Source organism: Dactylosporangium salmoneum (assembly GCF_039532525.1).
Lineage (GTDB): Bacteria > Actinomycetota > Actinomycetes > Mycobacteriales > Micromonosporaceae > Dactylosporangium > Dactylosporangium salmoneum.
The window spans coordinates 42,738-98,325 of record NZ_BAAARV010000061.1; the positions used below are offsets into that span (position 1 = coordinate 42,738).

General features: G+C 71.3%; 55 protein-coding genes and 1 pseudogene (1 of these 56 running past the window's edge). 20 read left to right on the forward strand and 36 right to left on the reverse strand.

Annotation, left to right across the window (positions count from 1 at the left end; translation table 11 throughout):
• The 4 genes from ABD352_RS31530 to ABD352_RS31545 form a co-directional block, all read right to left on the reverse strand.
• Nucleotides 1-1,896, reverse strand: a 1,896-nt coding sequence (locus tag ABD352_RS31530; protein WP_344616152.1) for a WD40 repeat domain-containing protein, incomplete at its 3' end; no start/stop codon positions are given.
• Nucleotides 1,897-2,208 carry a hypothetical protein gene (locus ABD352_RS31535; RefSeq protein WP_344616153.1) on the reverse strand — a complete coding sequence of 104 codons (312 nt, stop codon included), beginning with the start codon at nt 2,206-2,208 and terminating at the stop codon, nt 1,897-1,899.
• Between the two features lie 5 nt (nt 2,209-2,213).
• A complete protein-coding gene (locus ABD352_RS31540) occupies nt 2,214-3,383 on the reverse strand; it encodes an acyltransferase family protein (protein ID WP_344616154.1) in 1,170 nt (389 codons plus the stop codon).
• Entirely contained in the window at nt 3,380-4,261 is an 882-nt protein-coding gene (locus tag ABD352_RS31545) for a DUF6492 family protein (protein WP_344616155.1), read from the reverse strand. Before ABD352_RS31545 ends, ABD352_RS31540 begins: the two co-directional genes overlap by 4 nt.
• 20 nt (nt 4,262-4,281) lie before the next feature.
• On the opposite strand from ABD352_RS31545, the pseudogene ABD352_RS31550 reads away from it, so the two are divergent.
• Nucleotides 4,282-4,650: pseudogene (locus ABD352_RS31550) on the forward strand (glycosyltransferase family 2 protein); the annotation flags it as partial.
• 240 nt (nt 4,651-4,890) lie between these two features.
• On the opposite strand, the gene ABD352_RS31555 reads toward ABD352_RS31550, so the two are convergent.
• Genes ABD352_RS31555 through ABD352_RS31570 form a run of 4 tightly spaced genes read right to left on the reverse strand, consistent with a single transcriptional unit; the run spans nt 4,891 to nt 9,022 of the window.
• Nucleotides 4,891-6,363 carry a glycosyltransferase family 4 protein gene (locus ABD352_RS31555; protein WP_344616156.1) on the reverse strand — a complete coding sequence of 491 codons (1,473 nt, stop codon included), beginning with the start codon at nt 6,361-6,363 and terminating at the stop codon, nt 4,891-4,893.
• Between the two features lie 29 nt (nt 6,364-6,392).
• A complete protein-coding gene (locus tag ABD352_RS31560; RefSeq protein ID WP_344616157.1) occupies nt 6,393-7,442 on the reverse strand; it encodes a GNAT family N-acetyltransferase in 1,050 nt (349 codons plus the stop codon).
• A gap of 3 nt (nt 7,443-7,445) precedes the next feature.
• Nucleotides 7,446-8,351: a glycosyltransferase family 2 protein gene (locus ABD352_RS31565; RefSeq protein WP_344616158.1), complete on the reverse strand. Its 906-nt coding sequence runs from the start codon at nt 8,349-8,351 to the stop codon at nt 7,446-7,448.
• On the reverse strand, nt 8,348-9,022 hold the full coding sequence (locus ABD352_RS31570; protein WP_344616159.1) for a polysaccharide deacetylase family protein: 675 nt from the start codon (nt 9,020-9,022) through the stop codon (nt 8,348-8,350). Before ABD352_RS31570 ends, ABD352_RS31565 begins: the two co-directional genes overlap by 4 nt.
• Nucleotides 9,023-9,336: 314 nt before the next feature.
• Here ABD352_RS31570 and ABD352_RS31575 point away from each other — a divergent pair, with 314 nt between their 5' ends.
• The 4 genes from ABD352_RS31575 (at nt 9,337) to ABD352_RS31590 (ending at nt 14,370) form a co-directional block, all read left to right on the forward strand.
• A complete protein-coding gene (locus ABD352_RS31575; protein WP_344616160.1) occupies nt 9,337-10,311 on the forward strand; it encodes a GumC domain-containing protein in 975 nt (324 codons plus the stop codon).
• Between the two features lie 17 nt (nt 10,312-10,328).
• The gene (locus ABD352_RS31580; RefSeq protein ID WP_344616161.1) at nt 10,329-11,708 is read left to right on the forward strand and encodes an O-antigen ligase family protein; all 1,380 of its coding nucleotides are present in this window, start codon (nt 10,329-10,331) and stop codon (nt 11,706-11,708) included.
• Nucleotides 11,709-12,234: 526 nt separating this feature from the next.
• On the forward strand, nt 12,235-14,022 hold the full coding sequence (locus ABD352_RS31585; protein ID WP_344616162.1) for a 3-hydroxyacyl-CoA dehydrogenase family protein: 1,788 nt from the start codon (nt 12,235-12,237) through the stop codon (nt 14,020-14,022).
• Nucleotides 14,023-14,040: 18 nt separating this feature from the next.
• Nucleotides 14,041-14,370 carry a hypothetical protein gene (locus ABD352_RS31590; RefSeq protein WP_344616163.1) on the forward strand — a complete coding sequence of 110 codons (330 nt, stop codon included), beginning with the start codon at nt 14,041-14,043 and terminating at the stop codon, nt 14,368-14,370.
• On the opposite strand, the gene ABD352_RS31595 is transcribed toward ABD352_RS31590, so the two are convergent.
• Nucleotides 14,361-15,395 carry a glycosyltransferase family 2 protein gene (locus ABD352_RS31595; RefSeq protein WP_344616164.1) on the reverse strand — a complete coding sequence of 345 codons (1,035 nt, stop codon included), beginning with the start codon at nt 15,393-15,395 and terminating at the stop codon, nt 14,361-14,363. The genes ABD352_RS31590 and ABD352_RS31595 overlap by 10 nt on opposite strands.
• 785 nt (nt 15,396-16,180) lie before the next feature.
• Between ABD352_RS31595 and ABD352_RS31600 the strand changes: the two genes are divergently transcribed.
• Nucleotides 16,181-17,671 (forward strand): sugar transferase, encoded by a 1,491-nt coding sequence (locus tag ABD352_RS31600; protein WP_344616165.1) that lies wholly within the window; start codon nt 16,181-16,183, stop codon nt 17,669-17,671.
• Nucleotides 17,672-17,732: 61 nt separating this feature from the next.
• Here the strand turns inward: ABD352_RS31600 and ABD352_RS31605 are convergent, their stop codons facing one another.
• Complete coding sequence (locus ABD352_RS31605; RefSeq protein ID WP_344616166.1) at nt 17,733-18,809, reverse strand: hypothetical protein; 1,077 nt, start codon at nt 18,807-18,809, stop codon at nt 17,733-17,735.
• Nucleotides 18,810-18,977: 168 nt separating this feature from the next.
• Nucleotides 18,978-19,931 (reverse strand): TIGR03621 family F420-dependent LLM class oxidoreductase, encoded by a 954-nt coding sequence (locus tag ABD352_RS31610; RefSeq protein WP_344616167.1) that lies wholly within the window; start codon nt 19,929-19,931, stop codon nt 18,978-18,980.
• 418 nt (nt 19,932-20,349) lie between these two features.
• On the opposite strand from ABD352_RS31610, the gene ABD352_RS31615 reads away from it, so the two are divergent.
• Both ABD352_RS31615 and ABD352_RS31620 read left to right on the forward strand, forming a co-directional pair.
• Complete coding sequence (locus ABD352_RS31615; RefSeq protein ID WP_344616168.1) at nt 20,350-21,411, forward strand: hypothetical protein; 1,062 nt, start codon at nt 20,350-20,352, stop codon at nt 21,409-21,411.
• A complete protein-coding gene (locus tag ABD352_RS31620) occupies nt 21,408-22,880 on the forward strand; it encodes an oligosaccharide flippase family protein (RefSeq protein ID WP_344616169.1) in 1,473 nt (490 codons plus the stop codon). Before ABD352_RS31615 ends, ABD352_RS31620 begins: the two co-directional genes overlap by 4 nt.
• A 329-nt stretch (nt 22,881-23,209) precedes the next feature.
• Here the strand turns inward: ABD352_RS31620 and ABD352_RS31625 are convergent, their stop codons facing one another.
• From ABD352_RS31625 to ABD352_RS31645, 5 genes are all read right to left on the reverse strand, one after another.
• Nucleotides 23,210-23,383: an AfsR/SARP family transcriptional regulator gene (locus ABD352_RS31625; RefSeq protein ID WP_344616170.1), complete on the reverse strand. Its 174-nt coding sequence runs from the start codon at nt 23,381-23,383 to the stop codon at nt 23,210-23,212.
• 101 nt (nt 23,384-23,484) lie between these two features.
• The gene (locus ABD352_RS31630) at nt 23,485-24,255 is read right to left on the reverse strand and encodes a maleylpyruvate isomerase family mycothiol-dependent enzyme (RefSeq protein ID WP_344616171.1); all 771 of its coding nucleotides are present in this window, start codon (nt 24,253-24,255) and stop codon (nt 23,485-23,487) included.
• Nucleotides 24,256-24,323: 68 nt separating this feature from the next.
• Nucleotides 24,324-24,824 carry a DUF456 domain-containing protein gene (locus tag ABD352_RS31635; RefSeq protein WP_344616172.1) on the reverse strand — a complete coding sequence of 167 codons (501 nt, stop codon included), beginning with the start codon at nt 24,822-24,824 and terminating at the stop codon, nt 24,324-24,326.
• 35 nt (nt 24,825-24,859) lie between these two features.
• Nucleotides 24,860-25,843 (reverse strand): alpha/beta fold hydrolase, encoded by a 984-nt coding sequence (locus tag ABD352_RS31640; protein WP_344616173.1) that lies wholly within the window; start codon nt 25,841-25,843, stop codon nt 24,860-24,862.
• A 55-nt stretch (nt 25,844-25,898) separates the two neighbouring features.
• The gene (locus ABD352_RS31645) at nt 25,899-26,303 is read right to left on the reverse strand and encodes a DUF7144 family membrane protein (protein WP_344616174.1); all 405 of its coding nucleotides are present in this window, start codon (nt 26,301-26,303) and stop codon (nt 25,899-25,901) included.
• Between the two features lie 123 nt (nt 26,304-26,426).
• On the opposite strand from ABD352_RS31645, the gene ABD352_RS31650 reads away from it, so the two are divergent.
• The 3 genes from ABD352_RS31650 to ABD352_RS31660 are packed head-to-tail and all read left to right on the forward strand — an operon-like array spanning nt 26,427 to nt 28,044.
• Nucleotides 26,427-26,783: a DoxX family protein gene (locus ABD352_RS31650; RefSeq protein WP_344616175.1), complete on the forward strand. Its 357-nt coding sequence runs from the start codon at nt 26,427-26,429 to the stop codon at nt 26,781-26,783.
• Nucleotides 26,784-26,799: 16 nt separating this feature from the next.
• The gene (locus tag ABD352_RS31655; protein WP_344616176.1) at nt 26,800-27,333 is read left to right on the forward strand and encodes a MarR family winged helix-turn-helix transcriptional regulator; all 534 of its coding nucleotides are present in this window, start codon (nt 26,800-26,802) and stop codon (nt 27,331-27,333) included.
• Nucleotides 27,334-27,342: 9 nt separating this feature from the next.
• Nucleotides 27,343-28,044 (forward strand): SDR family NAD(P)-dependent oxidoreductase, encoded by a 702-nt coding sequence (locus ABD352_RS31660; RefSeq protein ID WP_344616177.1) that lies wholly within the window; start codon nt 27,343-27,345, stop codon nt 28,042-28,044.
• Here ABD352_RS31660 and ABD352_RS31665 read toward each other — a convergent pair.
• Nucleotides 28,041-28,853 carry an alpha/beta fold hydrolase gene (locus tag ABD352_RS31665; protein ID WP_344616178.1) on the reverse strand — a complete coding sequence of 271 codons (813 nt, stop codon included), beginning with the start codon at nt 28,851-28,853 and terminating at the stop codon, nt 28,041-28,043. The genes ABD352_RS31660 and ABD352_RS31665 overlap by 4 nt on opposite strands.
• Before the next feature lie 106 nt (nt 28,854-28,959).
• On the opposite strand from ABD352_RS31665, the gene ABD352_RS31670 reads away from it, so the two are divergent.
• Nucleotides 28,960-30,465, forward strand: a complete 1,506-nt coding sequence (locus ABD352_RS31670) for an aldehyde dehydrogenase family protein (protein WP_344616179.1) — start codon at nt 28,960-28,962, stop codon at nt 30,463-30,465.
• An 858-nt stretch (nt 30,466-31,323) separates the two neighbouring features.
• On the opposite strand, the gene nucS is transcribed toward ABD352_RS31670, so the two are convergent.
• Complete coding sequence (gene nucS / locus ABD352_RS31675) at nt 31,324-31,983, reverse strand: endonuclease NucS (RefSeq protein WP_344616180.1); 660 nt, start codon at nt 31,981-31,983, stop codon at nt 31,324-31,326.
• A 50-nt stretch (nt 31,984-32,033) separates the two neighbouring features.
• On the opposite strand from nucS, the gene ABD352_RS31680 reads away from it, so the two are divergent.
• The gene (locus ABD352_RS31680) at nt 32,034-32,663 is read left to right on the forward strand and encodes a DUF4126 domain-containing protein (RefSeq protein ID WP_344616181.1); all 630 of its coding nucleotides are present in this window, start codon (nt 32,034-32,036) and stop codon (nt 32,661-32,663) included.
• Here ABD352_RS31680 and ABD352_RS31685 read toward each other — a convergent pair.
• On the reverse strand, nt 32,660-34,639 hold the full coding sequence (locus ABD352_RS31685; RefSeq protein ID WP_344616182.1) for a protein meaA: 1,980 nt from the start codon (nt 34,637-34,639) through the stop codon (nt 32,660-32,662). The genes ABD352_RS31680 and ABD352_RS31685 overlap by 4 nt on opposite strands.
• Before the next feature lie 70 nt (nt 34,640-34,709).
• On the opposite strand from ABD352_RS31685, the gene ABD352_RS31690 reads away from it, so the two are divergent.
• The 3 genes from ABD352_RS31690 to ABD352_RS31700 all read left to right on the forward strand — a co-directional run bounded on the left by ABD352_RS31690 (nt 34,710) and on the right by ABD352_RS31700 (nt 38,631).
• Entirely contained in the window at nt 34,710-35,552 is an 843-nt protein-coding gene (locus ABD352_RS31690) for an ABC transporter ATP-binding protein (RefSeq protein WP_344616183.1), read from the forward strand.
• Nucleotides 35,549-36,334 carry an ABC transporter permease gene (locus tag ABD352_RS31695; RefSeq protein ID WP_344616184.1) on the forward strand — a complete coding sequence of 262 codons (786 nt, stop codon included), beginning with the start codon at nt 35,549-35,551 and terminating at the stop codon, nt 36,332-36,334. The genes ABD352_RS31690 and ABD352_RS31695 overlap by 4 nt, the downstream gene beginning before the upstream one ends.
• 137 nt (nt 36,335-36,471) lie before the next feature.
• The gene (locus ABD352_RS31700; protein WP_344616185.1) at nt 36,472-38,631 is read left to right on the forward strand and encodes an ATP-binding protein; all 2,160 of its coding nucleotides are present in this window, start codon (nt 36,472-36,474) and stop codon (nt 38,629-38,631) included.
• On the opposite strand, the gene ABD352_RS31705 is transcribed toward ABD352_RS31700, so the two are convergent.
• Entirely contained in the window at nt 38,616-39,467 is an 852-nt protein-coding gene (locus tag ABD352_RS31705; RefSeq protein ID WP_344616186.1) for a 3-hydroxyacyl-CoA dehydrogenase family protein, read from the reverse strand. The genes ABD352_RS31700 and ABD352_RS31705 overlap by 16 nt on opposite strands.
• An 89-nt stretch (nt 39,468-39,556) precedes the next feature.
• Here ABD352_RS31705 and ABD352_RS31710 point away from each other — a divergent pair, with 89 nt between their 5' ends.
• On the forward strand, nt 39,557-39,856 hold the full coding sequence (locus ABD352_RS31710) for a hypothetical protein (protein WP_344616187.1): 300 nt from the start codon (nt 39,557-39,559) through the stop codon (nt 39,854-39,856).
• 139 nt (nt 39,857-39,995) lie between these two features.
• Here the strand turns inward: ABD352_RS31710 and murA are convergent, their stop codons facing one another.
• Entirely contained in the window at nt 39,996-41,279 is a 1,284-nt protein-coding gene (gene murA / locus ABD352_RS31715) for a UDP-N-acetylglucosamine 1-carboxyvinyltransferase (RefSeq protein ID WP_344616188.1), read from the reverse strand.
• Nucleotides 41,280-41,307: 28 nt separating this feature from the next.
• Between murA and ABD352_RS31720 the strand changes: the two genes are divergently transcribed.
• A complete protein-coding gene (locus tag ABD352_RS31720) occupies nt 41,308-41,886 on the forward strand; it encodes a cob(I)yrinic acid a,c-diamide adenosyltransferase (RefSeq protein ID WP_344616189.1) in 579 nt (192 codons plus the stop codon).
• Here the strand turns inward: ABD352_RS31720 and ABD352_RS31725 are convergent.
• The 10 genes from ABD352_RS31725 to ABD352_RS31770 all read right to left on the reverse strand — a co-directional run bounded on the left by ABD352_RS31725 (nt 41,871) and on the right by ABD352_RS31770 (nt 49,713).
• Nucleotides 41,871-42,326 (reverse strand): DUF2550 domain-containing protein, encoded by a 456-nt coding sequence (locus ABD352_RS31725; RefSeq protein WP_344616190.1) that lies wholly within the window; start codon nt 42,324-42,326, stop codon nt 41,871-41,873. The genes ABD352_RS31720 and ABD352_RS31725 overlap by 16 nt on opposite strands.
• A gap of 16 nt (nt 42,327-42,342) precedes the next feature.
• Nucleotides 42,343-42,627 carry a F0F1 ATP synthase subunit epsilon gene (locus tag ABD352_RS31730; protein ID WP_344616191.1) on the reverse strand — a complete coding sequence of 95 codons (285 nt, stop codon included), beginning with the start codon at nt 42,625-42,627 and terminating at the stop codon, nt 42,343-42,345.
• Between the two features lie 268 nt (nt 42,628-42,895).
• The gene (gene atpD, locus ABD352_RS31735) at nt 42,896-44,329 is read right to left on the reverse strand and encodes a F0F1 ATP synthase subunit beta (protein WP_344616192.1); all 1,434 of its coding nucleotides are present in this window, start codon (nt 44,327-44,329) and stop codon (nt 42,896-42,898) included.
• Nucleotides 44,329-45,255, reverse strand: a complete 927-nt coding sequence (locus ABD352_RS31740) for a F0F1 ATP synthase subunit gamma (RefSeq protein WP_344616193.1) — start codon at nt 45,253-45,255, stop codon at nt 44,329-44,331. Before ABD352_RS31740 ends, atpD begins: the two co-directional genes overlap by 1 nt.
• Before the next feature lie 3 nt (nt 45,256-45,258).
• The gene (gene atpA / locus ABD352_RS31745) at nt 45,259-46,896 is read right to left on the reverse strand and encodes a F0F1 ATP synthase subunit alpha (protein ID WP_344616194.1); all 1,638 of its coding nucleotides are present in this window, start codon (nt 46,894-46,896) and stop codon (nt 45,259-45,261) included.
• A gap of 38 nt (nt 46,897-46,934) precedes the next feature.
• Nucleotides 46,935-47,756 (reverse strand): F0F1 ATP synthase subunit delta, encoded by an 822-nt coding sequence (locus ABD352_RS31750; protein ID WP_344616215.1) that lies wholly within the window; start codon nt 47,754-47,756, stop codon nt 46,935-46,937.
• Entirely contained in the window at nt 47,753-48,301 is a 549-nt protein-coding gene (locus tag ABD352_RS31755) for a F0F1 ATP synthase subunit B (RefSeq protein ID WP_344616195.1), read from the reverse strand. Before ABD352_RS31755 ends, ABD352_RS31750 begins: the two co-directional genes overlap by 4 nt.
• Before the next feature lie 37 nt (nt 48,302-48,338).
• On the reverse strand, nt 48,339-48,566 hold the full coding sequence (gene atpE / locus ABD352_RS31760; protein ID WP_344616196.1) for an ATP synthase F0 subunit C: 228 nt from the start codon (nt 48,564-48,566) through the stop codon (nt 48,339-48,341).
• A 103-nt stretch (nt 48,567-48,669) separates the two neighbouring features.
• On the reverse strand, nt 48,670-49,446 hold the full coding sequence (gene atpB / locus ABD352_RS31765; RefSeq protein WP_344616197.1) for a F0F1 ATP synthase subunit A: 777 nt from the start codon (nt 49,444-49,446) through the stop codon (nt 48,670-48,672).
• Between the two features lie 48 nt (nt 49,447-49,494).
• Entirely contained in the window at nt 49,495-49,713 is a 219-nt protein-coding gene (locus ABD352_RS31770; RefSeq protein WP_344616198.1) for an AtpZ/AtpI family protein, read from the reverse strand.
• A gap of 235 nt (nt 49,714-49,948) precedes the next feature.
• Here ABD352_RS31770 and ABD352_RS31775 point away from each other — a divergent pair, with 235 nt between their 5' ends.
• Complete coding sequence (locus tag ABD352_RS31775) at nt 49,949-50,380, forward strand: hypothetical protein (RefSeq protein ID WP_344616199.1); 432 nt, start codon at nt 49,949-49,951, stop codon at nt 50,378-50,380.
• 57 nt (nt 50,381-50,437) lie between these two features.
• Here ABD352_RS31775 and ABD352_RS31780 read toward each other — a convergent pair whose 3' ends face one another.
• Together ABD352_RS31780 and ABD352_RS31785 are read right to left on the reverse strand one after the other, a co-directional pair.
• Nucleotides 50,438-50,827 carry a hypothetical protein gene (locus ABD352_RS31780; RefSeq protein ID WP_344616200.1) on the reverse strand — a complete coding sequence of 130 codons (390 nt, stop codon included), beginning with the start codon at nt 50,825-50,827 and terminating at the stop codon, nt 50,438-50,440.
• Nucleotides 50,824-52,074 (reverse strand): serine hydroxymethyltransferase, encoded by a 1,251-nt coding sequence (locus tag ABD352_RS31785; RefSeq protein WP_344616201.1) that lies wholly within the window; start codon nt 52,072-52,074, stop codon nt 50,824-50,826. Before ABD352_RS31785 ends, ABD352_RS31780 begins: the two co-directional genes overlap by 4 nt.
• 43 nt (nt 52,075-52,117) lie before the next feature.
• Here ABD352_RS31785 and ABD352_RS31790 point away from each other — a divergent pair, with 43 nt between their 5' ends.
• Nucleotides 52,118-53,569 (forward strand): SDR family oxidoreductase, encoded by a 1,452-nt coding sequence (locus tag ABD352_RS31790; RefSeq protein WP_344616202.1) that lies wholly within the window; start codon nt 52,118-52,120, stop codon nt 53,567-53,569.
• Here ABD352_RS31790 and ABD352_RS31795 read toward each other — a convergent pair.
• The 3 genes in view from ABD352_RS31795 to prmC are tightly spaced (each overlapping or abutting the next) and all read right to left on the reverse strand, a layout consistent with a single transcriptional unit that may run on beyond the window.
• Nucleotides 53,566-54,144, reverse strand: coding sequence for an arsenate reductase/protein-tyrosine-phosphatase family protein (locus ABD352_RS31795; protein ID WP_344616203.1), 579 nt, complete (start codon nt 54,142-54,144; stop codon nt 53,566-53,568). The genes ABD352_RS31790 and ABD352_RS31795 overlap by 4 nt on opposite strands.
• Entirely contained in the window at nt 54,144-54,788 is a 645-nt protein-coding gene (locus ABD352_RS31800; RefSeq protein ID WP_344616216.1) for an L-threonylcarbamoyladenylate synthase, read from the reverse strand. Before ABD352_RS31800 ends, ABD352_RS31795 begins: the two co-directional genes overlap by 1 nt.
• A protein-coding gene (gene prmC / locus ABD352_RS31805) for a peptide chain release factor N(5)-glutamine methyltransferase (RefSeq protein ID WP_344616204.1) crosses the window boundary here: on the reverse strand, nt 54,788-55,588 show its 3' portion. It continues 102 nt past the right edge of the window; only the last 801 of its 903 coding nucleotides appear in the window; its start codon lies off the right edge, out of view; it ends in the stop codon at nt 54,788-54,790. Before prmC ends, ABD352_RS31800 begins: the two co-directional genes overlap by 1 nt.

Genomic DNA, 55,588 nt, shown 5'->3' on the forward strand with positions numbered 1-55,588 from the left:
ATGCTCGTCGACCGCGACGATGTGGTGAACCGGGCGCGGGAGGGTGATCTCCCGCACGACGTCACCGGTCGCGCGGTCCCAGACGCGCAGCGAGCCGTCCGCACACCCGGTCGCCACGAGCCCTCGCTCGCCGACGCACAACGCCGTGACCCAGGCCGGGTGCGCCAGGTCCGGGCCCACCGGCTCGCCGGTGACGAAGTCGTCGGACGTCACCGTGCTGCCGGCGGCGGCGACGAGCACCCGCGCGATCGTCTTCAGCGCGGTGACCGCATACCCGCTCGGCCAGTCGTGGACGGGGCGCGGCCGGTGGCCTGGGCGGCCGGTGCGCGCGGCGAACCGGCCCGGCGGCGCGAGCTCCGTGAGGTCCTCGGCGTCGAACCAGCGGATCGCCCCGCTGTCGTGGCCGGTCAGCACGGCGGCGCCGGCGAACGCGACCGCGAGCGTCTCGAGCGGCTCGCCGATGCGCTTCACCGCCCGCGTGGTCAGCGTGGCCGCGTCCCAGACGGCGAGGGTGCCGCCCCCGTCCATCAGCGCGATGCGGCCGTCGTCGCCCGCCACCGCCGCCAGCACCGGGCCTCCGTGCAGGCCGGCGAACGGCGGTACCTCGGCGGTCCGCACGACGCCGGTGGCCGGGTCGAACGTCGAGGGCTGCTGCCTTTCGGCGGCCACGACCAGGCCCCCGGCGACGCACACCCGCGGGTACCAGCCGGCCAAGCGTTCGCGGGCCGAGCGCTCCCCGGCCGCGGCGATTTCCCGCCCGCCAGCCGCGTCGTACACGCGCAACGGCCCGGATGCGTCCACGCCCACGACGATGGGGCGCCCGCGGGACGTGGTCGCGACCGCGCCGAAGAGGTGGGGCCGATCCTCCGCGTCGTGCGGGAGCGGCTCGGCGAGCTCCACGAGGTTGGTGCGCCCCTCGGTGCTGCTGCCCTGGGCCACGATGACACGCGCGCCGCACGCGGCGACGGCGTCGACCTCGTGGCGGAAATCGGTGCGGATAGTGCCGCGGAGCGCGCCGTCGCGCAGGTCCACGAGCCGCAGCACCCTTGCCGCGCCGACCACGGCCAGGCTGCCGTCGCCCGCGAAGGCCAGCGCGCGGTTGCGCGAGCCGGTGGCGAACTCGGCGACCGGCGTCGCGGTCGCCGGGTCCCAGACGGTCAGCGGCCCGTCGAAGGCGACCGTCACCGCGCGGGTGCGGCCGTCCAGCACGGTCCAGCCGGCGGCCCACGTGTCGGGCGCGACCGCGCCACCGGCGGGCCGAAGGCCGTCGAGGGCGTGGAAGCGCAGCGTTCGCGGGGCCCCGGTCGGCTCGCCGACGCTCAGCACGGCCGGTTCGCCGGCGGTGCTGATGGCGACGCGGCTGACATAGCCGTCGTGGGCGAGCGTGCGGGCCAGGAGGCGGCCGCCGGTCAGGTCCCACTGCAGCAGGTGGCCTCCCTCGGTACCGGCGACCGCGACGCCGTCCGTGGCGGCGACGCTCGACAGCGCGCCCGCGCGCCGGGAGACGTCGTCGGGGTCGGTGGCCAGCCGCAGTGCGCCGCCGTCGAGGTCCCAGACGAGCAGCCGTTCGTCCTCGATCGCGACGAGGGTGTGCCCGGCGAACGTGGCGTCGCGGAGGTACTCGTGCTCGCCCTCCAGCGGCTGCCGGTGCACCGCGCCGTCGGCGAGGGTGATGCGATAGACGACGTCACCGGCCAACGCCCACGCGAACGCGTCGTCGACATGGAGCGCCCCGATGAGCGAGCCGAGCTCGTGGCCGCCGCGCAGCGCCCGGCTCAGCGGCTCACCGGCCGTCCACCGGGGCAGCCACGCGCCGGGCTCGGCGGAGCGGACCTGCTCGGCCCGGCCCGCGTCACCGCGGCGCAACAACGTGGTCAGAAGATCGAACGTCTGCACTCAGTGATAGTGGTACAGCGGCGGCAGGACGAGGACGACGGCCCAGGTCCAGGCGGCGTAGGCCGGGAGGTAGCCGGTCTGCCAGCGTTCCAGGGCGGCGAACGGCCGGCAGCGGCGCAGGAAGGCGATCAGCAGCCACGCGGAGACGGCCAGGTTGGCCAGCAGGATGATGTTCTCGCCAAGGGCGGCGGCCTTGTTCGGGGTGTTGCCGTAGCTCACCACCCGGCCGGGCATCTCCGACACGGCCCCGGCGAGGACGTCAGGGAGCGGCCGGCTCCGGGGCCGGGCGGGGCCGTCGAACGGCCCCGGCAAGGGCGTCAGGGAGCGGCCGGCTCCGGGGCCGGGCGGCGGAGCACGGCGGCTCGCAGGGCGGGCCAGTCGCGGTACCGCTGGAACGGCAGCTCGAAGAAGCGCGAGAACGACCACGCGAAGGCGATCGACAAGGGGGCGGCCACGCCGGCCAGCGCCCAGAAGGCGGGCTGCCCCGAGGCGAAGCGGCCGTCGATCAGCTTGAAGTACACGGCCACGACGATCGGGGCGTGGGTCAGGTACAGGCTGTAGGAGAACGAGCCGAGCGAGCGCAGCGGGCGGGTGTCCAGGAACCGGACCAGCGGGCGCGGGCGGGCGGTCGCCACGGCGGCCAGCAGCAGGGCCACGGCCGGGCCGAAGGCCATGTCGATCCAGAAGTAGTGCGTGATGGTCCACACCGAGCCGTTCAGCACCATCAGCGTCACGATCGGGGCGGCGGCCAGCAGGGCGAACCACTGGTACGGCAGGCGGTACACGCGGTCGCTCGCCCGCAGCACGCCGGCGGCGATCAGGCCCAGGGTGAAGAGCACGGCGAACTCGGGGGTGAAGCGCATCAGCATGTCGACGACCGAGACGCGCGGGGCCAGGACGCCGATGGTGGACACGACCAGGGTCACGGCGGTCAGCAGGACGACGGTGCCCGCGCGGCGCAGGATGACGAGCAGCAGCGGGAAGACGATGTACAGCTGGGCCTCGATGGCGATGGACCAGAAGGCGCCGTTCGGCGACGGCGAGCCGAAGACGTCCTGCAGCAGCAGGCCGAAGATGACGACCGACTTGCCGGTCGGGGGCGGGGTCTCCGGCTGCGGGACGATCGTCCAGGCGATGATCAGGCTGAAGATCAGCGCGGCCCAGTACGGGGGCAGGATGCGCCACGCGCGGCGGTGCGCGAAGCGCTTGGCCCCGCCGAGCTGCCAGTCGCGGCGGGCCGGGGCCACGCCCAGCGAGAAGCCGGACAGGGTGATGAAGACGACCACGGCGAGGTGGCCGTAGATGAGCCACGCCAGGTACAGCGGGCCGTGCGTGGCCGGGTAGCCCGGGAACGCCAGCAGCCAGCAGTGGTGCAGCATCACGCACAGGGCCGCCACGCCGCGGATGCCGTCCAGGCCCACCAGCCGCGGGCGCCTGATCGCGGCCTGGACGACGGTCGGCTCCTCCGAGGAGGCAAGAGCGGTCATCGCGACCCCACGATCTCCGCGACGCGCGCGATGGCGGCCCGGCGCGGCTCGAGCGGGGTGTCGGACTTCGCCGAGATCATCATGGCGACCGCGTCGGGGCCGATCTCGCCGGCGAACTTCACGGCCTCGTCGACGCTCAGCGGGGAGCGCTGCCAGTTGTTGTGGCAGACCGTGATGTCCGACGGGAGCAGGTCCTTGCCGGCGTGCAGGACCTCGTCGACGAACACGCCGTACAGGATGAACTCGGAGATGTGCAGCTGACCGTTGAAGACGTCCAGCCAGTTGCGGCCGGTCACCTTCTCGATGTGCTGCTGCATGGCGCGGACCACGGCGGGCTCCCAGGCGTTGAGGGGGCTCACGTAGTCGGGCAGCGGCGGGGGCGGCGCGGGGGGAAGGCCGAAGAGCTCGCGGGCCACCCGGTGCCAGATGACGTGGCGCTCCATGTCCGCGGTGACGCCGCCGTCCTCGCGGTACAGCCACCGGCGCCCCTCGACCTGGAAGCGGTCGGCCGTCGTCGGGCGGACGAAGACGACGTCGGAGTCGGCCATGAGGACCAGGTCGGCGTCGAGGTCGCCGGCGGCGGCGAGCTTGATGGTCTGCTGCATGATCCAGCCGCGCACCGGCGGCCACGGGCGGCGCACGTTCACGTGGTAGTTCATGCCGGGCACCGGGCGGTACCGGCGCGGCAGCATCGAGCTGCTCGTGCGCACCTTGCAGCGTGGGCCCTCGTACTTGGAGAACAGCGGCAGGTCCGCCTCCGAGACGAAGACGTGGTGCACCGTGTCGGCGGGGGTGAACCGCAGGACCGAGGCGTGCAGAAGGTCGAAGAGCTCGGCGTCCGGCCGATAGGTCGGGGTGATGACGGCCAGTTCGGTCATGAGCGACATACTCCGATCGGATGCGGGCGCATGGCCGCTATCGTGTGCAGCGGCCTGAGGAGGTTGGTCCGGTGGTCAGCATCGTCATCCCCGCCCACAACGAGGCGGCCGTGATCGAGCACAACCTGCGCCGCTTGCTCGAAGGCACCGAGCCCGGCGAGTTCGACGTCATCGTGGTGCCGAACGCCTGCACCGACGGTACCGCCGACGCGGCCAGAAGGGTGCCGGGCGTGCGCGTGATCGAGTCCGAGGTGCCGGGCAAGGTGCCGGCGCTGCGGCTGGGCGACGAGGCCTGCCGGACGTTCCCGCGGGTGTACCTCGACGCGGACGTCGAGCTGACCGCCGACGCGGTGCGCGCGCTGGCCGCCGCGTGCGCGCGCCCGGGCGTGCTGGCCTGCTCGCCGGTGCCCGAGTTCGACCTGAGCCGGGTGGGTTCGCTGATCGGCCGGGTGCACAAGGTGCACGACCGGATGATCTCCCCGACCCGGGCGCTGGCCGGGGCCGGCGTCTACGTGCTCACCGAAGAGGGCCACGGCCGGGTCTTCCCGATGCCCGATGTGATCTCCGACGACGGCTGGGTGCACGCCAGCTTCGCCCCGCACGAGCGGGCCGTGGTGGCCGAGGCCCGCTCACTGGTCAAACCGGCCCGGACCATCGCGGCGCACCTCAACCGACGGGTCCGGGTGCGCCGGGGGAATCGGCAGCTGGCCGCCCTCAAGGGGCCCGGTGGGGAAGCCGCTCTGGGACTGGGCGGCCTGGTACGCCTGGTGCGCCGCCGCAGCGTGAGCCCCGTCGACGCCACCGCCTACCTGAGCGTGATGGTCCTGGACAAGACCGTGAGCCGGCTGCGCCGCGACCGGGCCGGCTGGGGCAGCGACGCCAGCACCCGAACCGCGCTGGGCGGGGACGCGCAGCCGTAGCCCTTCCACGGCCTTCTCGTAGGCCGCCACCAGGTTGGCCTTCGAGACCTCCCACGACAGCGGGCCGCTGACCCGGGCGCGGCCGATCTCGCCCATGCGCCGGCGCTCCTCGGGGTTGTCGAGGAGGTACGACGTCAGCTTCGCGAACGCCGACTCGTCGTTGGCCGGGGCGTAGAGGGCGGCGTCGCCGGCCGAGACCCGCGCCTCGCGCAGCTCGAAGCTGACGATCGGCCGGGACATGGCCATGTACTCCATGATCTTGTTCATCGTGGAGACGTCGTTGAGCGGGTTGAGCGGGTCGGGCGACAGGCAGACGTCGGCGGTGGAGAGGTACCGCAGCAGGTCCTCGTCGGGAATCCGCCCGGTGAACGTCACCATGTCGGCCAGCCCGAGCTCCCGGGCCAGCTCCTGCATCTGCTCGAACGTGTCGCCGGCCCCGACGAACGCGGCGTGCCAGTCGGTGCGCCCGACCTCGTCGCGCAGCTTGGCCAGGGCCCGCAGCGCGTAGTCGACGCCGTCCTGCGGCCCCATCACGCCGAGGTAGCACAGCAGGTAGGGCTTGCCCTTCTTGATCGACTCGTCGGCCGGCACCATGTGGAAGCGCTCGACGACGGGCGCGCTGCGCACCACGAACACCTGGTCGGGGCGCTTGCCGCCGCGGGTGATGGCGGCCTGGCGGTAGCTCTCGTTGGTGGCGATGACGACGTCGGCGGCGTCGTAGGTGGCCTTCTCCGCCCGCACCACGCCCCGGTAGAGCAGGTCCTTGCCGCGGTTGAACCGGGACAGGTACAGCTCCGGCACGAGGTCGTGCTGGTCGAAGACGAAGCGGCTGCCGTACTGCTTCTTCAGCCGGTTGGCCACGACGTAGAGGATGTCCGGCGGGTTACAGGCGTGCACGACGTCGACCGGGCCGACCTTCTTGGCCAGGCGCAGGGTGTGCCGCAGCGCGTTGCCGTACTCCTTGACGTAGCCGACGGGTCCGCCGGTCGCCGCGTCGAGCGGGTACCGGTGGATCTTGATGCCGTCGATCTCCGCGTAGGGCTCGGTGTCGCGCTTGGTGCCCTGCGGGCAGATCACGATCACCTCCCAGCCGGCGTCGCGCAGCGCGAGGCTCTCCTGCCACACGCGCCGGTCGAACGGCACGGACAGGTTCTCGACCAGGATCAGGGCCCTTCTGGCCATGTGCATCGCTCCCCAGGTAATGCGCGTGGCTAGCGCTTGATCGTGCGCAGCTTGCGCACGACGCGGCGCAGCTGCGGGCCGAGCGGCGAGTCCTTCGCCGCGGTGACCAGGGACTCTCGGGCGGCCCGCAGCGCGCGGCGGGCCGTGCTGCGGGTGACCATGCCCTGGCAGACGGGGGTCTCACCGGTTTTCGCCCGCCGTTTGTACTCGTCGTCACCCCGGCCCAGGTCGATACGCGTGAAACCGAACTGCGGCGCGGCCATGACCAGCTCGCGCAGCAGCATCCAGCCGGGCGCGAGGCCGGCGTGGGCCGGGTCGTAGACCGGGAACCACCAGTGCAGGACGCCGCCGGCCCGGATGCCGAAGTGGGCGGCCAGCAGCGTGTCGCCCGCGTGCAGGGTCGAGAGGATCCCCGCGAATTCGGTACCGCGGGTGCGCAGCAGCGCGGTGAGCAGCTCCTGGCGGCCGGGCTCGGTGAAGTAGTCCTTGGCGCCGGTGGCCGCGTACTGGGCCCGCTTGAGCTCGATCACCTTCGCCAGGTCGCCCTCGTCGAGCGAGTCGGCGACGAAGCGGATCGGGCCGATCTCGCGCTCGGCCTTGTTGGCCCGCCGCCGCGCCTGGCCCATGTTGTCCTTGCCGGACTTGGAGGCGCGGGCGAGGTACCCGTCGAGGCCGCCCGTGCAGTCCACGAGGGGCGAGGGGCGGCTGCCGGTGATCCAGGGCCGGAAGTCGTCGGCGAGCTCCAGCAGGTGGTCGAACTCGAGCGCCCGCACGCCGCCGCCGAGCATCCCGGCGACGGGAAAGGCGGTGCCGGGGGCCAGGATCGGGCCCTGGAAGTCGGCGCCGGGCCAGCCGACCGGGCGCAGCACGCCGCCGTCGCGGTGGACCGGGAAGAGGCTCTCCACCTCGCCGGTCGGGCCGGTGCCGACGTAGACGTCCACCGGGTTGCCGGCCGCGTGCACGGCGCCGGCGAAGCCGGGGTGAAAATACGGGCTGTCCAGCAGCGGGTTGACGGCGCGCAGCTTGTGCCACGCGTCCACCTGGGCCCCGGTGAGCTGGTCGAACGGTACCGCCTTCACGCGTCAGTCTCCGAGGCTCGGCTTGCGCTTGGGATGCATGAGAGCGGCCAGCGAGGCGCGCGAGGTGCGCCGGCCACGCAGGGCGCGCACTCCCTCGCCGAGCGTCACGGCGGCGTAGTACGCCGACGCGCTGGCCAGGTTGTTGCGCCGCTTGAACAGCCGGACCTTGTTGACCACGAGCAGCGCGGCCAGCTTCGGGTTGGTGCCCGACTCGCCGCCGATGTGCTCGACCACGGCCCGCGGGTCGTACCACAGCGACCAGCCGTGATCGCCCGCGCGCAGCGCGTACTCGGTCTCCTCGCTGTAGAGCAGCAGCGACTCGTCCCAGTCGCCGATCTCGCGGACCATGTCGGCGCCGAGCAGCATCGCCGCGCCGGTGGCCCAGATCGCGGCGTGCGGCCGCTCGTACTCGCGCGGGTCGGCGATGAGCTCGCCGATGCTCCCGATGTGCCCGGCCTTGGCCCCGATGACGGCCTCGGCCAGCGCCCGCCCGACGGTCGGCTTGCGCCGCAGCGAGGGCTGCAGGGTGCCGTCCGGGTTGAGAATCTTCGGCACGATGATCCCCCGCCGCGGCTCACGCAGCGCCTCGGCGAGGATGCGCAGCGTGTCCGGGCGCAGGCGGGTGTCCGGGTTCATCACCCAGATCGCGTCGTACTTCTCCTCCGCCAGGGTCGCCACGCCCGCGTTCACCGCGGCCGCGTAGCCGGCGTTGCGCCCGGTCTGCACCGAGCGGATCGGCAGCCGGTCGGCCGCCGCGAATGTGAGGGCGACGGAGTCGTCGCGGGAGTTGTTGTCGACGACCACGACCCGGGTGATGTCGACGCCCTCGGAGGGCAGCAGCGATGCCAGGCAGCCTGGCAGGACTTCGGCGCTGTTGTACGTCACGATCACGATCGCGATGCTGGTCACGGCGCTCCACGGAGTCGTTTGACATTGCGCGCGGCGAACCGGCGCGCGAGAACCTTGGGCGAGTCCGATCCGTTGATCACCCGCTCGACCCATTCGGCGTCCAGGTCGTGGCGGATGCTGTTGCGCGCCTGCAGCCACTGGTCGGCCTGGGCGCGGCCGCCGTCGCTGGTGTAGACGCGGGTGACGCCGGCCTTGCGCAGCCGGTTGAGCACGATCCGGTCGTACGACCCGAACGGTACGGCCACCTCGGTCACCGGCTGGCCGACGATCTCGCCGAGCACCCTGTGGGCGTCGTCGAATTCCTCCTGCACCTGCTCCTCGGAGATGCGCCGCCAGTCGCGGTGCGCCCAGCCGTGGGAACCGACCTCCATCCCGGCGGCGAGCAGCTCCCGCACGCCGTCGACGTCGAGCCGGCCGGGCTTGCCGAACTCGCCGGCCAGCACGAAGAACTGGGCCTTGAGCCCCCGCTCGAGCAGTCGCGGCAGGCCCACCTCGAGGTCCGAGGCGTTGCCGTCGTCGAACGTGATCCGGACGTCGTCCCGGCCCACCGCCGCGTCCAGCATCCGCTCGTACTGCTCGACGCTCACCCACGTGCCGTCTTCGCCGGGGTCGAGTGTCCTGACAGTCGGGCCGATTCCGTGCACGGTGATGTTGACGACCGAAGTCGGCATACCGGCGGATCCCTCCAAATGAACTTGTCACCCTGGCGTGAACTTCAGTAAAGCCCCGCTAGGGCCGACGCGATCGTGGTCTGCAACGCAGCGGACGGGTAATCGGTTGATCGGACGAAGGTTTGTCGCCAACCCGACATGAGCCTAATTCACAGCGTTCGCCCAGCCGAAGGCCGATTCGCGGGCGGGCAATGAGGCAGTAGGGTGTCGGGCTAGCGGCCCGCCCCGTTCTTGCCGTCCAGCTGAGACGACTGGACACTGAAGGCGCACAACACGGGGGCGCACCGATCACGGGGCCAGCGCGCGGCGCGGTCATGGAGAGGACGACGTTGGACTTCTGGGACATCACGAAGCTGCTCGTGCGACGCTGGCAGATAGCGTTGCCGATGCTGCTGCTGTCCGCCGTCATCACCGGCGTGACGGTCAGCCAGGTGAAGCCCGACTACGTCGGAACAGCCTACGTGCAACTGGTGCCGCCCGCCCCGGCCAAGAACACCACGCCGGAGCAGCAGCTCACGAGCGCCGACCAGCGCAACCCCTGGCTCTCCCAGGGCCTGCAGACGCTGGGCAACGCCGCGATCGTGCAGGCGCTGGACCAGACCGTCGTGGACGAGTTCAAGCGGACCGGCTACGCCGACACCTACACGGTGACCATGGGCCAGAACTCCCCGCTGGTCACCTTCGAAATCACCGGCACGTCGGCCCGCCAGGCGCGGGACACGGCCGAGAAGCTCGTCACGATCTTCACCGACAGCGTCGCGCGGCTGCAGACGTCGCTCGGCGTCGGCGAGAGCAGCCTGATCACGGTCAAGCGGCTCGACCTCGGCGCCAACGTCAAGAAGTCGACGTCGAAGGTCAAGCGCGCGCTCGTCGCCGTGGCCGCGGCCGGGATCCTGCTCACCGCCGGCATCACGATCGGCGGCGACGCCTGGCTGCGCCGCCGCAACAACCGCCGCCGCAACGAGGAGGACGAGGGCTACGAGTCCTCCTCGACCACCGCTCCCCTGCCGGCCCAGCCGGTCTCGGCCCGCGCCGGCACCCCGGTGCGCAGCGGCGGCTCGGTCGGCGGCGGCGGCATGCGGGACGGCCACCAGGTGCCCGTGGTCGCCGGCGCGGCGGCCGGGCAGGCCGCGGCCGACGCCGGGCTCACGGTGCAGTACCAGCGGCCGGCCAACTGGGAGACCCGCGATCGCGAGGTGGAGAAGACAGCCGACGCCGACTCGACCGTGATCATCCCGCTGTCTGCGATGCCCCCGAAGCCGACGGCCAAGCGCGGCCAGTCGAGCTAAGCGGGCGCGACCAACCGGTGACCACCTTCACTCCGTACTACTCGGCCGACCTCGAACCGTCGTTCGTCTTCGGCCGGACGTACGTCACCCGCCGCCGCGTGACCCGCATCGACGCGGCGGCGCTGCTCAGCGTGTGCGTCGGGCTGATCCTGCTCGTCCCGGCCCGGCTGATCCTGCCCGGCATGACGGACATCGGCCGGCCCGGCCTCGTCATGGGCCTGCTGCTGTTCATCTGGTGGGTGCTGGCCCGCTTCACGCCGACGCTGTCGATGACCGGGCCGCAGCCGATGCGATGGGCGCTCATGGCCTTCCTGGTCTCGGCGCTCATCTCCTACGCGATCGGGTTCATGCGCGGCCTGACGTCCATGGAGGCCAACTCCGCGGACCGCGTGATGCTGTACTACGGCGTCTTCGCCGGCATCCTGCTCACCGCGGCCGACGGCGTCCCGAACTGGATCCGCCTGCGCGGCGTGCTCAAGGTGCTCGTCCTATGCGGCGCGGTCGTCGGCGCCATCGGGATCATCCAGTACGTCACCAAGATCGACATCACGACGTACCTGCAGATCCCGGGCCTCGAGGCGAAGGGCTGGGCACCGGGCTTCGAGGAGCGCGGCGGCGGCGTCCGGGTGGCCGCGACGACCACGCACTACATCGAACTGGCGGCCACGCTGGCGCTGATCCTGCCCTTCGGCATGCACTTCGCCATGCACGCCGGCACCCGCTGGCGGCGGCAGATCTCGGCGTTCGCGTGCATCTGCCTGGCCGCCGGCAACGCGGCCACCATCTCCCGCACGGGCATCCTCGCCATCATCCTGATGTTCGTGGTGCTCATCCCGGTCTGGGCCTGGCGCACGCGGTACAACATCCTGATCATGACCGGCGTGATGCTCGCCGGCCTGGGCGGGGCCAGCCCGGGCCTGCTGCGCACGCTGACCCGGCTCTTCGACGACCCGTCCAGCAACCCGGCCTTCACGGTCCGCGCCGACCGCTACCCGCTCGCGTTCCACTACATCGCGCAGCGGCCGTGGTTCGGGCGGGGCACGGGGACGTGGGTGGCGCCGCAGTACCAGATCCTGGACAACCAGTGGCTGGTCACGCTCATCGCCAACGGCTACATCGGCGCGGCGGTCCTCGCCCTGCTGCACCTCACGGGCATCGTGCTGGCGTTCCTGGCCTACCGCCGCTCCACCACCCCGGAGGACAAGCACCTCTGCGCGGCGCTGATCTCGACCCAGCTGATCGCGTTGGTGGTGGCCGGGACGTTCGACTCGCTGAGCTTCAGCACGTACACGATGATCCTGGCCCTGACCTGCGGCATGTGCGGGACCGTGTGGCGTCTCACCCACCCGGCTCGCACGGTGCGCACCTCCACCACCCGCTGGTTCCTGGGCAACTGACCCGAAAGCGATAAGTCGGGCGCGGGGCGCCCGACTTATCGCTCATATGCCCCGCCGACAGAACCGTCCGAAATCCCATCCCAAACCGCTCACCCTCAATCGCGGCACACAGGCGCGAGGCACAGGCCCGAGCGCAGGGCGCCCGACTTTGGCTCTTGTCCCCCGCCGATGGGACCGCCCGAAATCCCATTCCAGGCCGCTCACCCTCAACCGCAGCCACACAGGGCAGCCGGCGAGGGACGGACACGGGACGCGGGCACGGGGCGCGGGGCGCGATGCCGGGACGCGCGGGCACAATCGAGCAGCGCCGATGGGCGCGGAGCGCGGCCAGCACAGGCGCGGGCGCGGCAACGCAGCACGGGCGCGGTGCCACAGGGCCGCCGCACGGGCGAACACGGCGTGACCCGCGCGGGTGCGGAAGTGGGCGACAGCACGCATAGGGCATTTGCCACACCAGAAGGTTCGGGGGCGGGCCGCCATGGCAGACTCGCCAGTAACCTGAGCGTTCGTTTGGGAAGGGCGTGCGATGGGGCGCGAGTTTGCATCCGTGGGCGTGGTCGGCCTCGGCACAATGGGCGCCGGGATCGTCGAGGTGTTCGCCCGCAACGGGGTGGCGGTGACCGCGGTCGAGGTGACCGATGCGGCGCTGCACCGGGGTGAGGGGATCCTGCGCGGGTCGGTCGACCGGGCGGTACGCAAGGGCAAGCTGGCCGAGGAGGACCGCGACGCGCTGCTGGGCCGGGTCACCTTCGCCGTCGGGCTCGACGCGCTGCACGCCGCGGACCTGGTCGTCGAGGCGGTGCCCGAGCAGCTCGACCTCAAGCAGCGGATCTTCGCCGAGCTCGACCGTGTGTGCAAGCCCGAGGCGATCCTGGCGACCAACACCTCGAGCCTGTCGGTCACCGAGATCTCGGTGGCCACCGGCCGGCCCAACCAGGTCATCGGCATGCACTTCTTCAACCCCGCGCCGGTCATGAAGCTGGTCGAGGTGGTGCGCACGGTCGTCACCGCCGAGGACGTGGTCACCGACATCGAGGCACTGTGCGGCCGGCTGGGCAAGGTCGACGTCACGATCAGCGACCGGGCCGGGTTCATCGCCAACGCGCTGCTGTTCGGGTACCTCAACCAGGCCGTCTCCATGCTGGAGTCCAGGTACGCGACCCGCGAGGACATCGACGCGGCGATGCGGCTCGGCTGCGGGCTGCCGATGGGGCCGCTCGCGCTGATGGACCTCATCGGGCTCGACACCGCCTACGAGATCCTCGACACGATGTACCGCCGCGGCGGGCGCGACCGCCGGCATGCCCCGGTGCCGCTGATCAAGCAGATGGTCACGGCCGGGCTGCTGGGGCGGAAGTCCGGGCGGGGCTTCTACACGTACGAGAAGCCGGGCTCGCCCGTCGTGGTGGCCGACGAGGCCACCCCGCGCAGCGACGCCGAGGCCGCGGCGGCCGCGCGAGGCGTGGCCAAGGTGGGCGTGATCGGCTCCGGGACGATGGCCACCGGGATCATCGAGGTCTTCGCCCGGGCCGGGCTGGAGGTCGTCTCGGTGACCCGGGGCGCCGAGCAGTCCGGGCGCACCTGCGAGGCGCTGAAGACCTCGCTGAACAAGGGCGTGGTGCGGGGCAAGCTGACCGAGGCCGAGCGCGACGCGGCCCTGGGCCGGGTCACCTGGTCGGCGACGATCGAGCACCTCGCCGACGTCGACCTGGTGATCGAGGCGGTCGTCGAGGAGCTGTCGGTCAAGAAGGCACTGTTCGCCTCGCTGGACGAGATCTGCAAGCCGGGCGTCGTGCTGGCCACGACGACGTCGAGCCTGCCGGTCATCGAGCTGGCGATGGCCACCGAGCGGCCGGCCGACGTCGTGGGGCTGCACTTTTTCAACCCGGCCCCGGTGATGGGGCTGGTCGAGGTGGTGCGCACGATCCGCACCTCCGAGGCGACCGTGGCCACGGCCACCGCGGTCTGCCGGGCGCTGGCCAAGCACCCGGTGGTGTGCGCGGACCGGTCCGGGTTCGTCGTCAACGCGCTGCTGTTCCCGTACCTCAACGACGCCGTCAAGATGGTCGAGGCCTCCTACTCCACCGCCGACGACATCGACAACGCGATGAAGCTGGGCTGCGGCTACCCGATGGGCCCGTTCGAGCTGCTCGACGTCGTGGGGTTGGACGTGTCGCTGGCCATCCAGCGGGAGCTGTACCTCGAACTGCGCGAGCCCGGCTTCGCCCCCGCCCCGCTCCTGGAGCATCTGGTGACGGCCGGATACCTGGGCCGCAAGGTCGGGCGGGGCTTCCGCGACTACTCCAAGCGCTGAACTATTACGCTTGACAACGTGTCCCCCCGACGCAACCACCCCAAGCGCGACGACGAACCGCCACCGCTCGACCTCGAGCGGATCAAGCGCGGCGTCGGCGCCGTGCAGACGTGGAGCGACGGCGAGTGGCAGGTGCGCAACATCCCGGCCGGTGCGGCCGTCAAGGCGTACCGCTGCCCCGGCTGTGACCAGGAGATCGCGCCCGGCGTGCCGCACCTGGTGGCGTGGCCGGCCGACGAGCGCGGCGACCTGACGGATCGCCGCCACTGGCACGCCGGCTGCTGGCGGGCCCGCGACCGGCGCACCCCGAACGTCCAGCGCTCCCGAAGCGCCCCGCGCTACGGCTGACGCGAGCCCTCACGGGGCCGCAGCGAAGACGGCTCCGACGACGAAGACGGCTCCGACGAAGACGGCTCCGACGAAGACGGCTCCGACGACGAAGGCAAGGACGACGAAGGACGCTGCGCCGGCAGGGCGGTCAGCAACGGCCCCGACGGACGCGGCGTCAGGTGCCCTTCGTCCACCGTGGACAGCCACGCGGCCCGGGCCTGCCAGGCCGTCCGCCACGGATCGCCGGTCACCGAGCGCAGCAGCGCGGCCGCGCCGAGCACCCATCCCGCCGCCCGGGCGCGGCCCGGACTCCAGTGCCGCCGCGCGAACGCCATCCGTGCGGCCAGCCCCGCGGTAGAGACGGGGGGACGGGCCGGCGCGGGACTCAGGGAGGCCATCTGCGCGTCGGGGACGAGGGTCGGGCGGGCGCCGTGGGCTCGTGCGCGTACCGACAAATCGGAGGCCGGCAGGGACTCGTCGAACCCGCCGAGGGCCTCCCACAGGCCCCGCTCCACGAGGAGCATCCGCGGGGTGACGGCCGGCACCGCTCCCCCGATCGCCCGGTCCAGCCCCGGTAGCCGCTCCGGCTCCAGCGGCAGCCCGGCGGCCAGGCACACCGTGCCCCACAGGGAAGGCGGCCCCTCGACCGTCCGCCCGTCGTCGGCGCCGTCGCGCAGCGTGCGGCCGGTCCACAGCCGGTCCTCCGGGTGACCCCCGGCGTGTTCGAGCAGCGTGCGGATGGCGTCGCCGACCGGCTCCAGGCCGGGGTCGAGGAACAGCAGCCAGGGCGCGCGGGCGCGGGCGGCGCCGAGGTTGGCCGCGGCCAGCGGGGGCAGCGGCGCCTTGCGGCGCTCGAGCGCGACCTCGCGGAAGGCGTGCCGCATGGCGGCGGCGGTGTTGTCGGTCGATCCGTTGTCCACCACGATCAGTTCGGTCGGCACCTCGGTGCCGGCCTCTACCGCGGCCAGGCCCTTGAGCAGGGCCTCGCGGGCGTTGTGAGCGACGGTGACAATGCTGACGACGGGCGCGGTACTACTACCCACGAGCTGCTCCCACCAAGGATTCGAAGCCACCCGGATAGCCCCGGATAGTACCGGCGGAGCGAGTGAGGGAGCCGAAAGTACGGCAACAAGTCCTCCGACGGGCCGGGTGATATTCCGACCAACGAGCCGTCCCAGCTGCGAAAACGTCGATTTCGGACAAGAACTTCGCTCGGGTGCGACTGCCGCCACGTGGCCGGGCGCTGCTATCCTCCCAACGGCGGCACGAAGCCCGGCCAGCAAATTGTGCTCCTGCATTTCGAACGTCCCTTGTCCCAATGCCCGCCCAGCCGAATCGGCGGGCGCCTGGTAAACAAGGTGGAAGGCGAAGCGCCATTGCTGTCGGGGGCGGCGGCTTGACGGTGCCGCCCGACTTAAGGCGATGCGGTGCGTAACGGTCATTGGACGGACGGTGATCATCATGACCCTCGGGTCGATCAAGCGTTCCGCCTGGCCGGACGGGGCGCAGGGCATCGCGGGACGTCGCTGTTGGAACCTTAAGCCCGGCATAGAACTCAATTAAGGCGACACAGCGTGAGCTCGGGATTCAGGCGTGGCGTCTTGTCCTTTTTTCCCTTATTTGACGGCGATTCCGGCAAAGGTGCAGCACCCCCGGTGTCAATAGCACCTTCAGCCAGGTCGGGAATGCGGCACGACGGTACCGGCTATGCGGCATCCTCGGTACCTTACCGCCGGGGTTCGACCGCGTACCGGCCGTGGCCGGGGTCGGCGCCACCCGCATTTCACCTTCGATAAGTGGTTCTGAGCAGGCACGTAAGGGGGTTGGGATGGTTCTGGCGGATTCGGCCACGGTCGAGACCGCGGTGATGGCGGCGTTCCCAGGAGTCCAGCGTCGCAAGCTCAGGTCAACCGGACGGAACCTGCTCGTCGCCTTTCTCGGCGACGTGCTGGCGGTGACCATCGCCATCACAACCGTCGTGCTGTTCATGGCCGCCGATCTCATGGGCGGGGCGTTCGTGGCCGCTGGGGAGGGCGTGCCACCGGCGTACTCCGTCACCGGCTTCTCGTTGTTCTGGCTGGCGCTGCTCGCGGGCTGCCGGATGTACGACCGCTGGTTCCTGGAGAACCGCACCGGCACCATCTACCGGACCATCCGCGCCGCCGTCATCGCCGTCGCCGTGCTCGCCCCCGTGTGCGTGCTGTTCGACATGCTGTACCTGCTCAAGCCGCTGATCGTGGCCGTGCCGGTGGCCGCGGTGCTCACCGTCGTCGGCCGCTACGCGACGGTGGCCATGCTCAGCACGCTGCAGCGCGAGTACGTCCGCCAGCGCACGCTCGTCGTCGGCCCGGCCGACTCGGTCGTCGGCCTGCTCACCTCGCTCGGGCGGGACCGCTCCTACGGCCTGCGGGTCGCCGGGGCGTGCATCACGGACCTCGACGAGGCTCGCAAGATCACCGCGCATTCCATCCCGGTGTACGGCGACCTCAAGGACGTCGCCGGCACCGCGCTCGGCGCCGGCTGCACCGCGGTGCTGGTCGCGCTGCCGCTGGAGCTGGAGCCCTTCGCGATGCGGCGGCTGGCCTGGGAGCTGTCCGACAACGACATCGAGCTGCTCGTCGCGCCGGCCCTGCCCGAGGTCGCCCCCGAGCGGGTCGCGGTGCTGCCCAGCGGCGGTGGCCCGCTGCTGCACGTGCGGGCGCCCATCCTCACCGGCCCGCAGCGGGCGGTGAAGAACGTGCTCGACCGCCTCCTGGCCACCATCCTGCTGATCCTGGCCGGGCCGTTCATGCTTTTCGTCGCCATCATGATCCGGGCGACCAGCGCGGGCCCGGCGCTCTTCCGCCAGACCCGCACGGGCATCAAGGGCGAGGAGTTCACCTGCTACAAGTTCCGCACCATGATCAAGGACGCGGACAAGGTGCGGGACCAGCTGGCCCACCTCAACCAGAACGCCGACGGCCTGCTGTTCAAGATGAAGCGCGACCCGCGGATCACCAAGGTCGGCGCGATCCTGCGCCGCACCTCGCTCGACGAGCTGCCGCAGCTGCTCAACGTCATCAACGGCACGATGTCGATGGTCGGCCCGCGCCCGCCGCTGCCCTCGGAGGTCGCCGGCTACGACGAGGACGTGCGCCGGCGGCTGCTGGTCAAGCCGGGCATGACCGGCCTGTGGCAGGTCTCGGGCCGCTCCGACCTGTCCTGGCAGGAGTCGGTGCGCCTCGACCTCAACTACGTCGACAACTGGTCGCCGCTGCTCGACCTGCGCATCCTGGCCCGCACGGTCTCCGCGGTCGCCCGCGGCACGGGTGCCTACTGAAATCGGACGCTGATACAGAAATGGGCCCCGCCGCCGGCGGGGCCCATTTCTTTGGTTTGGCTTAATCGTGGCGCTGCGGGGCCGGAATCGGCTGCCCGGTGTCCGCCCAAACATTTCCAGAATTAGTACTGAGTGTGGTTTGCGTGCTCAGCAAAATCGGACAGTTGAAGGACGAGTGACGCCCGAACCGGTTGTTCACCACCACGATGCCGCCCAGCGGCGCGTTCACGTGGTTGAAGTTCAGGGTGCAGCCGCCGCCGTCGAGCCAGTTGTCCTCGACCCGCGCGTTCTTGGCCGAGTCCTGGAAGGCCGCGTTGCCGTCGTGGGTGGTCGACATGTCGATGTTGTTGTGCTTGAGCACCACGTTGCTGTCGCCGAGGAAGCCCTGCACGCCGTCGTTGTGGGTGGGGCCGCCGCCCTGGTTGGGGTCGCTGGCGAACCACGACATGTCGTGGATGTACGAGTCCTGGACCAGCACGTTGCTGCCCGTCTTGATGCCGTCGACGCTGCCGTGCACGTTGGCCCGGTAGATGCTGATGTTGTTGGCGTAGATGCCGTCCAGCGTCGCCGACGGGTTGGAGGGCACGAACTCGGAGTCCTCCACCACGGTGCCGGTGCCCCGGTCGGTGTCCAGCAGGGCGTTGTTGCTGCTGGTCGCCCGTCCCCGGAAGACGCAGTTCACGAAGCGGATGTTCTTGCCGGTGACCTTGACGAAGCCGTGGAAGTCCTTCCCGCTGATCACCTGGCCGTCGGCGGAGAAGGTCTGGTCGCCGTTGACGACGGCGAGCTGCACGCCGGGGCGCACGCCGGTGGTGCTGGCGTCGGGCTTGCCGGTGGTGCGCGGGCCGCCCGTGCTCGTGCCGCCGCCGCCCCCACCTCCCCCGCCGCCGGCGCCGGGCGTGGCCGACTTCGCCGGTGAGGCGCTGGCCGACGGGCTCGCCGAGGCCGAAGGGCTGCCCAGGCCGCTGTCCGCCGACGGTTCCGCCGACGCCGCGGCCGAGGCCGACGCCGGGGCTGGGGCCGAAGGCCCTGTGCTGCCGCCGGCCGAGGGCCGGTCGGGGTCCTTGCAGGCGGCCAGGCCGGCCGCCAGCATTACGCACGTCGCGGCGGCCGTGGCGAACCGTAACGTCTTTCGCATCGCTGCTCCCTGTCCCATTCGCGCTTGGCGCTCGATTGGTGAAGGCCGCGGACCACCATACCCGGGATTTTCGTCACGGGAAGTGGTCACGCGAATGCGCAATGCTGATCTTCGATACCCTTGTTAAATGCGCTTTACCGCCGTCTTAGATTTCGATTAGCCCGAATACTAGGACAGGCGCTTCACGATTTCGGCGACCCCGTGGGCGTCGTTACCCAGGTGGACCTGGGTAATTCCGACCGTCTCGCGCAGCTCCAGAAGCGCGTCGATGCAGCGCTCGACGTCGCCGTGCAGCACCAGCGGCGACTGCTCCACCGCCGCCTCCCCCAGCCAGTCGACCAGGCCGGAGGTGGAGTGGCTCACAGTGCCCGTCGCGCCGTTGACCCGCACGTCGAGCAGGTTCGCCTGCAGCACCACCTCGTCCGGGTCGCGCCGCTCGGCCGCGGCCGCGCGCACGATGGCGGCCTTGTCGCGCAGCCCCTCGGCGCTGAGCTCCCGTGCCATGCGGGCCGGGTCGCTGTACTCGGTCAGCCGCGGCGGGTTGATCCCGACGATGTCGGCCTCGCGCCCGCCCAGTTGCAGCATCCGCCGCCCGCCGCCGCCGACCATGATCGGCGGGTGCGGGGTCTGCACCGGCCGCGGCGCGCCGAGCGCGTCACCGATGCTGAAATGCTCTCCCTCGAAACTGAACCGTTCGCCGGCGAAAAGGCCCTTGAGGACCGCGATCGACTCCTCCAACCGGTTGACCCTGTTCGTGGGCGGGTCGAATGGCACCCCGCACACGGCATAGTCGCGCGGGCGCCACCCTGCGCCGAGCCCCAGAGTCACCCGCCCCTCCGAGATGATGTCGAGGTTGCTGATCGACCGGTGGAGGAAGAACGGGTGGTAGAAGTCGTTGCACAGCACGCTCGTCGAGACCCGGAGCGTCGTCGTGGCCTCCGCCGCGATCGTCATCATCGTGAGCGGATCCATGGACCAGCCGTCGCCGAGATGATCGGCGATCGCAACCGAGTGATATCCGAGGTCCTCGATCTGCCGAACCCGATCCCGCCACTGCTCGATCGGTTGACGCAGACGCGGCATCGACGTGATGAAGTGAAATGGGCGATTTTGCACGGTCACCAGACCCCCCACGAGCTGGTTTGGCCGAGATGCGAACCGCGGTGAACGTAGCCGACGCCAAGTGGGACTGGAAGATGCGTCATAAATTTGTCATATTCTCGGGGAGCGGTTCGGGCGTGCGTAGAGTACGCCCGTCCCGTGTCGGATATCTGTTCGTGATCGACCTGGAGAGTCTAGGCGCGGAATGTCGTTTTTTCCGCGAGTTGCAGATTTCGGGCAGTAAAGCGGAGAAGCCGGCGGCGGGCTTCACCGTAACCCTTCAACTCCAGCGAGTAAGCTGCCGCGAGCCCGGAGCCGAGAGGCAACGCGGGGTGAACGAGAGTTCGGTCCCGCGCAAGGCAATCCGGGTGATGGAGGGTGTGAGATTCGGTAGGGGAGAACCGCGGCACACCGCGGTCACACACGGAGGCGGTCTGACTTGCAAACCCAAACTTCGGTCCGGCAGGAGCCGCTGAACCTACGGGCCGGCGACCTGGTCGAAGTGCTCAGCCAGGAGGAGATTCTCGCCACACTGGATGAGAACGGCGAATACGAAGCTTTGCAATTCATGCCCGAAATGCTGCAGTACTGCGGTCGGCGCTTGCGGGTCTACAAATTGGCACACAAGACCTGCGACACCCTTACCCGCACGGGCCTGCGCAAGATGGACAACGCGGTGCACCTCGAAGGCGTGCGCTGCGACGGCGGCGGCCACGGCGGCTGCCAGGCCGCGTGCATGATCTATTGGAAGACGGCATGGCTGCGCAAGGTCGCGGACGGCGAGCCCGCGGCCGCCCCCTCGGCCGAGGCCCCCGACGACGCCCGCCTGCTGCCGCTGATCACGCTGAACGCGCGCGGCGAGCGATTCGAGGACGGCGCCGAGCGCTACCGGTGCCAGGCCACCGAGCTGCTGCGCTCCGCGCCCGAGGTGCTGCCGCTCAAGCAGCTCGGCCAGTTCGTCACCGACGTGCGCACCGGCAACTTCGGCGCGGCGTGGGCCGCCCGGGCCATCGGCGTGGGCTTCTACAACCGCTTCCAGGGCGTGAGCGCGAAGGTGCTGCCGAAGTGGGCCCGCCACCGCAGCGGCCGGCACTGGGGCTTCCTCAAGGGCCGCGCGGTCGGCAAGACCCCGGACATCCGCAAGGGCCTGCAGGTCGGCGACCTCGTGCGCGTGCTGTCGCGCAAGGAGATCGAGCCGACCCTGGACGCCAACCTGCTCAACCGGGGGATGGGCTTCGACTCCGAAATGGCGAGGCACTGCGGCCGAACGGCCCGTATCGCCCGCCGGGTCGAACACATTGTGGACGAGAACACCGGCCGAATGATCCATATGAAGAGCCCTTGTCTTGTTCTGGAGGGCGTCATCTGCGAGGGTGCACTCAACGCGCTATGCCCCCGCGCGATCACCCCGTACTGGCGCGAAGCCTGGCTCGAGAAGATCGAGGAGGGCGGCAGCGGCGCGGACCAGTCGACGATCCCGGCGCAGAAAGCTGCTGAGTGACCAATACCGAAGAAATCCAGCTGATCCAGACAGAGATCGGCGACAAAGCGGGCCGCGGTCTGAAGTGGAGCCTGGTCGGCACCTTGGCGGCCAAGGTCGGCTCGTTCGCGATGGGCCTTATCCTGGCCCGCCTGCTCAGCCCGGACGACTACGGCACCTTCGGCGTCGCCACGGCGGCGCTCGCGGTGCTCATGCACATCAACGACGTCGGGCTCATCGCCGCCGTCGTGCAGTGGCGGGGCAAGCTCGAAGACATGGCGCCGACGGCGGCCACCCTGGCCGCCGTCTTCGGCGTCGTCGTCTACGGCGGCTTCTGGCTGGCCGCCCCGGCGTACTCCGCGTTCTCGGGCGACGCCGGGGCGACCGGCGTGGTCCGCCTGCTCACCCTGGTCATCGTCATCGACGGCCTGACCGCGGTGCGCAGCGCCAAGCTGATGCGCGAGTTCCAGCAGGACAAGCTCATCATCGCCAATACGATCGGCCTGGTCTTCCAGGCCGGGGTGTCGATCCCGCTGGCCGCCGCGGGCGCGGGCGCCTACAGCTTCGCCTGGGGCCAGGTCGCCAGCGCCGCCGTGACGGGCATCCTGGTCACCATCTACGCACAGGTGCCGCTGCGCGTGGGGCTGGACCGGGAGGTGGCGAAGAAGCTGCTGGTGTACGGCTTCCCGCTCGCCATCAGCCTCGGCATCGAGGCCATCGTCATGAACGTCCAGCTCGCCATCGTCGGCCGGATCAGCGGCCAGGAACTGCTGGGCTTCTACGTGCTCGCCTTCAACACCTCGATGTGGGCCCAGACCATTCTCGGCACCGCCATACGCTACGTATCCGTGGCCGGCTTCTCCCGCCTGTCCGAAACGGACGACCGGGCACTGGCCGAGGGCGTGCACAAGGTTGTCCCGGTCCTCGTGAGCGTGGTCGCCCCGATCGTCGCGCTGATGTCGGTCCTGGCGCACCCCCTGATCTCGCTGCTGTACGGCGGCCGCTGGGAACCGGCCGCGCCGGTGCTGGCCCTCCTCGTCGGCCTGACCTTCGTGCGCATGGTGACCGGCCTGGCCATGGACGCCCTCATGGGTGCCGGCGCCACCCGCTCCACGCTGTGGATCTACCTGGGCTGGTCCATCGCCCTGATCCCCGCCCTGTGGTACGCCACGGAGGCGTACGGCATCAAGGGCGCCGCCATCGCCCAGACCGGCGTCGGCGTGCTCGTGGCCGTCCCGCTGACCGCGATCTTCCTGCAGCGGGCCAACGTGGCGCTGCGCCCGCTCGGCCGGCCGCTGGTCCGGCCGATCCTCTCGACGATCCTGGCCGCCGCGGTGGCCGTCGCCGTCGCCCGGTTCACCGGCCCCTACGCGGTGGTCCAGCTCCTGGCCGGCGGCGCGGCCGGCCTGGCCGTCTACGTACCCCTTGTGGTCCCGCGCGACCAGCTGCGCCGCTTCCCGGCCATGCTGCGCCGCGGCAGCCCGGCCTGACCCGCCGGTGTCGAGGGCCCGGCCTGGGCCCTCGACACCCCGGGCGTCACGCCCGGGGCCCCGAGCTCCTTCAGGCGCCGCTCGCCGTCCTCACGCCCGGGGCCCCGAGCTCCTTCAGGCGCCGCTCGCCGTCCTCCCGCTCGATGGCCCCGAGCCGGGCGAAGACTCGACCGCCACGGCTTGGCGCTCGTCGAGCACTGTCGCATCCTGGCGCACCAGCGGACTGTCGATGCGGTTCAGGGCGTCGCCCCACCACAGCCCCAGCGCCTCGCGAAAGCGGGCCAGGTCCCCGGTCGGCCCGCGCCCGCGCCACCAAGCGGTCGAAGACCTCAGCGTCCAGCGCGCCGGGGGCCGAGCCGGATGCCGTAGCCGGCCGGGTCGCTCGCGATCGCCTCGGCGCCCTGCAGCCGGCGCAGGCGCAGCACGCACGACTGCAGCTGGGTCCTCGCGGTCGGCGGCGGGCCGATGCACCACAGCGCCTCGATCAGGGTGCCGGTGCTCACGACCTGCCCCGGCCCAGCAACAGCATCGCCAGCACGGTGCGGTCCCGGCCCGCGGTGACCGCCGCCGCGGAGGTGAGCCCGGCGGCGCACCCAACGGCGGGTTACGTCCAGCGGATCGTGGCCCGCTCGCGCCACTGGGCGAGGACGGCCTCGTCGCCCTCGACGTGCAGGTCGGCGGTGCCGCGGCGGTTCCACAGGGCGAGGTAGAGCTCGCCGGCCGGCCCGCGCAGGGTGCAGTCGGTCGGGCCGGTGACGCCCCGGGTGATCGCGGCGCCCGTGGGGGCCATGGTGACCGTCCAGGAGTGCGGGCCCTCGGCGCGGGCGCCGTCGGTGACGTGGACCGCGAGGGTGCACGGGGCCTCGCAGCGCAGGCGGCCGCCGCGCGAACCGTAGAAGCCCATGAGCAGCTCGTCGATGCCGTCGATGCCGAGGTCGGCGTCGACGCCGGCGATGTCGCCGATCGCGCCCTGCAGGTCGGCGCGGTGGATCGTGGTCTCGTGGGCCTGGCGGCGGGCCCAGAAGGCGAGCGGGGAGCCGGCCGGCAGGAAGTACCAGCAGGCGAGGTCGGGTGCGGCGGCCCGCAGCACGTCGACCAGGTCGGTGTGGCCGGACTGGAACCAGGCGACGAGGTCGGCGTCGGCCGGCATCGGGCCGACCGCGTCGTCCTCCTCCTCGTCGGACAGCACCGCGGTGCGCCCGTCGCGGACGTAGGTGGCGGCCCAGCGGTGCACGTAGCCGACGTGCTGCACCAGCTCGCGGACCGTCCACTCGGGACACGTCGGGACCGCGGCGTCGAGGCCGGCCTTCTCCGCGGCGTCGACGAGATCCAGGCCGGCCCGCTCCAGGGCGTCGATGTGGCGACCGATCTCCATGCCGGTCACTCTGCCAGAGGGGTACGACAATTTTGGTCGGCAACCGGATCGATGGGTCAAGGCAAGGGTCAGGCGAGCCAGACCCCAGCGAGCCAGATCGCGGCGATGAACAGGGCGGTGCCCAACTCGATGAGGGTGGACACGCCGGCGGCCTTGAGCGCGTGGATGGTGGACTGCCAGGCCCGGCGCCCGTCGCGGCGGCGGGCCAGCTCGACCAGGAACACGCCCAGTACGAAGCCGAGCACCAGGCCCACCACCGGGACGACGAAGAAACCGACGATCCCGCACAGTCCGCCGAGCAGCAGGGTGAGGTTGGAGACCCCGGCGCGCTTGAGGTTGCGGCCGGGGACCAGGTACTTCGCCCCGAACCCCAACGCCAGCACGATGGTCGCCGCGATGCCGACCACCCAGCCGAGCCCGCCGTGGCCGCCGAACACCGCCCAGACGGCGACGCCGGCCCAGCACAGCAGCAGGCCCGGCAGCATCGGGATGAGCACGCCCAGCACGCCGGCCACCACGGCGACCGCGGCGACCAGCGAGACCAGGCCGCTGCTGTCGGTCGGATTCACATCGACCACTGTGCCCCATCGCGGGGGCGGGCGCATCAGGAGCCGGTTACCTCCCCCAGCACGGCGGCGAAGTCCTCCGGACGCTCGACGTGCGGGCTGTGGCCGACGCCCTCGTAGACCACCTCGCGATAGGTGCCGCCCTGCTCGGCGTACCGCTGCAGCACCGCCCTGGTCTGTCCGACCATCGGCTGGGGCGGGCAGGCATCCTCGCCCGGCCAGCCCGGGACCAGGCCGAGCTTGCCCAGCTGGGCCAGGTCGAACAGCGAGGCGTCGGAGACGATCGCGTCCTGGTCGCCGCGGATCCACACGATCGGCGGCTTGACCGGCAGCTCCGTGATGCCAGACAGGTTGAACCAGCGCGGGGCGATGGTGTTGAGCACGCCGCGGGTGCCGGGGGCGGTGCCGGGCCAGTTCTCGCTCGCGGTGCCGTCGCCCGGGTACTGCCCTTCGGCCACGACCGTGGACAGCATCGTGTCGAGCAGGAGCTCCTCGTCGTCGCCGAAGTCGAAGCCCGGGGCGGCGTAGAAGGCCCGCATGACGTTGCGCGGGCTGGCCTCCGCCTCGGTGCCGCGGTCCTTGGCGGCGAGCAGCCGCACGAAGTCGGGGTTGACCGAGCCGCCGCCGGAGCCGGCGAAGTCGGGGGCGTTCGGCGTGCCGTCCAGGTCGCGGGTGCCGCCGAAGCCGTAGGGCGAGACCGGCGACTCCAGCACGAGCGCCTTGACCTTCTCGGGGTGGTCGAGCAGCAGCTGCATCGCGACGCCGCCGCCCAGGGAGTGCCCGACGACCACCACCGGGCCCGACTGCTCGTACAGCTCGGACAGGACCGGGACGATGTCGTCGGCGAAGTCGCGCACGCCGCGCGTGGCGTCGATGGCGAGGGTGGGGCCGTCGCCGTACCCGCGCAGGTCCGGCGCGACCACGCGCCAGTCGGACGGAAGATGACGCAGCAAAGGGGCCCAGAAGCCCGACGAGGAACAGTTGCCGTGGATGAGCAGAACCGGTGAAGTCGTGACGTGCATCACCGCATGGTGGCACTGAGCGTGGGCCGGTCACATGTGGCCGGCCCACACACCTCTAGTGCAACACCGCCTCGTCGCGCCCATAGCGGGTGAGTGCCCAGATGACCGCCACATCGGCCGCGATGATCAGCATCGACCACAGCGGGTAGTAGGGCAGGAACACGAAGTTGGCCACCGCGCTCAGCGATGCCAGTACGATCCCGAGCACCCTCCCCCACATCTGCCCGGCCAGCACTGCACCCCCGCCGACCGCCACGACCACACCGAGGGCGAGGTGGATCCACCCCCAGGTGACGACGCCGAAGCCGAAGAGGTAGTTGTCGGTCAGGACGTAGAAGGTCCGCTCAAAGATCGCGGTCAGGCCGACCACGGCCTGGAAGATGCCGATGACGATCATCATGCTGCCGCCGAAGACGGCGAAACCGGTGACCCATCGGGACTGCCGCGGCAACGTCTCCATGGGCTCACGGTCGGCGGGTCCGGGGTGAACGCCCCTCACCCGGACGTCGGGAAAGTAGAAGCTTGACGCTTCAAGTACATGGCCCTACATTCGCTTGAACCGTCAAGTAAGAGAGGCACATCCATGAACATCGTGCTCTGGGTCCTGCAGATCGTCCTCGGCGCCGCCTTCCTCATGGCCGGCGTCATGAAGACGACCCAGCCCAAGGAGAAGCTCGCGGGCAACATGACCTGGGTCAACCGCCGCTCGGCGGGGACGGTGAAGTTCATCGGCGCGATGGAGCTGCTCGGCGGCCTCGGGCTGATCCTGCCGTGGGCCACGGACATCGCCCCGATCCTGACCCCGCTGGCCGCCGTCGGCCTGGCCGTCATCATGGTGCTGGCCATCGCCGACCACGTGCGGGCCAAGGAGTACAACGTGATCCTGATCAACGTTATCCTCGGCGCGATCGCCGTGATCATCGCGGTCGGCCGCTTCTGAAGGCACCATGGATCACATGACCGACGAGCCACGATGGCTGGACGACACCGAGGGCCGCGCCTGGATGTCGCTGCTGGCCGTCGTGCTCGTGGGGTTCCCGCAGCTGGAGCGCACCTTCCGCCCGCACGGCCTGGTCCACGTCGAGTACGGGCTGCTGGCCGCGCTCGGCAACGCCTGCGAGGGGCTGCGCCTGTCCGACCTGGCCGGCCAGATGAACATGTCCCCGAGCCGGCTCAGCCACCGGATGCGCAAGCTGGTCGACCTCGGCTACGTCGAGATCACCGGCGACGCCTGCGACGGCCGGGTGAGCATCGCCCGGGTCACTGAGGCCGGCCGGGAGTTCGTCGACCGGATCGCCCCGGCCCACGTGGCCGACGTCCGCCGGCTGATCTTCGACCACCTCGACCCGGCCCAGACGGCGGCCCTGGCCGACGCGCTCGGCACGGTCGCGAAAAATCTCGGCGAGTCCTGCCCTGGCTCGCCGGCCGCGCCGAAGGGACCATCGGTGCCCGGCACACGGCCCATGGGAATGCACGCGCGACAGGAATAGAGTGACCGCATGCGTGCCGTCGTGATCACCGGGGTATCCCGCGGCCTGGGCGCCGCGCTCTTCGACGTGTCCATCGCCCGCGGTGACCGGGTCCTGGCGGTCGGCCGCCAGTTCTCCGCCGAACAGCAGCGGCTGCGCGACGAACGGCCTGGCGACGTCACACTGTTCTCCACCGACCTCGCCGACGCCCACTGGCTGCCCGACTACGACGTCATGCGCCCCTTCCTGCGCGACGCCGACGAGGCGGTGCTGATCCACAACGCGGCCGTGGTCGATCCGATCGGCGCGGTGGGTCGGCTCACCACGCAGGCGATCACCCACTCGATCGCGGTCAACCTCACCGCGCCGGCCGTGCTGACCAACTCGTTCCTGCGGGCCGCGCCCTCGGACGCCCGGTTGCGCCTGCTGTTCATCTCATCGGGCGCGGCGCACCGGATCATCGACGGCTGGGCGCTGTACTGCACCACGAAGGCCGCCGGCGAGACCTTCTTCGACGCCGTCGCCTCCCAGGTGCGCGACGATCCGCGCATCAGCGTGGCCAACATCGACCCGGGCCAGATGGACACCGGGATGCAGGGGAACATCCGCCGGGCCGCGGGCTCCGGCGCCTACTTCCCCGGCCAACAGCGCTGGCTCGATGCGCCCGCCGAGGGCCGGCTTGTCGACCCGCTGGTCGTCGCCGAGCGCATCATCAAGGAGCACGCGTCCTAGCCGAGGACTTCCCGCAGCCGCCGCGCGAACGGCGCGGCGTCGCCGAAGCCGCCGTGCCCGCCCGGGAAGACCTCGGCCGTCTTCTCCAGCCGCGCCGCCAGCTCCAGCCCGGCCCGGTTCGGCGGCTCGCCCGCGCTGGCCGACCCGACCGCCGGCACCACGCGCACCGGGAGCGAGCGCAGCCTGTCGAGGTCGGGCACGTAGGCGCCGAGCGGCGGAATCTCGGAGGCCACGAACGTCTCGAGGTTGCCGCCCATCCGGGCCGCGAACTCGGGCGACGGCGGGGTGCCCTGGGCGTTGTCGTCGCCGTGCATGTCCATGGCCGTGCGGAAGGTCTCCAGCGCGGGGCCGACGCCGCCGTCGCGGTACGCCTCGGCCACCTGCCCCATCACGGCGCGCCAGTGCTCGAGGTCGGGCAGCAGCTCGAACACGGGCGGCTCGTGCGCGACCACGGTGCGCAGCATCTCCGGGTGGCGGGTGGCCAGCTCGAGCGCGATCGTCGCCCCGGAGCTGTTGCCGAACACGTCGGCCGGCTCGTCCTCGGTCACGCCGACCGCGCCGAGGATGCGGTAGGCGTCGTCGGCCTGCTCCTCGACGATCAGCTGCGCCGGCGGCCCGGTGAGCGCGCTGCGCGAGTTGCCGCGCCGGTCGTAGGTGACCACGGTGCGCTCGGCGGCGAGCTCGTCGGCCAGGCCCGCGAAGCCCTCGGCGTCGTAGATGCCGCCGCAGATCAGCAGCAGGACGGGGCCTGAGCCGCGGACCTCGTAGTACAGCGTGGCGCCGGGGACGGAAAGCTTCTCGGTCTTCACGGATTCCTCCTCGGGGTTCGTGTACCCATCGGTCGGAGACGGACGCGGACGCTCGACAACGAATCTCGGCCTACTCGTGAGTAATCTCCGGGTTTACACTCGCGCCATGACCGCCACGCGAACTCCCGGCGTCCCCGCCATCGACGAGGGCTCGCTGATCTCGACCAACCCCGCCACGGGCGAGGAGGTCGGCCGGTTCCCGGTCGCCTCCCCCGATTCTGTCACCGAGGCGGTGACCCGCGCGCGTGACGCGGCCGCCTGGTGGGCCGGGCTCGGCTTCGACGGGCGCAAGCGCCGCCTGCTGGCGTTCCGCAGCGTGCTGACCAACCGGCTGGAGGAGCTGGCCGCGCTCATGCACCGCGAGGGCGGCAAGCCGCGGGCCGACGCGCTGGTCGAGGCGATCGCCGCGATCGACCACGTGGCCTGGGCCGCGCAGCACGCGCGCAAGGTGCTGGGCCGGCGTCGGGTGGGCAGCTCGATCCTGCTCAAGGAGCACGCGTCGTACCTGGAGTACCTGCCCTACGGCGTGATCGGCGTGATCGGGCCGTGGAACTACCCCATCCTCACCCCGATGGGCTCGATCGCCTACGCGCTGGCGGCGGGCAACGCGGTGGTGTTCAAGCCCAGCGAGTACACCCCGGCGGTCGGCCAGTGGTTCGTGGACCGCTTCGCCGAGATCGTCCCCGAGCACCCGGTGCTGCAGATCGTGCACGGCCTCGGCGACGTCGGCGCCGCCCTGTGCCGCAGCGGCGTGGACAAGATCGCGTTCACCGGCTCGACCGCGACGGGCAAGAAGGTCATGGCCGCCGCCGCCGAGTCCCTCACCCCGGTCCTGCTGGAGTGCGGCGGCAAGGACGCGATGATCGTCGCCGCCGACGCCGACCTCGACGCCGCCGCGGCCGCCTGCGTCTGGGGCGGCCTGACCAACGCCGGCCAGACCTGCGTGGGCATCGAGCGGGTCTACGTCGCCGACAAGGTCTTCGACGACTTCCTCAACCGCGTGGTGTCCCGGGCGGCCAAGCTCAGCGTCGGCGCCGAGCCCACCGACGACATCGGCCCGATCACCATGCCGTCGCAGATCGACATCATCCGCCGGCACATCGAGGACGCCCTGACCCGCGGCGGCCGCGCCGCGCTGGGCGGCGCCGAGGCGGTCCAGCCCCCGTTCGTCAGCCCCACCATCCTGGTCGACGTCCCGGAGGACTCGGCCGCGGTGCAGGAGGAGACCTTCGGCCCGACCCTGACCATCGCCCGCGTGCGCGACGCCGCGGAGGGCGTCCGCCTGGCCAACGCCACCGGCTACGGCCTGGGCGGCGCCATCTTCTCCCGCTCGCAGGGCCTGGACCTGGCCCGCCAGGTCCGCTCGGGCATGACCTCCATCAACTCGAGCCTGACCTTCGCGGGCATGCCGGCCCTGCCCTTCGGCGGCGTCGGCAACTCGGGCTTCGGCCGCATCCACGGCGCCGACGGCCTGCGCGAGTTCACCCGCCCGAAGGCGGTCGTGAAGCGCCGCGGCCCGACGGTCCTGGCCGCGATGACCTTCGACCGTACCGAGAAGACGATGCAGCAGATCGTGCGTGTGGTGCAGCTCGTGCACGGGCGCAGCAAGTAGGAAAACCCAATTGGCTCCGGCCCGTGCAACCAGGGGCCGTTGCTCCCGTCAGACACCGGTCGGCCCCTGGGGGGCCTCCCTGCCAGCTCCGTCGTGCCAAGAGCCGTCTCGTCGCCGGCCCGACGGGGCGGCGTGCGACGGGTCGCCGGCCGGGGCTGCCGGACGCCCCGGGCCGGGAACTCGCACGTCACGACGAGCCTTCCGGCGATGCCGCATGCCGACCGCACATCTCATCGCCGGCCAGACGGGCGGCGCTGCTGCGGGAGGCCGAGACCCGAACTCGCCCCGTCACGACGGGATGGGACGGCCATCGGCAGTGGCCGAGCCTCTCGCGGCCGCGGCGAGCCCGGCGAGACCAGCCGGGCCCACCGCCTACTCCGGCACTCGGCGAGCGCGCTCGGGCCCCGTGACGACGGGTTGCGGCGGCCATTGGCGGTGGCCGGGCCTCTCGCGGCGGTGGCGAGTCCACCGAAGGCCAGCCCGGCCCACCACCAGCTCCAGCGCTCGGCGAGCGTGTTCGGGCGATACCCGACATGTCGGGCGCTGGCGCGCCACGACATGTCGGATTTATACCTTGTCAGGCGACTTACACTGACCCAGGCGACACACGCGGCTCCATACAATTTGCGAAGTGCCGGGCGCTCTCTAGCTCAACATTTCGGACTTATGAGCCGCGGGGTATAAGTCCGATAAGTCGTGGCGCGCCAGCGCCCGACTTATCGTGATAAACACCGCGGGCCGAAGCACCCGGTGCTGCTCTTGGCACGGCGGAGCCGGCAGGGAGGCCCCCAGGGCCGACCGGTGTCTGACGGGAGCAACGGCGCGCAGGTTGCGCGGACCGGAGCCCAGCAAAAGCTCCTAGAAGAGCGTCAGCTCATCGCGCTCAATGCCCCGCAACGCGTTGTAGTCGAGCACCACACAACGAATGCCGCGATCCTCGGCCAGGACGCGGGCCTGGGGCTTGATCTCCTGGGCGGCGAAGATGCCGGCCACGGGGGCCAGCAGCGGGTCGCGGCCGAGCAGCTCCAGGTACCGGGTCAGCTGCTCGACGCCGTCGATCTCGCCGCGGCGCTTGATCTCGACGGCGACCGTGGCGCCGGCGCCGTCGCGGCAGAGGAGGTCGACCGGGCCGATGGCGGTCATGTACTCGCGGCGGATCAGCGTGAAGCCCTCGCCCAGGGTCTGCGGGGCGGCGGCGAGCAGCTCCTGCAGGTGCGCCTCCACGCCGTCCTTGACCAGGCCCGGGTCGACGCCCAGCTCGTGCGACGTGTCGTGCAGGATCTCCTCGATCGTGATCCGCAGCTCCTCGCCGGACTTGTTGACCACGCGCCACTGGCCCTCGGCCTCTTCCAGGCGGCACGGCGGGCTCATCCAGTTCAGCGGCTTGTACGCCCGGTCGTCGGCGTGGATCGAGATCGAGCCGTCGGCCTTGACGAGCAGCAGGCGGGTCGCGGGCGGGAGGTGGGCCGTGAGCCGGCCGATGTAATCGACCGAGCACTTGGCGATGACGAGACGCACGGCCGACAGCCTAACCTGTGCGACTGGCACCCCGATGTCATGCTGAAGGGGTGTTGGAGTCATTGACGGGTCTCGGGCTGGCCACATCGGCCGGGCTCAACGCCTACATCCCGCTGCTGGCGATCGGGGTGCTGGCGCGGTACACGGACCTCATCACCCTGCCGTCGAACTGGACCTGGATGGAGAACGGCTGGACGCTGACGATCGTCGCGGTCCTGCTGGCCATCGAGTTCGTCGCCGACAAGGTTCCGATGATCGACCATGTCAACGACGTCCTGCAGACCTTCGTCCGGCCGACCGCGGGCGGGCTCGCCTTCGGGGCCGCGTCCAGCTCGCAGACGGTGACGGTGAGCGATCCCGGGTCGTTCTTCAGCAGTCATCAGTGGGTGCCGATCGTGGTCGGCGGGCTGATATCGCTCGGGGTGCACGGCATGAAGGCGGCCACCCGGCCCGTGGTCAACGCCACCACGGTCGGGTTCGGCGCGCCGATCGTGAGCACGATCGAGGACTTCCTGAGCGTGGCGCTGTCGCTGGTGGCGATCGTGCTGCCGGTCGTCGTGCTGCTGTTCCTGTTGCTGATCTTCCTGGGTTTCGGCTGGCTCATGCGCCGGCGCAAGCGGCGCAAGGACGAGAAGGCCGCGGCGAAGTGGGCCGCGGCCCAGGGCTGGAGACCGAGCTAGACGGCCAGGTGGTGCGCCTCGCGGACGACGGTGACCAGCTCGTTCACCACGTCGGTGATGGCGAAGTCCTTCGGCGTGAAGACGCGGGCCACGCCCGACTCGCGCAGGGCGGCGGCGTCGCCGGGAGGGATGATGCCGCCCACCACGACCGGCAGGTCGGCCAGGCCCTCGGCGCGCAGGCCCTCCAGCACCGACGCCACGGCCGCCAGGTGGGACCCGGAGAGCACGGAGAGCCCGACCAGGTCGACGTCCTCCTCCACCGCGGCCGCCACGATCTGCGCCGGGGTGAGCCGGATGCCCTGGTAGACGACCTCGAAGCCGGCGTCGCGGGCGCGCACGGCGATCTGCTCGGCGCCGTTGGAGTGCCCGTCCAGGCCAGGCTTGCCGACCAGCATGCGCAGCCGGCCGGTGCCGAGGTCGCCGGCGGTGCGCCGGACCCGCTCGCGGACCCGCTCCAGGTCGCCGGCCGGGGCCGAGACCGCGGCGGCCAGGCCGGTCGGCGCGCGGTACTCCCCGAAGACCTCCCGCAGCGCCCCGGCCCACTCCCCCGTGGTCACGCCGGCCCGCACGCACTCCAGGGTCACGGCCATGAGGTTGTCCGAGCCCTGGGCCGCCTCCCGCAGCGCGGCCAGCGCGCCGGAGACATCGCCCCGCCCGGCCCGCCAGCGCCGGACCGACTCGGCCGCGGCCTGCTCGACCGCCGGGTCGATCTGCTCGATCGCGGCGGCGCCGGCCGCCATGAGCGGCGACGGCTCGGTCTCGGTGAACCTGTTCACGCCCACCACCACGTCGTCGCCGCGCTCCATCCGGGCCCGGCGCTCGGCCAGCGAGCCGACGAGGGCGCTCTTGAGGTAGCCGGACTCGACGGCGGCCACCACGCCGCCCATCTCCAGCACCCGGCCGAGCTCCTCGGTGGCGCCGGCCACGATGCCGTCGACCAGCCCGGTCATGACCTTCGAGCCGTCGAACAGGTCCGGGTACTCCAGCAGGTCCGACTCGAACGCGAGCACCTGCTGCATGCGCAGCGACCACTGCTGGTCCCACGGCCGCGGCAGCCCGAGCGCCTCGTTCCAGGCCGGCAGCTGCACGGCCCGGGCCCGCGCGTCGCGCGACAGCGTCACGCCGAGCATCTCCAGCACGATGCGCTGCACGTTGTTCTCCGGCTGGGCCTCGGTGAGGCCGAGCGAGTTGACCTGCACCCCGTAGCGGAACCGGCGGGCCGACGGGTCGTCCACGCCGTAGCGCTCCAGGGTGAGCCGGTCCCACATCGCCGTGAACGCGCGCATCTTCGCGGTCTCCTCGACGAAGCGCACCGAGGCGTTGACGAAGAAGGAAATTCGCGCCACCACGGCGGCGAAGCGCTCGGGCGGCACCTGGCCCGAGTCGCGCACCGCGTCGAGCACGGCGATCGCGGTGGCGAGCGCGAAGGCGACCTCCTGCACCGGCGTCGCGCCCGCCTCCTGCAGGTGGTACGAGCAGATGTTGACCGGGTTCCACTTCGGACAGTTGGCCACGGTCCAGGCGATGGTGTCCGTGGTCAGGCGCAGCGACGGGCCGGGCGGGAAGATGTGGGTGCCCCGGGACAGGTACTCCTTGACGATGTCGTTCTGGGTGGTGCCGGCCAGCCGCTCCAGCGCCACGCCCTGTTCCTGGGCGCAGGTGACGTACAACCCGAGCAGCCACATCGCCGTGGCGTTGATCGTCATCGAGGTGTTGGCCCGGTCGAGGTCGATGCCGTCGAACAGGGTCCGCATGTCCCCGAGGTGGGCCACCGGCACGCCGACCCGCCCGACCTCCCCCTTGGCCAGCTCGGCGTCCGGGTCGTAGCCGGTCTGCGTCGGCAGGTCGAAGGCGACCGACAGCCCCGTCTGGCCCTTGGCCAGGTTGCGCCGGTAGAGCGCGTTGGACGCGGCGGCCGAGGAGTGGCCGGCGTAGGTGCGCATGACCCAGGGTCGGTCCCGCTCGGGAAGCCTCATGGCGAAAACCCTACTGAACGGTAATTAGTGGTAGGCGGTGAAAGTTGTCACCGGTTCTATAGTGGGCGCCGTGACGGATGCGATCACGGTGCGCGGCCTCCACAAGGCGTACGGCAAGCATGTCGCCGTCGGCGGTGTGGACCTCGACGTGCGCGCCGGCGAGATCTTCGCCCTCCTGGGCCCCAACGGCGCCGGCAAGACGACGACGGTGGAGATCCTCGAGGGCTTCCGCAAGCGCACCTCCGGCGAGGTCACGGTGCTCGGCACCGACCCGCAGGCGGCCGGCGCGGACTGGCGGGCCAGGGTCGGCGTGGTGCTGCAGAGCACCGGCGAGTTCGACGACCTGACCGCCCGCGAGGTGCTGCAGCACTTCGCCACCTACTACCCGTCCGCGGCCGACCCCGACGAGATCATCGCCCGGGTCGGCCTGGCCGAGCACCAGGACCGGCGCACCCGGCGCCTCTCCGGCGGCCAGAAGCGCCGCCTCGACGTGGCCCTGGGCATCATCGGCCGGCCTGAGCTGCTCTTCCTGGACGAGCCGACGACCGGGTTCGACCCCGAGGCCCGCCGCGAGTTCTGGGGCCTGATCCGCGAGCTCGCCGCCACCGGCACCACGATCCTGCTCACCACGCACTACCTGGAGGAGGCCGAGGCACTGGCCGACCGGGTGGGCGTGCTGACCGGCGGCCGGCTCATCGCCGTGGACACCCCCGACCGGCTCGGCGGGCGCGGCGAGGGCGAGGCCACCGTCGGCTGGCTCGGCCCCGACGGCCCGGCCACCGAGAGCACGGCCGCCCCGACCGTGCTCGTGGCTCGCCTCGCCGAGCAGTTCGGCGGCGAGATCCCCGGCCTCACCGTGACCCGACCCAGCCTCGAGGACGTGTACCTGCGGATGATCGGCGCCGGCGAATGAACACCCTGCGGCTCGGGCTCCTGCGCGGCGGCCTGGAGATCAAGCAGTTCCTGCGCAGCCGCGAGTCGGTGGTCTTCACCCTCGCCTTCCCGCTCATCCTGCTGACCGTCTTCGGCTCGGTCTTCGGCGGCGAGATCGCGCCCGGGGTGACCTTCACGCAGTACTTCGCGGCCGGCATGATCGCCGCCGGCCTGCTCTCCACCGGCTTCCAGGCCCTGGCCATCCAGATCCCGATGGAGCGCGAGAAGGGCATCCTCAAGCGGCTGCGCGGCACCCCGATGCCCCGCGCGGCGTACTTCGTCGGCAAGGTCGTCATGGTCCTGGCCATCGGCCTCGTGGAGACCGTGCTGCTGGTCGCGGTGGCCGCGCTCTTCTTCGGCGTCAAGCTGCCCTCGACCGCCGGGCGCTGGCTGACCTTCGGCTGGGTCGCGCTGCTGGGCATCGCCGCCTGCACGCTGTGCGGGATCGCCTTCTCGTCGCTGGCCCGCTCGGGCCGCAGCGGCCCGGCCGTGGTGACCCCGGTGGCCATCGTGCTGCAGTTCATCTCGGGCGTGTTCTTCCAGTACTCGGACCTGCCCTCGTGGATGCGCGGGCTCGCCTCGGTCTTCCCGCTGAAGTGGATGACCCAGGGCATGCGCTCGGTCTTCCTGCCGGACTCGTTCGCGCCCCAGGAGACCTCACACGCGTGGCAGCACGGCACGATCGCGCTGGTCCTCGGCGCCTGGATCGTGGCCGCCCTGGTCCTGTGCCTGCTCACGTTCCGCTGGACCGAACGGGACTAAATTCTTTTAGGACTCAGGTCCGCCCAACCAGGGCACCGTTGCTCCCGTCAGACAACGGGAGGCCCTGGGGGGCCTCCCTGCCAGCTCCGTTGTGCCAAGTGCCTCAGGCCCCAGGGATCACGGCCGATCAGGTTTGGGTGACGGGTCGGCTACGAAGAGCGGTCCGCCAGGTCGGCACGGCCTCCGTCCTGGCGATCGCCGTGGTGCTCGTCCTCGGCCTCGGCGCCTCCTGGCAGGCCGCCTCGTCCATCCGCCACGGCCAGCACGAGCGGGCCCAGGCCGTCCTGGAGCGGGCCGCCAGCCTGTCCGAGGCCGCCGTCGGCAGTGAGGTCCACCGCTACCTCGACACCCTGCGCACCGTCGCCGCCGCCGTCGGCTCGCACGACCAGCTCACCGCCGACGACTTCGCCGCCATCACCGCGCCCCTGCGCCAGGCCGGCCTGGTCGGCGCCTCGTCGCTGGTGTACCTGGTCGCGGCCGACGACGCGCGGCTCCCGGCGGTCCAGCAGTACTGGCGCCAGCGCGGCCTGCCCGGCCTCGAGCTGCGCCCCGACGGCGCCGCCCGCGAGCACCTGTTCACGATCTTCACCCGGACCCTGGACCTCAGCACGCCGCTGGCCCCCGGCACCGACCTGTCCCAGGTCGCCGAGCCGACCGCGGCGATGTACGAGGCGCGGCGCTCTGCTCAGCCGGCGGTCTCCGACACGTACGTGCTGCTGCGCGACCGCGGCCTGGCCCCGGAGGTCCAGCAGATGTCGTTCCTGCTGGCCGCGCCCGCCTACGGCGACCCCACCGCGGACGGGCAGCACGAGTTCAAGGGCTGGGTGGTGCTCGGCCTGCGCGGCCAGGACTTCGTCGGCGGGGTGCTCAGCCGGGCCACCCAGGGCCAGGCCAACGCCGAGCTGTGGGCGCAGAACGGCAGCGGCCAGGCGGCCCGGGTGGCCGCCCTGCGCCAGCCCGGCGAGCCCGACCTGCACCGCGACGTGGAGGTCACCATCGCCAACCGGCAGTGGCGGCTGGCCATCTCGGCCGACTCCGCCCGCCTCGGCGGCTCGGCCCCGCAGCTGCCGCTGCTGGTCGGGCTCGGCGGCACCGGCCTCACGCTGCTGGTGTGCGGGATGCTGTGGGCCCTGGCCGGCGGGCGGGGGCGGGCCGAGGCCCGGGTGGTGACCGCCACCGCGGGGCTGCGCCAGGCCGAGCGCGAGGCCAGCCACCAGGTCGCGCTGCTCAACGGCATCCTGGACCGGATCAGCGACGGCGTCGGCGTGATCGACGAGACCGGCGCGTTCCTGGTGCACAACCCGGCGGCCAAGGAGATGCTCGGCCGCACGCTGGACCCCGACAGCGCGGAGCAGTGGCAGGAGCACTACGGCATGTTCCGGCCCGACGGCACCACCCCGTTCCCGACCGAGGACATGCCGCTGGTGCGCGCCCTGGCCGGCGAGTCGACCGACCGGGTCGAGATGGTCATCCGCAACCCGGACCGCCCCGAGGGCCTCCTGCTGTCCGTGAGCGGCCGCCCGCTGGAGGCCGGCGGCCGGCGCGGCGCGATCGCGGTGTTCCACGACATCACCGAGGCCCGCGAGCGCGAGGCCGACCTCACCGCGTTCGCCGGCATCGTCGCGCACGACCTCAAGAACCCGCTGACGGTGATCGGCGCGCACGCCGAGATGGCCCGCGACGCGCTGCCGGACCGCCCGGAGCAGGCGGCGGACAGCCTCGACCGGGTCGGCGCCGGCGTGGTGCGGATGCGCCGGCTCATCGACGACCTGCTGGCCTACGTCACCGCCCGCGACGCCGCCCTGAAGACCTGCGAGGTCGACCTGGCCGAGCTGGTCGCCGACGTCGTGGGCGAGCGGGTCAACCACCTGCGGACCCGGCCGGACGTTTACGTGGGCGCCCTGCCCCGGGTGCTCGCCGACCCGGCCATGCTCCGGCACGTGCTGGACAACCTGGTCGGCAACGCGCTGAAGTACGTCCACCCCGGCCGCGTCCCGAAGGTCGACATCAGCGCCGGCCCCGCCGGCGAGGGGTGGGTCCGCGTCGAGGTCGCCGACCGCGGGATCGGCATCCCCGACGAGGACAAGCCGCACGTCTTCGAGTCGTTCCACCGCGCGCACGCCGGCCAGTCCTACGGCGGCACGGGCCTCGGCCTGGCCATCTGCCGCCGGATCGTGGACCGCCACGGGGGCACCATCGCGGTCACCGACAACCCGGGCGGCGGCAGCCGGTTCAGCTTCACCGTCCCCGCCGCCCCGGCCCTCGCCCCCGCGGCCTCATCTCACGAGTACGTGTAGAAGCCCTTCCCGGTCTTACGGCCCAGGTCCCCGGCCACGACCATGCGGGCCAGCAGCTCCGGCGGGAAGAACTTCGCGTCGTCGGTGTCGGTGTGGATGTTCTTGGCCGCGTGGTAGAGCACGTCCACCCCGGTCAGGTCGGTCGTGGCCAGCGGCCCCATCGCGTGGCCGAAACCGAGCTTGCAGGCCAGGTCCAGGTCCTCGGCGCTCACCACGCCGCTCTCCACCAGCTGGACCGCCTCGACGACCAGCGCCGCGATGAGCCGGGTGGTGACGAACCCGGCGACGTCCCGGTTCACCACGATGCAGGTCTTGCCGATCTCCTCGGCGAACGCCCGCACGGTGGCCAGCGCGGCGTCGCTCGTCTTGTACCCGCGCACGAGCTCGCACAGCTTCATGACCGGCACCGGCGAGAAGAAGTGCGTGCCGACGACCTGCTCGGGCCGCTCGGTCGCGGTCGCGATCTGGGTCACCGGGATCGCCGAGGTGTTGGTCGCCAGCACCGCGTCGGCCTTGCAGATCTTGTCCAGCGCCCGGAACACCTCGTGCTTGACGTCGAGCCGCTCGAACACCGCCTCGACGACGATGTCGGCCTCCGCCGCCGCGTCGAGATCGGTGGTCGGGTGGATGCGCCCGAGCGTCGCCTCCACGTCCTCGGCCGCGATCGCCCCCTTGCTCGCGAACTTCTCGAGACTGGCCCGGATGCCGGCCAGGCCCCGCGCGGTCGCCTCGTCGTTCAGGTCCCGCAGCGTCACCTCCCACCCGGCCTGCGCGGCGACCTGGGCGATGCCCGCCCCCATGAGCCCCGCCCCGATGACCGCAAGACGACCCGCCATAGCTGCTTCCCGTTCCCTTCCACGCCGTCGTGAATGCTGTTGACCATATCCGCCTCCGCGACGTGATCATGCGGTGGCAGACTGTCATCGTGCCCCTCATGTACCTCGCGGGATGGGCCGTCTCGGCCGGAGTGCTCGCCGCGCTGCTGCTCATCATCCGCCTGCTGAAGTACGGCAGCCCGCTCCCGCCCCATACCCCGGCGGCGACCGACTACGGCCTGCTGCGCTCGGTCTCGATGGTCGGCGACCTGGCCTTCGCCCGCGAGGTCCGCGAACGGCTGCGCACCAACGGCGTGCGCGCCACCCTGGCCACCGGGCCGGACGGCATGGTGCGAATCCTGGTCTTCGCCGACGAGCTGGACCACGCCCGCCGCCTGATCAACTCCTGACCGGCACTCCGGCGAACCAGCGCAATGACGAAAAGTCGGGCGCTCCGCGCCGCGACTTTTCGGACTTATAACCCGGCAGGCGAAAAGTTCGATGCATCCTGAATCAGCCGGGATTCGGGATGCATCGGACCTCAGCGATCTAGAAGTCGAACTGGTCCGGCGGGGCCACCGCGCGCTCCACGTGGACGCCGAGCGCGCGCAGGTCCGACTCGAAGCTCGGGTAGCCCCGGTCGATGTGGTGCACGTGCCGGACCTCGGTCACGCCGTCCGCGCACAGCCCCGCGATGGCCAGCCCCGCCCCCGCGCGGATGTCCGTCGCCGTCACCGGGGCGCCCGAGAGCCGGTCCTTGCCGCGGACCACGGCGTGGTGGCCGTCGGTGCGGATGTCGGCGCCCAGCCGGGACATCTCGTTGATGAACATGAACCGGCCGTCGAAGATGTTCTCCGTCACCAGCGAGGAGCCCTCGCTCACCGCGGCCAGGCCGACCGCCATCGGCAGCAGGTCGGTGGCGAAGCCCGGGAAGGGCAGGGTGACCACGTCGACGGCCTTCGGGCGGGTCGGCATCACCACGCGGAAGGAGTCCGCGGTGGTGCTCACGTCGCCGCCGGCGGTCACCACCTTGTCGAGGGCGATCTCCAGGAACGCCGGGTCGATGCCGTGGACCGTCACGTCGCCGCGGGTCATGGCGGCGGCGAAGGCCCAGGTGCCGGCCACGATGCGGTCGCCCACCGTGCGGTGCTCGACCGGGCGCAGCTCCGGCACGCCCTGGATGACCAGGCGCGAGGAGCCGGCGCCCTGGATGTCGGCGCCCATGTCGGTGAGCATGCGGCAGATGTCGACGATCTCGGGCTCGCGGGCCGCGTTGTCGATCTCGGTCCGGCCGCCCGCCAGGACGGCGGCCATGAGGAGGTTCTCGGTGGCGCCGACGCTGGGGAAGTCCAGCCAGATCGTGGCGCCGTGCAGCTTCGGGGCGGTGGCGATCACGAAGCCGTGCTCGCCGGAGATGTCGGCACCCATCCGGCGCAGGCCCTCGACGTGCATGTCCAGGCCGCGGGAGCCGATCGCGTCGCCGCCGGGGTGGGCGACGCGCACGTGGCCGCGGCGGGCCAGCAGCGGGCCCAGCACGCAGATCGAGGCGCGCAGGCGGCGCACCAGGTCGTAGTCGGCCTCGGTGCCGAGCTCCTCGGGCACGTCGATGACCACGCGGTCCTCGTCCTGCTCGACCTCGCAGCCCAGGCGGCGCAGCACCTCCGCCATGATGGCGATGTCGGTGATGCGCGGAACGTTCGTCAGCACGGTGCGCCCGGTGGCCAGCAGCGCCGCCGCCATCAGCTTCAGGGCCGAGTTCTTGGCGCCGACCACCGACACGTCGCCGGCCAGCCGGGCCCCACCCTCAACACGGATCACGTCCACGTCCGTCATCGTAGGGGGGTTCCGTACCGTGGAGACCATGGCCATTCACCTCACGCGCATCTACACGAAGACCGGAGACACCGGCACGACAGGACTGGGGGACTTCACGCGGGTGTCCAAGACGGACCCGCGGATCGTCGCGTACGCCGACGTCGACGAGGCCAACGCCGCGATCGGCGTCGCGCTGGCGATGGGTGCGCTGGACGAGCGGGTCGCGGCGGTCCTGCGGGCCGTCCAGAACGATCTGTTCGACGTCGGCGCGGACCTGTGCAACCCGGTCGTCGCCGAGCCGGCCCACCCGCCGCTGCGGGTCACCGCCGGCCAGGTCGAGCGGCTGGAAGGGTGGTGCGACGAGTTCAACGAGACGCTGCCAAAGCTGGACTCCTTCATCCTGCCCGGCGGTACCCCCGGCGCGGCCTTCCTACACGTGGCCCGCACGGTCACTCGCCGGGCGGAGCGCAGCGCTTGGGCATTGTGGGAGGTCGACGCGGCGCGCACCAGCGAGGTGGCGCTGCAGTACTTGAACCGGCTCTCGGACCTGCTCTTCATCCTGTGCCGCACGGCCAACCCCGGCGGCGACGTGAAGTGGGTGCCAGGAGGTCAGCCCGCCTTGTAGCGGTACGGGCGCGTCTCGGGCGTGGACTCCCCCGGCGGCGCCGCCTCCACCCAGGACAGGAAGCCGGTCAGCGCCCGCTCGGCCATCGCGATCTCGACGGGCGCCTGCCGGCTGACGCACCGCACGATCACCCAGTCCGGCGGCAGCACGAGCAGCTCCGCGGCGTCGGGCGTGCGGCGGCGATCAACGGCGAGCCCGCGGCGCGACAGAACGCGGCGCGGGCCCGGCCAGAAGCTGAAGATGCGATACCACCGCAGGTCGTCCCCGGCGAACCGGGCGAGGCCGGCGGACCAGCCGCGGCCCGGGAGGATGGTGCTCAGCCGGACGCCGAGCTCGATCGTGCCACCCTGCCGGGCGATGATGACGCGGCGCAGGAACAGCACCGCGAGAGCGAAGAGCAGGATCAGAACGCCGATGCCGATGCCCTCGACGATCCTCACCTTCGCCGCCCGGTCGTCAGTGCTTGACTGCGTTGGTGGACGCGGGGGTGCAGCTCTCGGCGAGGACTGTCACCCCGGTGCCGGTGACGGAGATGAACCCGCCGGCCACGTCGTAGGCGAGTTCCTGACCGCCCTGCTTGATGCGCACCTGGCCCTCTTCGGCCAGCTGCCCGAGGAGCGGCTCGTGGCCGTACAGGACGCCGAGCTCACCCTCGGTGGTGCGTGCGACCAGCATGTCCGCGTCGCCGGACCAGACTTTCTCCTCGACGGCTACGAGCTCAACATGCAGCTGCCTCGCCACGCTAGTTACTCCTCGTGTGCGCGATTCGGTTTGGCCGAGTCTAGTCAATGATCCGACGCGCCGAGCAGTGGGCCTCACCACGTTGGCACACATGGGGAGCGGCCGCGGCGGCGGCGAGTACGGATCGGAACGTTGAACACTTCAGAGCGTGACGCACGTCACCGCCCGCCGAAGTGCCTTTGCCGAAAAATTCAGGTGATCGAAGGAAACAAGAAGGCGCGCCGCTCGGGTGAGTGACGCGCCTTCCCGAAGTACCGCAGAGAAAAAATCAGTCGTTCATGAGCTTGTGCGCGTTGCGCTCGAGGTCCTCGAGGCCGCCACACATGAAGAAGGCCTGCTCGGGGAAGTGGTCGTACTCGCCCTCGCTGATCTTCTTGAAGGACTCGATCGTCTCCTTCAGCGGAACCGTCGAGCCCGCGACGCCGGTGAACTGCTCGGCGGCGTAGGTGTTCTGCGACAGGAACCGCTCGATGCGCCGCGCCCGGCCGACCGTCACCTTGTCCTCTTCGGACAGCTCGTCCATACCGAGGATGGCGATGATGTCCTGCAGGTCCTTGTACTTCTGCAGGATCCGCTGCACCTCGCGGGCGACCGCGTAGTGCTCGGCGCCGACGAACTCCGGCGCGAGAATGCGCGAGGAGGACGCCAGCGGGTCGACGGCCGGGTAGATGCCCTTGTCCGAGATCGACCGCTCGAGGTTGGTCGTCGCGTCCAGGTGGGCGAACGTGGTGGCCGGCGCCGGGTCGGTGTAGTCGTCGGCGGGCACGTAGATCGCCTGGAGCGAGGTGATGGCCTTGCCCCGCACGGAGGTGATGCGCTCCTGCAGCTGACCCATCTCGTCGGCCAGGGTCGGCTGGTAACCAACGGCCGAGGGCATGCGGCCCAGCAGCGTGGAGACCTCGGAGCCGGCCTGGGTGAACCGGAAGATGTTGTCGATGAAGAGCAGCACCTCCTGGTTCTGCACGTCGCGGAAGTACTCCGCCATGGTCAGCGCGGCCAGCGCGACCCGCAGACGGGTGCCCGGGGGCTCGTCCATCTGGCCGAAGACCAGGGCGGTCTTGTCCAGAACGCCGCCCTCGGCCATCTCCAGGATGAGGTCGTTGCCCTCACGGGTGCGCTCACCCACGCCGGCGAACACCGACGTACCGCCGAAGTTGCGGGCGACACGGATGATCATCTCCTGGATGAGCACCGTCTTGCCCACGCCGGCACCGCCGAACAGGCCGATCTTGCCACCGCGCACGTACGGCGCGAGCAGGTCGAGCACCTTGATGCCGGTCTCCAGCATCTCGGTCTTGGGCTCCAGCTCGGCGAACGCGGGCGCCGGGCGGTGGATCTCCCAGCGCTCGTTGATCTCCAGCTTCGAGGCGTCGGCGTTGAGCACGTCGCCCAGGGCGTTGAACACGTGGCCCTTGGTCACGTCGCCGACCGGCACCGAGATGCCCGCGCCGGTGTCGTGGACCTTGGTGCCGCGGACCAGGCCGTCGGTCGGCTGCATGGAGATCGCGCGCACCATGTTGTCGCCGAGGTGCTGCGCGACCTCGAGCGTCAGCGTCTTGGTGCCCTCGGAGAGGGTCACCTCGACGTGGAGCGCGTTGTAGATGTCGGGCATGGCGTCACGCGGGAACTCGGCGTCGACGACCGGGCCGATGACCCGGACCACGCGGCCGACCGCGGTCTTCGTGTCTGCTGGTGCAGTCATCACACATCACTTCCCGCCGCCGCCAGCGCGTTGGCGCCGCCGACGATCTCACTGATTTCCTGGGTGATCGCCGCCTGCCGCGCGGAGTTCATCTCGCGCGTGTACCGCTTCAGCAGGTCGTCGGCGTTGTCGGAGGCGCTCTTCATGGCGCGCCGGCGGGCGGCCGACTCGCTGGCCGCGGAGTCCAGCAACGCCGCGAAGATACGCGTGTTGATGTACTTCGGCAGCAGGGCCTCGAGCAGCGCCTCGGCCTCCGGCTCGAACTCGTAGGCCGGCAGCGGCCCGCTCACCTCTTGCTCCTCGACCTCCATCGGCGCGACGATCCGCGCGATGGGGCTCTGGGTCATCAGGGAGCGGAACTGCGTGTGGACCATGTAGAGCTCGTCGATGCCGAGCACGCCGTCGGGGCCCGGGCCGTCGACCGAGTCGTCGGCGCCGTTGACGAAGGCCTGGATGAGCGTCTCGCCGATCTCGGCCGCGTTGTCGTACCGCGGCTGCTCGGAGAAGCCCGTCCAGCTGCCGGCGATCTCGCGCCCGCGGAAGCGGTAGTACGTCACGCCCTTACGCCCGGAGATGTACAGCGCCACCTGCTTGCCGTCCTGGCGCAGCCGGGAGATCAGCTGCTCCGCGGTGCGGATCGCGTTGGCGTTGTACCCGCCGCACAGGCCGCGGTCGCTGGTGACCAGCAGAACGCCGGCCCGGCGGACCGGGCTGCGCGGCACCAGCAGCGGGTGGTCGACGTTCGCGTTGCTCGCCAGTGCCGTCAGCACGCCCGTGATCGCCTCGGCGTACGGCAGCGAAGCGGCGACCCGCTCCTGCGCCTTGCCGATGCGGCTCGTGGCGACGAGCTCCTGCGCCTTGGTGATCTTCTTGGTCGACTTGACCGTGCGGATCCTGCGGCGCAGTGCCTGTACCTGACCGGCCATGCGTCAGCCCGACTTCCGGACCTGGCGGGTGACGGTCTCGCGGCTCTGCTCGCCCTGCAGCGCCTTGGCCGGCGCCTCGTTGACGTGCAGGTCGTCGGCCTTGGCAGAGAAGCTCTGCTTGAAGCTCTTGACCGCCTCGGTCAGCCCGGCGACGGTGTCGTCCTCGAGCAGCCGGGTCTCGGCGATGGTGATCAGCAGCTCCTTGCGGTTGGACCGCAGGTACTGCAGGAACTCCGACTCGAACCGCCGGACGTCGCTCACCGGGATGTCGTCGAGCTGGCCCGTGGTGCCGGCCCAGATCGAGACGACCTCCTCCTCGACCGAGAACGGCGAGTACTGCGGCTGCTTGAGCAGCTCGACCAGGCGGGCGCCCTTCTCCAGCTGCGCGCGGGAGGCCTTGTCCAGGTCGGAGGCGAAGGCGGAGAACGCCTCCAGCTCGCGGTACTGGGCCAGGTCCAGCCGCAGGCGGCCGGCGACCGAGCGCATGGCCTTGACCTGGGCCGAGCCGCCGACCCGCGACACCGAGGTGCCGACGTTGATGGCCGGGCGGACACCCTGGTTGAACAGGTCCGACTCCAGGAAGATCTGGCCGTCGGTGATGGAGATGACGTTCGTCGGGATGTACGCCGAGATGTCGTTCGCCTTGGTCTCGATGATCGGCAGGCCGGTCATCGAGCCGCCGCCGAGCTCCTCGGAGAGCTTGGCGCAGCGCTCCAGCAGCCGCGAGTGCAAGTAGAAGACGTCACCCGGGTAGGCCTCGCGGCCCGGCGGGCGGCGCAGCAGCAGCGACACGGCGCGGTACGCCTCGGCCTGCTTGGTCAGGTCGTCGAAGACGATCAGGACGTGCTTGCCGCCGTACATCCAGTGCTGGCCGATGGCCGAGCCGGCGTAGGGGGCGAGGTACTTGAAGCCGGCCGGGTCGGACGCCGGGGAGGCGACGATGGTGGTGTACTCCATCGCGCCCTGCTCCTCCAGGATGCCGCGGGTGGCGGCGATCGTGGAGGCCTTCTGACCGATGGCCACGTAGATGCAGCGGACCTGCTTCTTCGGGTCGCCGGACTTCCAGTTGTCGCGCTGGTTGATGATCGTGTCGAGCGCGACCGTGGTCTTACCGGTCTTGCGGTCGCCGATGATCAGCTGGCGCTGGCCGCGGCCGATGGCGGTCATGGCGTCGATCGCCTTGATGCCGGTCTGCAGCGGCTCCTTGACGGGCTGGCGGGCCATGACGTTCGGGGCCTGCAGCTCGAGCTCGCGGAAGCCCTCGTTCGGGATGTCGCCGCGGTCGTCGATCGGCTCGCCGAGCGGGTTGACCACGCGGCCCAGGAAGGCGTCGCCGACCGGGACCGAGAGAACGCGGCCGGTCCGCTTGACCTGCTGGCCCTCCTCGATGCCCTCGAAGTTGCCGAGGACGACGACGCCGATCTCGCGGACGTCGAGGTTGAGCGAGACGCCGAGCGTGCCGTCCTCGAACTCGAGCAGTTCGTTGGCCATCGTCGAGGGCAGGCCCTCGACCTGGGCGATACCGTCGCCGGCGTACGAGACGACGCCGACCTCCTCGCGGGAGATCTTTGAGTCAACGGACGAGACGTAGCGCTCGAGTGCGCCCCGAATGTCGTCCGAGGAGATGGTCAGCTCGGCCATCCTCAACCTTCTATCTGGAGTATCAAGCTTCGGGGTAATTACTTCGCGAGCGCCGTCTTCGCCTCGGCGAGGCGACGGGCGACTGTGCCGTCGTAGAGGTCGGAGCCGACCTTGACCCGGACGCCTCCGATGATGCGCGGATCGACGTCGACCTTGAGGGAGACATCTCGACCGTACAACTCGGCCAGACGCGCAGCCAGGCGCTGCTCCTCCGCGTCGCTCAGCGCGACGGCGGTGGTCACGTACGCCACCGACCGGTCCCGCTTCGCGGCGGCCAGCTCGACCAGGCGGGTCAGCGAGGTGTCGAAGCCCCGGCCGCCGAAGCCGGCGGTCGCGAGCTGCGCGAGGCTGAGCGTCGCCGGCTTGACCTTGCCCTTGAGCAGGTCCCGGATCAGCTCGTTGCGGTCGGCCACGGGCGCGGTGGAGTCGCTCAGCGCACCGGACAGGCGGGGGTCGCCGGCCACGATCTGGCTGAACCGGAAGAGCTCGTCCTCCACGTCGGCCAGCTCGCCGCCGCGGTCCGCCGCGGAGAGCAGCGCGTCCACGCCGAGCCGCTCCGCGCCGTCGAGCAGCGCGCCCGGCCCGGACCAGCGCCCGGAGACGAGCGCGGCCAGCAGGTCGACCGTCTCGGCGCGGACCTTGCCGGCGAGGATCGAGCGGATCAGCTCCGCCCGCTCCCCGGCCGGGCGGGCCGGATCGGCCAGCGCCCGGCGCAGCCGCGGCTCGCGCCGCAGCAGGCCCGCCACCGCGAGGATCTCCTCCGCGACGGTGGCGATGCCCGCAACGTCAGCGCTCGCCGAGAACTCGGCGAGCTTGTCGGAAGCGGCCCCGTAGGCCTCGCGGTTGGTGGTGTCCATCAGCGCCGCCCGCCGGTGCCGACACCGGCACCGCCGTCTTCGCCGATCTCCGCGAGGAACCGCTCGACCGTGCCACGACGGCGGGCCTCCTCCTCGAGGGACTCCCCGACGATGCGACCGGCCAGGTCCACCGCGAGCGAGCCGATCTCGGCCCGCAGCTGGCGGACGATGGTCTGCCGCTCGGTCTGCAGGGCGTCGCGCCCCGCGGCGATGATGCGGTCGCTCTCCTCGCGGGCCTTGGCGAGGATGTCCTCGCGGATGCCCGCGGCGTCGGCGCGCGCCTCGTCACGGATACGGGCCGCCTCGGTGCGCGCCTCGGCCAGCTGCTCCTTGTACTGCTGGAGCAGCTGGTTGGCCTCGGCCTGCGCCTCCTCGGCGCGCTTGATGCCGCCCTCGATCGCGTCCACGCGCGCCCGGAAGGTCTCCTCCATGCGCGGGAAGACGAACTTCATGAGCACGAAGCAGAGGATCAGGAAGGCGATGCCGCCGACCACGATCTCCTGCCAGATCGGGATGATCGGGTTGTGCTCTTCAGCCAAGATGAGCATGGGAAACCTCCCGGCTTGTGTCGAACAGGGGGGAGGTCTACTTGCCGAACACGAAGCCGAAGGCGATACCCAGCAGGGCGAGCGCCTCGACCACGGCGAAGCCGAGGAACATGTACGTACGGGTCAGGCCGGCCGACTCGGGCTGACGGGCGGTCGCCTGGATGTAGGACGCGAAGACGATACCGACACCGATGCCGGGGCCGATGGCGGCGAGGCCGTAACCGACGGCGGCGAGGCTACCGGAGACTGCGGCGAGGTCTGCCATTGAATTTCCTCCTGGGATCTCGCGTGCCCGATGCACGCGGGACAACTGAAAAAGGTGGAGCAGTAACGCTTTCGAAGCTTCGAAGCGGGGGTGGTGGGGCGGCTCAGTGCTCCTCGGCGAGCGTGCCGGCGAGGTAGTTGGCCGTCAGGAGCGTGAAGACGTAGGCCTGCAGGGCGGCGATCAGCAGCTCGAAGAAGGTGAGCATGATCGTCATCGCCCAGGAGATGACCGAGATCGGCTTCAGGAACAGGCTGTCCGCGTTGAGCAGCGCGAAGCCGCCCAGGGTGAACACCAGCAGCAGCATGTGCCCGGCGAACATGTTGGCGAAGAGCCGCAGCGCCAGCGTGACCGGCTGCAGGACGAACGCCTGCAGGGCCTCGATCGGCAGCAGCAGCGGCTGCATGAACCAGGGGGCCGGCAGCACCGCGGCGTGCTTGAGATAGCCGAGGAAGCCGTGCTTCTTGAAGCCCTGGTACAGGTACAGGAAGTAGGTGCAGAGTGCCATCATCGCCGGGAACGCGATGTGGGCGTTCGGCGAGACCTGGATGAACGGCACGATCGAGAAGACGTTGCCGACCAGGATGAACAGGAAGAGGCTGGCCAGGTAGGGCGCGAAGCGCAGGCCCTCGTGGCCGATGACGTCCTTGGCGATGCCCTCACGCACGAAGCCGTACATGCTCTCCGCGAGCCACTGGCCCTTGGTCGGCACGATCTTCGGCTTGCGGTAGGCGACCACGAAGAACACGATCACGACGGCCGCGGCGAGCCACAGGAACAGGCTGAACTTCGTCAGCCACGGCGCAGCGTCCAGCAACGCAGGGGGATAGATGTCTTCCACGCTGGGCGGGAAGGGCACCTCCGCCAGAACCTGACCGCTCACCACGTTCCTCTCGGTATCTTCATGAAGCTATGCCTCGTGCCGCCGGGCTCAGGCGCCCAGCCGTTTGACCACCAGGTAGATGCCGCCCGCGGCGCCGAGCACGCACCCGATAGCGGTGGCAATCCCGTCCCAGCCCAACCAACGGTCGACGAGCCAGCCGACGAACCCCCATACGGCAATGCCCGAGATGAGGTATCCGACGGCGGCCCAACCCTGGTTGGACCCACTCGAACCGGACTGCTTCGGTGTCTGCTGGTTACCGGCCATGACGCGGTGACCATATCAGCCTGCCGGGGGCACCCGTGCATCGACCCCCGCGTGCTCATCGCGCGGGGGTTCACTCATCGGGCCGGGGCCATCAACCGGCGGCCGTCAACGTTACTACGCCCACTCCTCTGCGAACGTCAACTACACGACTGATGCGTGAGTGAATGTTGCGCACGGTCACCCCCACCGGGTTAGCTGAGAGACCAGTCTAACAATGCGTGTTGGAGTGACGACCATGCGCAACGCCGTCATCGCGTTCTTGCTCATCCTGGCCGCGGTGGCGGTCACGAAGACCGGGCCCGACCAGACGCCTGACCCGAGCCGGGCGGCAGCCTCGGCGGTGTGTGACATATCACCGCAGCGCGTTACCGAGGGTAGCGGCAAACTCGTCGCGGCGGTGCAGTACCGCTGCGACTCCCCCGGCCCGGAGAAACTCACGGTCACCGTGCGCCTGCAGCAGGCGGGCGGCGGGCGCTGGCGCACGGCGGCCCAGCAGCAGTTCAGCGCGGCCGGGGGCGAGACGTTGGGCGCCGTGCCGGTCGCCCAGCGCACCCTCCAGGTCAGCGCGCCCTGCGTGCCCGGCGCCTACCGTACGGAGGCGGAGTGGACGATCAGCGGACGCACCCGGACCAAGCTCAGCGCCGAGCGGCGAAACCCCTGCGCCTAGAAACCCCTGCGCCTAGAAACCCCTGCGCCTAGAAACCCCTGCGCCTAGGCCACAGGCTCAGACGTCGACGTACATGATCTTCGCGCGCCACACCCAGATGGCGTGCGCGGTCATCCAGGCGATCACCGCGACGATCACGGACACGCCCATCCACGGCAGGCCGGCCCAGTCGGTGCCCAGCGCCACCCACATCGCGAACCCGATGAACGTGAACTTCACCAGGTAGGTCGCCATGGCCACCGGCAGCAGCATGTGCCGGGCCCTGAGGTCGGTCCAGGCGATGATCAGGCTGGAGACCACGTAGCTGACGGTGACCAGGCCGACCCCGGCGGCGTCGCCGGCCGCGCCCGCACCCCCGTCACGCCACAGCGCGATCGGGATCGTGACGGCGAGCACGATCGCCATCGCGAGCAACTGGGCGGGAAGGTGGGTCAGCCTCGTCTTCATCGAGGTGAAGGATACGCGGGAAATGCGGCGGTGAGCTCGCGCACCCGCTCGCCGACCGCCTCGCCGCGAACTGCCGCCGCGATGAGCGCCGCGATCGTGCGCATCTCGGGCTCCTTCATGCCCTGCGTGGTCACCGACGGCGTGCCGACCCGGATGCCCGACGCGGTCATCGGCTTCTCCGGGTCGTACGGGATGGCGTTCTTGTTCAGCGTGATCCCGCTCGCGTCGCAGCGCTCCTCGGCCTCCCGCCCGGTGATCCGCAGCGCCCGCAGGTCGATGAGGGCCAGGTGGGTGTCGGTGCCCCCGGAGACCGGCCGCATCCCCTCGCCGGCCAGCCCCTCGGCCAGCGCCCGGGCGTTGGCCACCACCTGGCGGGCGTAGTCGGCGTAGGTCGGCTGGGCCGCCTCCTTGAGCGCCACCGCCTTCGCGGCCACGGCGTGCATGAGCGGGCCGCCCTGGGTGAACGGGAACACCGCCTTGTCGATGCGCGAGGCGAGGGGCTCCCGGCACAGGATCATGCCGCCCCGCGGGCCGCGCAGCACCTTGTGCGTGGTGGCGCAGACCACGTCGGCGAAGGGCACCGGCGACGGGATCGCCCCGCCGGCGACCAGCCCGATGAAGTGCGCCGCGTCGACCATGAGATAGGCGTCGACCTCGTCGGCGATGGCCCGGAACCGCGCGAAGTCGATCAGCCGCGGGTACGCCGTCGCCCCGCAGATGATCAGCTTCGGCCGGTGGGCCAGGGCCAGCTCGCGCACCTCGTCGTAGTCGATGAGCTCGTCGTCGCGGCGCACCGGGTAGCCGACCGTGTTGAACCACTTGCCGGAGAAGTTGACCTTGCTGCCGTGCGTGAGGTGGCCGCCGTGCGCCAGCTCCATCGCCAGCACGGTGTCGCCGGGCATGAGCAGCGCGGCGTAGGCGGCCAGGTTGGCGCTCGCCCCGCTGTGCGGCTGCAGGTTGGCGTGCTCGGCCCCGAAGAGCGCCTTCGCCCGCTCGACCCCGAGCGTCTCGGCCCGGTCGACCTCGGCGCAGCCGCCGTAGTACCGCCGGCCCGGATAGCCCTCGGCGTACTTGTTGGTCAGCGTCGAGCCCAGCACCGCGAGCACGGCGGGCGAGGTGAGGTTCTCGCTCGCGATCAGCTGGAGCCCGCCGCGCAGGCGTCCGAGCTCGGCGAGGACCACGTCGGCGATCTCCGGGTCGGTGGCCCGCAGCGCGTCGAAGTCGGGCCCCCAGAAGGTGTCGCCCATGAAACGAGTCTAGGGGCCGATTGCGCAGGGTAAGCATGAAGTCATGCGATGTGTGGTGACCGGGGCGACCGGCTACGTCGGCGGCCGGCTCGTCCCGCGCCTGCTGGCCGCCGGCCACGAGGTGCGCTGCCTGACCCGCGACCCGCGCCGGCTGCGCGACGTGCCCTGGGCGCCGAAGGTCGAGATCGCCGAGGGCGACGTGGCCGAGGACATCGGACTGCTCGACGCGCTGCGGGGTGCCGAGGTGGCGTACTACCTGGTGCACGCGCTCGGCCAGGACGCCTTCGAGGACGTCGACCGGCTCAGCGCGCTCAACTTCGCCATTGCGTGCGAGGCGGCCGGGGTCGAGCGGATCGTCTACCTGGGCGGCCCGGTGCCCGGCGGCCGCGCCTCGGCCCACCTCCGCTCGCGGGGCGAGGTCGGCGACATCTTCCTGCGCTGCGCGGTGCCGGCCGTGATCCTGCGGGCCGCGGTCATCATCGGCTCGGGCTCGGCGTCGTTCGAGATGCTGCGGTACCTCACCGAGCGCCTGCCGGTGATGGTCACGCCGGCCTGGGTGCGCAACCGGCTCCAGCCCATCGCCATCCGCGACGTGCTGCGCTACCTGGTCGCCGCGGCCACGGTCTTCCCGCCGCCGGTCAACCGGGCCTTCGACATCGGCGGCCCGGACGTGCTCACCTATGCCGAGCTGATGCAGCGGTACGCCAAGGTCGCCGGCCTGCGCCGGAGGGTCCTCGTCCCGGTGCGGGCGCTCACCCCGTGGCTGTCCTCGCACTGGGTCGGCCTCGTCACGCCGGTGCCGAACCGCATCGCCCGCCCGCTCGTCGGCAGCCTCATCCACGAGGCGGTCTGCCACGAGCACGACATCGCCGAGTACGTGCCGGACCCGCACGACGGCCTGACCGGCTTCGAGACCGCCGTGACCCTGGCCCTGCGCCGGATCCGCGACGCCGACGTCGAGACCCGCTGGGCCAACGCGGCGCTGCCGGGCGCCCCGAGCGACCCGCTGCCGAGCGACCCGTCCTGGTCGGGCGGCACGGTGTACCGCGACGAGCGGGCCCGCGGCGTGTCCGCCCCGCCGGACCGGCTGTGGCGCGTGATCGAGGCCATCGGCGGGCAGAACGGCTGGCACTCCTTCCCCCTCGCCTGGTCCGTGCGCGGCTGGCTGGACCGGCTGGCCGGCGGGGTGGGGCTGCGCCGGGGACGCCGGGACCCCGCGCGGCTGTACGTCGGCGAGGCCCTCGACTTCTGGCGGGTGGAGGAGATCGTGCCCGGCTCCCTGCTGCGCCTGCGGGCCGAGATGAAGATGCCCGGCCGCGCATGGCTGGAGATGCGCGCCGGCTCGGACGAGCGGGGCGCGACGGTCTACGAGCAGCGGGCCGTGTTCCTGCCGCGGGGGCTGGCGGGGCACCTGTACTGGTGGGCGGTCGCGCCGTTCCACGCGTTCGTCTTCGGCGGGATGGCGCGCAACATCGCCCGGACCGCGGAGCGTTAGCGGCTCTGCGCGAAGAGCGCCTCGGCCAGCGGCTTCGTCGTCGCGTGGATCTCGTCGGCGACCCGGCTGAAGTAGGAGTCGCCGCGGCCCCACGGGTCGTCGAGCTCGTCGGACGCCACGGCCCGCTCCCCCGCCCGCGCCGCGTCGGCCGCCTCCACCAGGGCGACGCCCCGCGCGTAGACGTCGCCGGCCGGCGCCGGCAGGGGCAGGTCGCGGATCAGCCGGCCGAACTCGCCGAAGACGAACGTGCGCGGGGCCGCGTCCGAGCACAGCCCCGCGACGAAGTCCACCTGCTCGATGGTCGCGGTCAGGATCAGGTCCGAGGCCTCCACGTGCTCGGCGAGCAGCTTGCGGGCGCGGAAGCCGGTCACGTCGCCGCCGCGGGCCAGGACCTGCTTGGCCGCCTGCGGGTCCATGGGCTCGCCCGCGTGCCAGCCGCCGGTGCCGGCCCCGTGCACGAGGAGCTGGTCCGGGGTCGCGCCCAGCGCCAGCGCGTCGGCGACGAGCAGGCGCTCGGCCATCGGGGACCGGCAGATGTTGCCCATGCAGACGCAGAGGACGCTGAACGGGGGCATCAGGACTCGGGCTCGGGGACGATGATGTCGGGGACGACCTCGCGCAGCTTCTCGACCGGGATCGCGCCCGCGCGCAGGATGCGGTGCTCGCCGCCGACCACCGAGATGATCGTGCTGGCGACGGGCTCCGGGCAGGGGCCGCCCTCGAGGTACACGCTGACGGAGTAGCCGAGCTGCTCGCGCGCCTCGGCGGCGGTCTCGGCCGGCGGCGAGCCGTGCTTGTTGGCCGAGGACACGGCCATCGGGCCGGTCTCGCGCAGCACCTCCAGCGCGATGGGGTGCAGCGGCATCCGTACCGCCACGGTCCCGTCGTTGCTGCCCAGGTCCCACTGCAGGCTCGGCGCGTGCTCGACCACGATCGTGAGGGCGCCCGGCCAGAAGGCGTCGACGAGGTCGCGGGCCGCCTGCGGCAGGCCGAACACCAGCCCGTCGAGGGTGTGCCGGGACCCGACGAGCACCGGCACCGGCGTCGTGCGGCCCTTGGCGTTGTTGAGCGCGGTCACCGACCACGTCTTGAACGCGTCGGCGCCGATGCCGTACACGGTGTCGGTCGGCATGACGACCAGGTCGCCGCGGCCAACGGCCTCGATCGCGGCGGCGACCCCGCGCTCGCGCTCAGCGAGCGAGCTGCAGTCGTAGAGCATCACAGCAACCCATCTTGCCAGGCCCGCTCCGCGCCCCGGCGGGCGGTTGCGTAGCGGGGACGGCCGGCGAGGTCGCGATGGTCCTCGACCTCGTCGAAGTGACCGGTGGCGCGCAGCAGCCGCGGCAACGACTCGCCCTGGGTGTCGTCGTGCTCGATGGCCAGCAGCCCGCCCGGGCGCAGCAGGCGGGCCGCCGCGCGGGCCACCGCCGGCATGAGGTCCAGGCCGTCGGCGCCGGCGAAGACCGCCTCGCGCGGATCGTACTCGGCCACCTCGACGTCGACCGGGGCGGACTCCGGGACGTACGGCGGATTGCACAGCACCATGTCCACCGCGCCGGTGAGCCCGCCGAGCACCGCGTCGTCGGCCACGTCGCCGACGACCACCTCCACCCGCGGTGCGAGCCGGGTCACGTTGCCCCGCAGCCAGGCGAGGGCCGCCTCCGACCGCTCCACGCAGTACACCTGCGTGGTGGGAAGCCGCGTGGCGACAGCGAGCGCGATGGCCCCGGACCCGGAGCACAGGTCGACCACGCGGGCCTGCGGGGTGAGGCGCGCCAGCGCCCACTCGACCATCAGCTCGGTCTCGAAGCGCGGCACGAACACGCCGGGCCCCACGGCCAGCTCCAGGCCGTAGAACGGCGCGTGGCCAGTGAGGTGCTGCAGCGGTACGCGAGCGGCACGCCCGGCCACCAGGCGCGCGAACTCGGCGGCCGCGACCCGGTCCAGCGACGCCGTGAGCAGCCGGGCCCGGGGCACGCCCAGCGCGTGCGCGGCCAGCAGCTCGGCGTCGACCCGGGG

Excerpts from the sequence above, each read along its gene's own strand:
- ABD352_RS31605 (WP_344616166.1), bottom strand. The coding sequence starts at position 18,809 with ATGCGAAAGACGTTACGGTTCGCCACGGCCGCCGCGACGTGCGTAATG.
- ABD352_RS31795 (WP_344616203.1), bottom strand. The coding sequence starts at position 54,144 with ATGCCCCCGTTCAGCGTCCTCTGCGTCTGCATGGGCAACATCTGCCGG.
- ABD352_RS31695 (WP_344616184.1), top strand. The coding sequence starts at position 35,549 with ATGAACACCCTGCGGCTCGGGCTCCTGCGCGGCGGCCTGGAGATCAAG.
- ABD352_RS31770 (WP_344616198.1), bottom strand. The coding sequence starts at position 49,713 with ATGGCCGGTAACCAGCAGACACCGAAGCAGTCCGGTTCGAGTGGGTCC.
- ABD352_RS31655 (WP_344616176.1), top strand. The coding sequence starts at position 26,800 with ATGACCGACGAGCCACGATGGCTGGACGACACCGAGGGCCGCGCCTGG.
- ABD352_RS31670 (WP_344616179.1), top strand. The coding sequence starts at position 28,960 with ATGACCGCCACGCGAACTCCCGGCGTCCCCGCCATCGACGAGGGCTCG.
- ABD352_RS31650 (WP_344616175.1), top strand. The coding sequence starts at position 26,427 with ATGAACATCGTGCTCTGGGTCCTGCAGATCGTCCTCGGCGCCGCCTTC.
- ABD352_RS31645 (WP_344616174.1), bottom strand. The coding sequence starts at position 26,303 with ATGGAGACGTTGCCGCGGCAGTCCCGATGGGTCACCGGTTTCGCCGTC.
- ABD352_RS31720 (WP_344616189.1), top strand. The coding sequence starts at position 41,308 with ATGGCCATTCACCTCACGCGCATCTACACGAAGACCGGAGACACCGGC.
- ABD352_RS31800 (WP_344616216.1), bottom strand. The coding sequence starts at position 54,788 with ATGCTCTACGACTGCAGCTCGCTCGCTGAGCGCGAGCGCGGGGTCGCC.
- ABD352_RS31775 (WP_344616199.1), top strand. The coding sequence starts at position 49,949 with ATGCGCAACGCCGTCATCGCGTTCTTGCTCATCCTGGCCGCGGTGGCG.
- ABD352_RS31740 (WP_344616193.1), bottom strand. The coding sequence starts at position 45,255 with ATGGCCGGTCAGGTACAGGCACTGCGCCGCAGGATCCGCACGGTCAAG.
- murA (WP_344616188.1), bottom strand. The coding sequence starts at position 41,279 with ATGACGGACGTGGACGTGATCCGTGTTGAGGGTGGGGCCCGGCTGGCC.
- atpD (WP_344616192.1), bottom strand. The coding sequence starts at position 44,329 with ATGACTGCACCAGCAGACACGAAGACCGCGGTCGGCCGCGTGGTCCGG.
- ABD352_RS31685 (WP_344616182.1), bottom strand. The coding sequence starts at position 34,639 with ATGAGGCTTCCCGAGCGGGACCGACCCTGGGTCATGCGCACCTACGCC.
- ABD352_RS31575 (WP_344616160.1), top strand. The coding sequence starts at position 9,337 with ATGGAGAGGACGACGTTGGACTTCTGGGACATCACGAAGCTGCTCGTG.
- ABD352_RS31630 (WP_344616171.1), bottom strand. The coding sequence starts at position 24,255 with ATGGAGATCGGTCGCCACATCGACGCCCTGGAGCGGGCCGGCCTGGAT.
- ABD352_RS31780 (WP_344616200.1), bottom strand. The coding sequence starts at position 50,827 with ATGAAGACGAGGCTGACCCACCTTCCCGCCCAGTTGCTCGCGATGGCG.
- ABD352_RS31755 (WP_344616195.1), bottom strand. The coding sequence starts at position 48,301 with ATGCTCATCTTGGCTGAAGAGCACAACCCGATCATCCCGATCTGGCAG.
- ABD352_RS31545 (WP_344616155.1), bottom strand. The coding sequence starts at position 4,261 with ATGACCGAACTGGCCGTCATCACCCCGACCTATCGGCCGGACGCCGAG.
- ABD352_RS31600 (WP_344616165.1), top strand. The coding sequence starts at position 16,181 with ATGGTTCTGGCGGATTCGGCCACGGTCGAGACCGCGGTGATGGCGGCG.
- atpA (WP_344616194.1), bottom strand. The coding sequence starts at position 46,896 with ATGGCCGAGCTGACCATCTCCTCGGACGACATTCGGGGCGCACTCGAG.
- ABD352_RS31585 (WP_344616162.1), top strand. The coding sequence starts at position 12,235 with ATGGGGCGCGAGTTTGCATCCGTGGGCGTGGTCGGCCTCGGCACAATG.
- ABD352_RS31785 (WP_344616201.1), bottom strand. The coding sequence starts at position 52,074 with ATGGGCGACACCTTCTGGGGGCCCGACTTCGACGCGCTGCGGGCCACC.
- ABD352_RS31660 (WP_344616177.1), top strand. The coding sequence starts at position 27,343 with ATGCGTGCCGTCGTGATCACCGGGGTATCCCGCGGCCTGGGCGCCGCG.
- atpE (WP_344616196.1), bottom strand. The coding sequence starts at position 48,566 with ATGGCAGACCTCGCCGCAGTCTCCGGTAGCCTCGCCGCCGTCGGTTAC.
- ABD352_RS31570 (WP_344616159.1), bottom strand. The coding sequence starts at position 9,022 with ATGCCGACTTCGGTCGTCAACATCACCGTGCACGGAATCGGCCCGACT.
- ABD352_RS31790 (WP_344616202.1), top strand. The coding sequence starts at position 52,118 with ATGCGATGTGTGGTGACCGGGGCGACCGGCTACGTCGGCGGCCGGCTC.
- ABD352_RS31640 (WP_344616173.1), bottom strand. The coding sequence starts at position 25,843 with ATGCACGTCACGACTTCACCGGTTCTGCTCATCCACGGCAACTGTTCC.
- ABD352_RS31540 (WP_344616154.1), bottom strand. The coding sequence starts at position 3,383 with ATGACCGCTCTTGCCTCCTCGGAGGAGCCGACCGTCGTCCAGGCCGCG.
- ABD352_RS31555 (WP_344616156.1), bottom strand. The coding sequence starts at position 6,363 with ATGGCCAGAAGGGCCCTGATCCTGGTCGAGAACCTGTCCGTGCCGTTC.
- ABD352_RS31705 (WP_344616186.1), bottom strand. The coding sequence starts at position 39,467 with ATGGCGGGTCGTCTTGCGGTCATCGGGGCGGGGCTCATGGGGGCGGGC.